Here is a 57,487-nt window from a genome sequence, read left to right as displayed (position 1 = left end):
GTTGCACGCCGGCGTGAACCGTGGCGTGACCGACGGCGAACAGCACCTGAACGCCGCCGGGTTCGAGCCGTTCGAAAAGTCGGAGTTCCCGCACAGCCACCGGCGCACCACCGATTCGCTACTGGCCACAGTGTCCACTCACTCCGCGTTGCTGGTCGCCGAACCGGCCGACCGCGCTCAACTGCTGGCCCGCGCTCGCGCCTACTTGGACGCCGTGCCGGAAACCGCGAGCGGCGAATTCGACTATCCGTTGCGCACCATCGTGGCCCGGCTCCGGCGGAGCTGAACGGCGACGAAGCTCACCGGTGTCGGGGTACCGACGGTGCTACCTTCGAGGTGGCGCTCCGGCGTCCCGGACGAGCGCGTCGTACCCGGTCAGGACAAGACGGCGCAGTGACTCAACCAGCCACTGCGAAAGGGTTCGATCATGGCTTGGCTCGTCCTGGTCTTTTCCGGAGTCCTCGAAACCGTGTGGGCCGCGGCGCTCGGCGCGTCCAAGGGCTTCAGCAAGCTGTGGCCCAGCGTGCTGTTCGGCGTCGCGTTGCTGCTCAGCATGTCGGGGCTCGCGTACTCACTGCGCGCGATCCCGATCGGCGCGGGGTACGCGGTGTGGGTGGGCATCGGCGCGGTGGGCACCGCGCTTTACGGCATCCTCGCGCTGAACGATCCGATGACGTTCGGACGGATCGCTTGCCTGCTGCTGATCGTCGCGGGGGTTGTCGGGCTGAAACTGCTGCACTAGCGCACGTTGCGCTCGTACACCAGCCGCAGGCCGAGCAGGGTCAGGTCCGGTACGTGTTCGGTGATCGTCTCCGACTCGCCGAGCACGAGGGGGGCCAGACCGCCGGTGGCGATCACCGAGACCGGCTCGTCGGGGTCGTGCGCGAGTTCGCGCACGATGCGCCGGACGAGACCGTCCACCTGCCCGGCGAAGCCGAAAAGAATGCCGGACTGCAGGCACTCCACGGTGTTCTTGCCGATCACCGACCGCGGCCGGACCAGCTCCACCTTGCGCAACGCGGCGGCGCGGGCGGCCAGCGCGTCCACCGAGATCTCGATCCCAGGAGCGAACGCGCCGCCGAGGAACTCGCCGCGGGCGGAGATCGCGTCGACGTTCGTGGACGTGCCGAAGTCGACCACCACGCAGGCGGTGGCGTGCAGGTGGTGCGCGGCCAGCGTGTTCACCAGCCGGTCCGCGCCCACCTCCTTCGGGTTGTCCACCAGCAGCGGAACGCCGGTGCGCACGCCCGGTTCCACCACGATCTTCGGCACCCGCGCGTAGTAGCGGCCGAGCATCACCCGCAGCTCGCGCAGTACCGCGGGCACTGTGGACAGTGCGCTGATGCCGGTGATCGCGTCCGCGTGCGGGCCCAGCAGGCCGCGCATGGTCAGCGCCAGCTCATCCGCGGTCATCCGCGCGTCGGTACGCATGCGCCAGTCACCGACGAGGTCCGGCCCGTCGTGGAGACCGAGCACGATGTTGGTGTTCCCGACGTCCACAGTGAGCAGCAACGCGACTTCCTTTACTGCGGCGCAGGCGTGCGCACTCCGGTGAGAGGGTTCAGTTTTCCGCGTGCAGCAAGGCGTCGAGCCGGCGCGCGTCGGCGGTTTCGGCCACCGGGAAGGAGATCGTGTCCTCTTCCGGCAGCACCACGGTGCCGCTGAGCAGCCCGGAACCCTCCGGGGCGTATGCCGGGTCCACCCCGCGCTCGACGATCCGGTTGTCTCCGTCCACGAACACCACGCGCGGCTCGTAGGTGTGCGCCTCCGCGTTGTCCATCTGGCCGTAGGAGATCAGGATCACCAGGTCACCGGGGTGCACCAGGTGCGCGGCGGCGCCGTTGATGCCGAGCACGCCGCTGCCGCGCTCGCCCTTGATCACGTAGGTCTCCAGCCGGGCCCCGTTCGTGACATCCACAATGGACACCTGTTCGCCCGCCAGCAGATCGGCGGCGTCCATCAGGTCCTCGTCGACGGTGACCGAACCCACGTAGTGCAGATCCGCCTGGGTCACCGTGGCCCGGTGGATCTTCGATTTCAGCATCGTGCGATACATCGTGGACTCTCCCTATTCCCCTGCGTCCGGTTCCACGCTCGGATGCTCCACAGCCTTTCCGAGCAGCACTCCCACGTTGTCGATCAGCCGGGTGCTCCCCACCCGGGCGGCGACCAACAGCCGTGCCTCACCGTCGACGGGCGCGGGCCCGAGGTCGGTTCCCCTCAACTCCAGGTAATCCACTTCCACCCGTGGCCGGGCGGCGAGTGTCCGCCGCGCCACCTCCAGCACCGCGCCGGCCCCCTCCCGGCCGACGTGCGCGCCCGCGGAAAGCGCGGCCGAGAGAACAACGGCGTCCTCCCGTTGCTCCGGCGTCAGGTAGACGTTGCGTGAGGAGAGCGCGAGCCCGTCACGCTCCCGAACGGTCGGCACCCCGATCACGCGGGTGTCGATGTTCAGGTCGGCCACCATCCGCTTCACCAGCACCAGCTGCTGGTAGTCCTTTTCCCCGAAGAGCGCGTAATCCGGGCGAAGCAGGTTGAACAGCTTCGCCACGACCGTCAGCACGCCGCTGAAGTGCCCCGGCCGCACCGCACCTTCCAGCTCGTCGCCGAGCGGCCCGGGGTCGAGGGTGACGATCGCGTTCTCGGCATAGAGATCCGAGGCCTTCGGCGTGAACGCCAGCTCGACACCCGCTTCGGACAACGACTCCAGGTCCTTCTCCAGCGGACGCGGGTACGCCTCGAAGTCCTCCCCGGCGCCGAATTGCAGCGGGTTCACGAAAATCGACGCGGCCACCACCGTGTTCGGCAGTCGCTTCGCACGACGCAGCAGCTCACGGTGACCGTCGTGCAGCGCACCCATGGTGGGCACCAACGCGACCTTGCGGCCGACTGCGCGCAGCGCCCGGCTCACCTGGGCGATGTGCTCTGGCGGCTGGAACGTGTTGAGCGTGCCGCGCTGGAATTTCGGTGTGGTCACGGCGTTTGTCCTTCGGCGGGATCGGAAAGGAGATCGGTCAATGCGTCGGCGGCAGCCGCGTCGAGCAGTCCGGCGTCACGGGAGCGCTCGGCGGTGCGGCGGGCCAGCGACCGGTATGCCGCAGCGGTCTGCGGGGCCTGCGCGGCCAGCACGTCGAGATGCTTGCGCACGGTTCCGAGATCGCCGCGGGTGACCGGTCCGGTGAGCGCCCGGTCGCCGTGGCGCAGCACATTGTCCAACGCCGCCGACAACAGCGGTGCGACAAGGCGTTCGGCCTGCCCGATCCCCGCTTTCCGCAAGACTTCCGTGCAGTCGGCCACGAGTGTCATCAAGTGGTTCGCCCCGTGCGCCAGCGCCGCGTGGTAAAGCGCGCGAGCGGATTCCGGGATACGGACCGGTTCGGCGCCCATCTCCACCGCGAGTGCCTCGCCCACATTCCACGCCGCCTCGTCCTCGGACGCGGCCGTGATGCCGATGCTCGCGGTGGCCAGCCGTTCCAGATCCTCTTCGCGGCCGGTGAAGGTGAGCACCGGGTGCAGCGCGAGCGGCAGCGCGCCCGCCTCGGCGGCCGGGGCCAGTACGTCGACGCCGTACGCGCCGGAAGTGTGCACCACGATCTGCCCCGGCCGCACCGACTCGGTGGCGGCGAGGCCACGCACCATGCCGGGGAGCGCGTCGTCCGGCAGCGCCAGCAGGACCAGATCAGCGCTGCGCACGACCTCGTCGGGCGGCAGCAGCGGGACGCCGGGCAACAACCGTTCGGCACGGGACAGCGAGGCGGCGGACAGCCCGGAGGCCGCCACCACGGTGTGTCCGGCTCTGGCCAGCGCAGCGCCGAGGACGCTGCCGACCCGGCCGGCGGAGACCACCCCGACCGCGAGACGGGCAGGCCGGTTCATGGCGTGCGCCTGTGGACGCTCATGGCTCGAAACTCCTAGTGCTCGTTCCAGTCCCGCTTCCGGCGCGGGTACCAGACGACCGCGCGAGGGTAGCCCGGACCGAGCCGGTTCGCGGCGCCCGGGTGACCAGCTTCACCCGGGGCTTCCGGCGCGGCCGTACCCTAGCCGGGCCGGTCGGCCACGGGACAGGGATACCCCGGTGGGATCAGGTTTTTGACACCGCCGAGCTACCCCTGGCGGGTGGATGATCACCGGGCGTGGCCGCGGTTGGCCAATCGCACCGCATCCGCGCGAGCCGCCTGCAGCGTGTGCAGCAGCTCGTCCTGACGGCGACGGTCGTCGTCGGTGCGCAGCCGGGTACGGCGGAGGAAGGCGAGTTCGCTCACGCTCGCCTGGTACTGCGCGACCGCGCGCGCCGCGGCCCGTCCGGACTCGCGGCGGGCCTGCCGTCGCCAAGCCCGCCGCCCGGACAGGCTCGCCAGCAGCTGGATCTCCGACGGCGAAATCCAGCGGGCCGCCGCCATCCGGGGCAGGGCGGCGGCGACGATCTTCTGCTCCCGTCTTCGCTGCAGCACGATTACGTAGACGACCCCGATGAACAGCGGCACCATCACCAGGAAATACACCGTGAGAAACGCAGTGGAACCACCGAGCGTGGCCGCGCTGTTCCACAACGCATGCAAGCAAACGCCGACGACATAACCGGCCAGCGGCGCGCAGATCCGTACCCACCGTTGCGTGGCACGCGCGGCCACGCCGAAGCCGATGCCGGTCATCACGGTGAACAGCGGATGCGTGAACGGTGAGAGCACGCCACGCAGGATGAATGCGGCCAGGACGCCGGAGTGCGCGCCGTTGCCGAAACCGTAGTCGGCGAACGCGCGGCCGAAGTAGTAGATGTTCTCGGTGAACGCGAATCCGGCCGCGGCGAAGCCCGCGTAGACGACTCCGTCGACCACGCCGTCGAATTCGTCGCGGCGACGCCAGAAGATCAACAGTACGAAGGCGCCCTTCGCGGCTTCTTCCACCAGCGGCGCGGACAGCAGCGCGCTGAACTTGCTCCCACGGCCACCGCCGAGGAGCAGATCACCGACCGCTTCCGCACCGCTGTTGATGAGCAGCGCGACGATCGTGGCAATGCAGGCGCCCCAGGCGAAACCGAGCAACAGCAGCTTCGCGGGCTCGGGCTCCCAGCGGTCCACCCAGAGGAACCCGGCGACCACCATCCCGACCGGGACCAGCGCGGCGAGCACGCCGATCGCCACCGCGAGCCAGCCGACCCGCGCGGTGGCGAGGCCGAACAGGAACAGGCCGCACAATGCGGCCACGATCAGGCCGATCACCGGCAGCAGCACGGTGACCTGCCGGGACCGGGGAGCCGAGCCCTTCATGGCCAGGGTTCCGTTCACGAGCGGTCACCATACGCAGACGAGATGGCGGATGCCGGGTGGGCGGATCCGTTCAGTCCTCCGCGCGGCGACGGCGGCGGGGCGTGGATTCCGCCTTGCCATTGGCCGCGAGCAGCTCGGTGACCGAACGGCCGGACGCGTGCGAACCCGTTTCGGCCCGCGGCGCGGCGCGGCGACCGGACGCTGGTTCGTCTGTCTCCGGCGCGGAATGCTGGCTGTGCGCGGATTCCGGTGCGGCCCGGCGTCCTGCCGCCTCGACGTGCCGCTGGCTCTGCCAGCCCGGCGGCTCCCCCTCCGGACGACGGCGACGGCCGCCCGAAGCGGCCACCGGTTCGTCCTCCGACCGGCGACGGCGGCCGCCGGTCCCGGAGGAGGCGTTGCTGCGCACGGACTCCGGCAAGATCGAGTTGGCAGGTTCGTCATCCGCCGGAGCACCATGCCGTCCGGTCGGCGTTTCCGCAGCCAATGGGGACACAGGGGACGCATCGGGCTGCGGGAACTGCTGCAGCCGCGACGGTACCCGGTCCGCCGAGTCCGCGGCCGGTTTCCCGGCTGATGGCTCGGAAGCGTTGTCCTGCACGGGTTTCCAGCTGACGGCAGGCTCCGCCGGTGACTCGGCGCTGCCCGGCCGCGCCGCCGCAGGCTGCTCGGCCACGGCGCCCCGACGGCTCGCTTCGCGGCGAACGGCAGCTCCGGCCCAGCGGGCACGACGGCCGTCCGCAGCCGAATCGGATTCGTCCTCGGCTCGGCGGGCCGCTGCCGCACGGCGACCGGCAGACTCGTCGTCCGACCATGAAGCCGCCGGAGCGGGCTGGACGGCGGCGGCCGGAGTCTCGGTCCAACGACCGGCCGCGGCACGGCCGGGACCTGCCTGGGCACGCTCGTCCGCTGCCCACTGGCCTGTGGGCGCCTGGCGGCCACCGGCTGCCGGGGCGGCCTGTTCGCTTTCACTCCGGCGGGCCGCCTGGGCACGCTCGTCCTGCTCGTCGCCCCAACGAGGGCCACGATCGCCCTCCGGCCGCGGAGCCGCGGACTGACCGTTCGCCTGCTCGCCGGCGGGCTGCCTGCCGGGGGCCGCGCGACGGCCGGTCGGCTGCTGTTCGGCGCCGGCCCAGCGGGCACGGCGGCTGTTCGGCTCGGCCGGTTCCTGGTCGTGGCCGGTCCACTGGCCCTGGGAGGCACGGCCGGTGGACTCGGCGGCCGGTTCGTCCTCGGCCCACTGACCGGGGGCCGGACGGGCTTCAACCGGTTCCGGCTCGGCCCAGCGACCCGGTGCCGGGCGGCGGCCGGGCGGCTCGGATTCGCCCTCAGCCCGCAATGCGACCGTCCTGCGGCCGTCGGACGGATCCGCTTCCGCGTCACCGCAAGGACCCGGCGCGGGGCGACGGGCAGGGGCAGAGATCTCGGTCCGTTCCCCGGGTTCCGGGTGCGGCTCGGACGGCTCCGGGCGACGGCGCGGGCCGGGGCGGACGCCAAGGCGCGGAGCCTGCCGGGCCGGCTCCGCGGCCGGTTCCGGCTTGGCCACCGGGGCGACCATGCGCGTCGGCTGGGATTCGGCGGTGCGGCGGGCGGCTTCGGCGCGACGCTCGGCTTCCTTCACCGCGCGTGCGGCAGCTGATTCGGGACCGGGCTCACCGCTGCTGACCAATTCGTCGGGCTGCGGACGGGTGAGCTGCTCGGTCCGGTGCACGACCGGATGACCGCCCCCCGGATTCGCGGCGGGCTGCGGACGGCGCCGCTGCGCGCCGGCCGGGTCCAGCACCCGGTCCATCAGCTCGGTCTGCCGTTCGGGCGTCTCGCTCACCGGCCGTTGCGGGGCCAGCAGCTGGACGGGCTTCTTGCTGCCGTTGCCGCTCTCCGCGCCGGTGGTGACCAGGCGCTGCTCGTCGTTCAGCGCGCGCATCCGGGTCGCCTGCGCGGTGAGCGCCACGCGTTCGAGCAGCACCTCGCCACCGAGCAGGGACTGCAGGCTCTCGCGCAGCGCGGACACCTCGGCCCGCAGTGCCTCCAGCTCGTCCCGAGACTGCGACTGCGCGGCTTCGCGCGTCTCGGCCTCGATCTCCAGCTCGTACTCCCGCCGGGCCGCGATCTCGCGTTCCAGCTCGAGTTCGTACACCGCCTGCGCCTCGGAGACCGCGTCCTCGCTGTGTGCGGCGTGCTTGCGGTACCGCACGGCGAGGAACGCGCCGATCAGCGCGGCCCAGAGCGCGGCGACGATACCCAGCCGGAGGAACCGGAGGTCGTCGCTGAGCACCATAGCGAGCGTGGCTCCGACGGCGAGGAGCAATCCGACGATCAGCCACGGCCTGCCCCAACGGCGGCCGCGCGAGTCGTCACCCACGCCAGTCATGCCGAACACCGTACCTTCCAGTGACCTTAATGAGACCCAGTCGGTACTTCGAGCGGGCGGATCGAATCGTTAACCGGTCGGTCGCTCCGGTTTCTCCGGCGGGGTCCGGCAGCAGTGTTCCAGCCACAAACCGGCAGCTACAAGCAGTGCCGAGGACACCACTCCGACCACCGCCGAACGACTGTCGGCGACCGCGGCGGCGAGTTCGTCACGGCGCGGGAAGACGTAACCGAACGCGGCCAGCCAGCCACCGCCGAGGAACGCGCCGGCCAGCGACGAGGCCTTGGCCAGCGCCACCGCGCGGGCGATCCCGACCGCACCGGTCACCCGGCCGGACCGGATCCGCGACCGGATCGACAAGGACAGCACCAGCTCGGCCGCGGCCAGTACCGCGAAGGTGACCCCGGCCAGCAACGGCAGCCGGGGCAGGTTCCCGTAGTCGAACTGAAAGAGCAGGTAGACCACGGCGAACCCGGCGATTGCGGCCACCACCAGGTCCCGGGGCCGGGTGAAGTGCATACGCCCACCGTACCGAGCCCGCTCTGGCAGTCTTGACTCTCCAGCGACTGGAGACTTCACCATGACTGCCATGCCTGCCACCCCGGTCTTCACCATCGGCGAGCTGTCCCGGCGCACCGGGTTGCCGGTGAAGACCATCCGATTCTACTCCGACGAGGGCCTGCTCCCGCCGACCCGGCGCTCCGGCGCCGGTTACCGGCTCTACGACGTGCACGCGCTCGCCCGGCTGGAGCTGGTGCGGACGCTGCGCGAACTGGGCGTCGGCCTGCCCGACGTGGCCCGCGCGCTCGCGCGGGAGACGACTGTGCGCGACCTCGCCGTGCACCACGTCGAGGCGCTGGACGAGCAGATCCGGCGGTTGCGGCTGCGCCGCGCGGTCCTGCGGGCGGTGGTGAAACGTGATTCCGAGCTGGAGGAAGTGAAACTGATGAACCGACTCGCGCAGATGTCCGACGAACAGCGGCACCGGCTGGTCGAGGAATTCTGGACGGAAATGGAAGCGGGGCTGGACGTGGACCCCGAGTTCTACGCCCGGATGCGCGCGGCCAGACCCGCCCTGCCGGACGATCCGAGCCCGCAGCAGCTGGAAGCCTGGATCGAGTTCGCCGAACTCGTGCAGGATCCGGACTTCCGCGCGCTGATCCGGCGCCTGAGCGAACGTCAGGCGGCCGCCCGCGCGGCCGGTGAGTACGAGCAGCCCGGCCAGGCCCAGCGAGAGCAGTGGTTCACCTGGATGACTGAAGCTCGTGCCGCCCTTGATGCCGGTGATGCCCCGGACTCCGCGGTCGGTCGCGCACTGGCCACGAAGGTCGCGGCCGACTCCGCCCGTGGGGACCAGAATCCGCAGGATCCGGGGTTCCGCCACACATTGGCCGCCACCTTCGCCGACGGCGGCGATCCCCGAGCCGAGCGATACTGGCAGCTACTGGCGATCATCAACGGCTGGCCGGCCATCCCGAGCAGCCAGGAGGAATTGCAGTTCCTGCTGGCTGCGTTGCGGGCGTGAGTGGGGTTCTCAGGGCTTGGCCTGCGAGGACAACCACGCGCCGCTGAAGCGAACCTGGCCGGGTCGAGTGAGAGCCACTCGGCCCGGCCGGATCCGGACCAGCGCTCAAAAGCGGGCACACGACGGCCACGACCCCATCACCCAGACCGGCGCGGCACGGTCAGATCAAGGTCAGATCCGGCCGCCGGACCACACCCTCGCGATCAGCAGGCGAAAGGCGGGCCAGCAGGTCGGAGATCCGGCCGTGGCCGGGCAGTTCGGCGTCCGGGTCGATTTCCAGCCAGGGGATCAGGACGCTGGCCCGGTCCGGGGTACCGGGGTGCGGCAGGAGCAGCTCCGGGTCGGCCGAGCTGACGCCGTCCACTGTCACTATGTCGACATCCAGCGTTCGCGGTCCCCAGCGTAATTCGCGGACCCGGTCGGCGGACTGTTCGGCGGACTGGGCGACGCGCAACCACGCCCAGTGGTCGCGGGCCGGGTCTTCGACCACGCAGACCGCATTGAGGAAGTCCGGCTGGTCCTCCACGCCCCATGGTTTCGTTTCGTAGACGCTGGACACGGCGACCAGCGCCGGGCGGACGGCCTCGATCGCGATGCGCAGGCAGGCGAGCCGGTCGCCGAGGTTCGAGCCCAGCGAGAGGACGGCGCGGCTCATCGTTCCCGCCGGATGGTGACCGCCACGTCGTCGAAGGTCAGAGGGATCGGGGCGGCCGGTTTGTGCACGGTGACCTCCACGGCGCGCAGCCGGTGATCGGCGAGGACCTCGTCGGCGATCTTGCCCGCGACGCTCTCGATCAGGTCGTACGGTTTCCCGGCGACGATCCCGGCGGCCAGCTCGGCCAGTTCGCCGTAGTGCAGGGTCTCGGTGAGATCGTCCGAAGCGGCGGCCGGGCCGAGGTCGAGCCACGCGGTGACGTCCACGACGAACTCCTGCCCGTCCCGCTTCTCGTGCTCGAACACGCCGTGGCGGCCGAACACCCGTAGCCCGGTGAGCGTGATCCGGTCAGCCATCGGCTCTCCCGCGTTGCCAGGCCGCGGCCACTGCCACGGCGTCGAGTGAAGCGCCCACCTCGTGCACCCGCACGCCCCAGGCCCCGGCCGCGGCGGCCAAAGTGGACACTGCGGCAGTCGCCACCTCGCGTCCGTCCGGCGGCCGTGGGTGACCGTCCTTTCCGGACAGCAACCGACCGAGAAAGCGTTTCCGTGAAGCGCCGACGAGCACTGGAAAACCCAGTGACAGCAAGGAATCCAGCTGATGCAGCAGGGCCCAGTCGTGTTCCGGCCGCTTCGCGAAGCCGAGACCGGGATCGAGCACGATCGCACTCTGCTCGACTCCCGCGGCGAGCGCATCGTCCACACGGGACAGCAGCTCGTCCCGCACTTCGGCCACGACGTCGGTGTACTCGGCGAGCGAGGTCATGTCCCTGCTGTGGCCGCGCCAGTGCATGAGCACCCACGGGGCACCCGTCTCGGCAGCCACCCGCGCCATATCCGGGTCCGCAAGGCCACCGGAGACGTCGTTGATCACCTTGGCACCGGCCGCCAGCGCGGCCTCCGCGACCGTGGCCCGCGTCGTGTCCACCGAGAGCGCGATGCCCTCGGAAGCCAGCTGCCGGATCACCGGAAGTATCCGCGCAGCCTCGACATCCGCATCGACGCGGGACGCACCGGGCCGCGTCGACTCACCCCCGACGTCGATCAGGTCCGCGCCACGCGCCCACATTTCCCGCGCGTGGTCCAGCGCCTGGTCCAGATCGAGGTAACGGCCACCGTCGGAGAAGGAATCCGGCGTCACGTTGAGCACGCCCATCACCGCGCATCGGCCTGGACGCGGGATCATCGGGTGCTCCGGATCAGGTTGAGCGCCTCTGCCCGCGAGCTGGCCGACGTACGCAGCAGCCCGCGCACCGCGGACGTGGTGGTCCGCGAACCCGGCTTGCGAATCCCGCGCGGCCCCAGCTTGCGCTCCGGCGCATCCGCGACCTGCGAGGTGAGCCGCTCCTGCACCCGCGGCCGCTTGGCGTAGAGGTCGACCAGCCGCGCCGGCTTCGACAACCCGGTGACCTTGCCTTCGGAATTGGGGATGTGGCCGATGTGCGCCACGCCGTGAAAGGAAAGCAGATGGTGCTCGCAGTTGTGCGTCAAGTGGCCGTCAATCAGGAAGGCCGGATGCGGATCGCCGGTAAAGCTGTACACAGTGGACAGTTCCGGTCCGATCGGCCGCACCGAACGGACTGCCACGTACTCGGATTCACTCAGGTCGGTCACGTAGTCGTCCTGGGCGAACCCGTGCCGGCGAAACCAGCTGCCGGACCCCGGCCCGGCGGACCGCGCCCCGGCCACCGCGAGCTGCCTGCCCGGTTTCCGCACCGCAGTCCACTCGATGTCCTTCGCCTCCTGCCAGCCCTGCGGCGTGGCGAGCGGATGGTCCGGCGTGACCCGGAATCGGCCGGCCGACGTGGTGACCTCGACCAGCGCGCTGGTCCGTTGCGAGCCGATCGCCGCGACCGTTGTCTCCGCGACCCGCTCGCCGGCCAGCGTCCGGAGCCGATCCCCCACCACGACGTCTTCCGCCGGTTTCGCCCCCGCGATCACCTCCACGGTCTGCCCGGCCGGCACGCAGGTCGAGTACATCGGAATGGCGGTGACGAGCACGAATTCCTCATGCGATTCATCGAAGGTGCGGGTCAGCAGCTCGTCCGGATCGGCGTAGAGACCGGCGAACATCTCCCGGTAAGCGCGAGCGACCCGGGCCGGGGTGTCCTGAAGACCGTCCCGATCCGGGTCCTCACCGCAGGCGAGCAGCAGCTCGCGGATGGCGCGCTCCGCCCGGTCCTGGTCGAGGACCGGGCGGCCGCCGTGGTTATTGCTTGTCGGTTCCGTCGCCGTCACGCCGCTGCTGCCCCTCGTCCGGCTGCTGGCCGTTCGCGCCGTCGGCGAACCAGCCCTGCTCACGCGGACGGTCCTCGGCCGGACGCCACGGCTGCTGACCACCCGGCGATGTCGCCGGGGTCCAGCCGGGGGGCGCCCCGTAGTTCGGCGGGCCACTCTGCGCACCACCCGGGCCATTCGGGTGGTAGCCACCGGGCGGGCCGCCCGGTGGCTGACCGCCGTAGGGCTGGGGCCAGCGGCCGGAACCGTTCGATCCGCCGTTCGGCCGGCCGCCGTTGGCCGGCGGGGCGTACGGGTTGGCGTTCGGGTCCGGGGCCGGGTACGGCGGGCCACCGGGCAGGTCACCGGCACCGGGCGCGGTGGCGACCGGGGTCGGGGCCGGCTGGAGCACCGGCTTCTCCTTCTCCGGCGGGGGCCACGGCTCCCCGCGCTCCATCGCCAGCTCACCCGGGGTCTTCACCGGCGGCTTGTCCGACGGAGTGCGCTCACCGAACTCGTTGAACACGGTGATGTGCGGGCGCTTCTCGACGGTCTCGAAGATCCGCTCCAGGTCCTTGCGCTGCAAGGTTTCCTTGTCCAGCAGCTCGACGACCAGGTTGTCCAGCACGTCGCGGTAGGTGTTGAGCACATGCCACGCCTCGGTGTGCGCGGTCTCGATGAGCTTGCGCACCTCCTCGTCGATCTCGTGCGCCACCTCGAGCGAGTAGTCGGCCTGCCGTCCGGCGGACCGGCCGAGGAACGGGTCGCCCTGCTCCTGGCCGTACTTGACCGCGCCGAGCCGCGCGCTCATGCCGTACTCGGTGACCATCGCGCGGGCGATCTTCGTGGCCTGCTCGATGTCCGAGGACGCACCGGTGGTCGGCTCGTGGAACACCAGCTCCTCGGCGGTGCGGCCACCCATCGCGAACACCAGCCTGCCGATCATCTCCGACCGGGTCATCAGCTGCTTGTCGTCCTCGGGGACCAGCAGGGCATGCCCGCCGGTGCGGCCACGAGGCAGGATGGTCAGCTTGTACACCGGCTCGATGTCCGGCATCGCCCACGCGGCGAGCGCGTGCCCGCCCTCGTGGTAGGCGGTGATCTTCTTCTCCTTCTCGGAGATGATCCGGCTCTTGCGCGCCGGACCGCCGACCACCCGGTCGACCGATTCCTCGAGCGCGGCGTCGGTGATCACGTGCCCGTTCTCGCGGGCGGTGAGCAGCGCGGCCTCGTTCAGCACGTTGGCCAGGTCCGCACCGGACATGCCCACGGTGCGCTTGGCCAGCCCGGTCAGATCGGTGCCCTGCGCGATCGGCTTGCCCTTCGCGTGTACCTCGAGGATCGCCTTGCGGCCGAGCAGATCCGGCGCGGAGACCGGGATCTGCCGGTCGAACCGGCCGGGGCGCAGCAGCGCCGGGTCCAGGATGTCCGGCCGGTTGGTGGCCGCGATCAGGATGATGCCGCCGCGCGCGTCGAAGCCGTCCATCTCGACCAGCAGCTGGTTCAGCGTCTGCTCGCGCTCGTCGTGGCCGCCGCCGAGGCCGGCGCCGCGCTGGCGGCCGACCGCGTCGATCTCGTCCACGAAGATGATGCACGGCGCGTTCTGCTTGGCCTGCTCGAACAGGTCGCGCACCCGGGAAGCGCCGACGCCCACGAACATCTCGACGAAGTCGGAACCGGAGATCGTGTAGAACGGCACCCCTGCCTCACCGGCGACGGCTCGCGCGAGCAGCGTCTTACCGGTACCCGGCGGCCCGTAGAGCAACACGCCCTTCGGGATCTTCGCGCCGAGGGCCTGATAGCGCGCCGGATTCTGCAGGAAGTCCTTGATCTCGTACAGCTCTTCGACCGCCTCGTCGGCGCCCGCGACATCCCCGAAGGTGGTCTTCGGCATGTCCTTGTTCAGCTGCTTGGCCTTGGACTTGCCGAAGTTGAGGACCCGGTTGCCCCCGCCCTGGGCGTTGTTCATCATCCACATCAGCAGGCCCAGCACCAGCGCCAGCGGAATGGCGAAGATGAGGATCTGGGTGAACAGCGACTGCTGGGTCACCTTGGTGGTGAACTTGATCGGCTGGCCGTCGAACTTCGCATCGTTGAGCGAGGTGTAGATGGAGCTGGTGGCGTCCGCCGGGTACTGCGCGATGATCTGGTCGGTCTGGGTGCCCTCGACGTCGATCTTCTGCGTGAGCAGCAGCTTGAGCTGCTGCTCCTTGTCCTCGAGGTTGGCTTCCTTGACGTGACCCTGGGCGATCTGCTGGTTCGCCACCGAGATGGGAGCCTGCGTGTAGCCACGATCGCTGTCGAAGATCGTGTTGTACGCGAACAACGCCAGCAACCCCGCGACGATCCACAGCAGTGGGTTCCTGAGCACGCTCTTCCGGTTCATACGACTCGGCCTTTGCGGCCTCGACCCTCCCTGGTTGGGCGGCTCCTGTGATACCCGCCATCACGATCTCGACCCGGCACGCCGCCGGGCACCCGTCCCACCAGGGTACCGTCCGGCCGGGCGATGGAACCTGGTGAGCCTCTCGCAGGTCAACGGCCGATCCCGCGGGAGGGTTCCCGGAGCGGGCAGGTCAGCGGGTGCTGTCCGCCACGGAAGAGACCATCTCACCCAGCCGGGTGCGCAGTGTCTGCGGGTCCGCGGGCGAGACCGTGACCCACTCCCGGCCGTCCGAACCGGCCCGCGACAGGCTCAGATATCGCCCGGACGAGGTGTCGAACCAGCCCAGTACCCGGGACCGCTGCCGGGCACCGAGCGACGATCGGCTGTTCGCCGCGAGCTGACCGCCGCGCAGCCGTGGCTGGCCGGAGATGAGCCCGTAGGTCTCCCGCGGATCGACGGTGGCGCGCTCGCTGAGTGACTGACGTCTCGGCCGGCGGCCCTTCACCTGCGGCTCCTGCCCCCCGCCCGCGGCCACCGGCACCCGGATCGGCCGGGTGTGCAGTGCCTCGTCCAGCGGCAGGGTGACCGAGGCCTCGCTACCGCGCTTGCCCGCGGGCAACAGGCCCACGATGGTCGAGACCAGCCCGTCGGACGGCGTCTCCCGCAGCCAGATGCCGTCCGCGTCCTGGATGGCGACCACGCCGGTGCGCTCGTCGCCGGCCGCGAGCAGCGCGACCGGATGCGCCTCGAACTGCGGGATGTGCAGCCCGTCGAGGGAGACCGGGGCACGGGCGAGCAGCGTGAGCCAGTCCTCCAGCCGCGGTTCCGCCCGGCCGCGCGCGTCCCGCAGGCCGCGGGCCTTCAGCTCGGTGTCCACCCGATGCCGCAGGGACACCCGTTCGTCCTGGGTGGCGCCGTGCGAGTGGATCCGCAGGGGATACGGCAGCTCGCCCAGCTCCATCGACTCCCACAGGAAGTCGAACGCCAGCGGCGAGAAGAACTCCTGGTGCATCCGGTGCTGCTCACCCTCCAGAATCGGTTCGTGGCCCAGCGTAACGCTGGGACTCCGGTCAGAGCGCGGCGGCACCCGCCTGGTCGGCGGCGCCGGCGAGCATCTCGCCGAGCCGGTGCCGCAGGGTCGCGGCGTCGGCCGGGGCGATGGTGATCCAGTCCCGGCCGTCGTGCCCGCGGGTAGCCTGCGTGAAGTACCGGCCGGTCTCGGTGTCGAACCAGCTGAGCACCGGCGAGCGGCTGCGCCCGCCGAGCCGGTTGCGGGCGTTCGCGCCGATCTGGCCGCCCCGCAGCCGCTGCTGGGTGTGCAGCCGCGCGAGTGCCTTGCGGTCCTCGTCCACGCTCGCCCGGCCGGTCGCGTCGACCTGGTTGCCCCGGCGCTGCATGAAGTCCACCCCGGACGCGCCGACGAGTTGCTCCAGCGGCACGGTGATGGACTTCTCGCTGCCCCGCGGGCTGCCCGGCAGCAGCGAGACCACGGCGGTGGCCAGCCCGTCGGCCGGGCACGGCTGCAGGTGCAGCCCGCGCTGGTCCTGCACCGCGAACAGGCCCTGGTCCCCGAGCCGGGCGGCGACCGCGAGCAGCGGCTCGCCGTTCGGGTCGAGCAGCTGCACGGTGTCCAGGCTCGCGTCGGGCGAGGCGAGCATGCCGAAGTAGTCCTCGACGTGTGGCGCCGGACGGCCGTGGCGATCGGCCACGCCGCGCTCGGCGAGCCCGCCGAGCGTGCCGAGGCGCAGCGCCGCACGCTCGTCCATCGTCGCGCCGTGCGAGGGGATGCGCAGCGGATAAGGCAGCTCACCCACCGCGGCGGACTCCCACAGGAAGTCCGCCTCCAACGGCGTGAGCAGCTCCGCGTTCGGCATCGACCAACTCCCTATCCCGAAGTGTTCCCGGACAACCGCGGGCGCGTGACCGGATCCGGTCACGCGCCCGCGGGGTACCGCATCAGTCTTCCTCGTCCTCCGACCACGCCCCGATGACCGGGGGCGGGGTGGCCTCGTTGGCGCCGAACGCGTCGTCCGGGTCGGGCTCGATGAGGAACGAGGCGTGCGTGTGCTCCTCGTCCTCCCGGCCCTGCCCGCCGTGCGCACCCATGCCGCCGCCCATGCCCGGTGCCATGCCCGCCGGCTGGTTCTGGCCACCGATGGTGCCGCCCGCGGAGACCACGCCCTGCTGCTGCGGCGTTGCCGACGCGGCGCTCTGCCCGCTCTGGTGCTCCGACGAAGCCGCGGTGTTGTCGCTCTTGCGCGACGCGCTGCGCGAGCCTTGACCGAGCTTGCCGAGCCCCGCGCCCGCACCCGCGACCCCGAGGCCCAGCGCGGCACCCGTACCGGCGCCACTGCCGCCGGACGAAACAGAAACGGACGCCGCCGAGGCCGGGACGGAAGCACCCGTGCCCGCTCCCGCAGCGGCGCCGGGAGCGAGGCCGCCGTCGAAACCGGCGGTGGCCATGGAGCCCGAATCGTGTGTCCCATGCGCGGCGGGGCCACCGTGCGCCCCACCGGCCAGGCCCGGGGCACCCGCTCCGCCGAGCACCTCGACGCCGCCGAGGCCCTGCACGGAACCCGGATGGGCGACCACGCTGACGGAGTTGAACGAGTTGCCGTTGAAGTGCGTCGCGGTCGCCTTCATGCCGAGCGATTCGGGACCGAAGCTCGGGGTGGAGCCGTCCACGTCGGTCATCGCCTCGGTGTAGGCGTTGAAGAACGCGACCTGCTGCGCCTTGACGTCGTCGGCCGCGTCCGCCTGTGCCTTCTGGTCGGCGACCATCGCGGCCGGGCCGCCGGCGAGCGCGGCGGCCATGGCCTGCTTCGGGTCGAACTCGCGCGGCGCCGGCATCTTCTTCACCTCGGCGGCCGCGGCGGCCTGCTTGGCCATCCGGTCGGCCATGGTGTGCGCGGCGTCGGAGGCCTGGCTGCCGGAGTTGGCGATGGCGACCAGCGCGCCCTGCGCACTCGCCGCGCCTTCACCGACCCACGCGTTGCCGAGTTCGGCGATCGCGTTGTACAGCTCGTCGGCCGTGCGCTTGAGCTCGGTGCCGTGCTTGCTCCAATGCTGACCCGTCGCCTCCGCGGTGCCCGGGTCGTTGTCCGTCACAGCACCGTTGAAAAGCTGCTGGCTGGCCTGCGAGTTCCAGTTCGGCGGGTTCGCGATGGCGCGGTCGCCGCCCATCTCGAAACCGCCGGAACTGCTGCGCGCGGCGTTCACGATGCTCTGCGAGGAGTTGCTGCCCAGCGGTACGACCGAGCCGCCGGACGGCGGGGCGTAGCCGGCCGAACCCGGCCCGGCGAGGTCTTGATTCGGTGCCATGACTTGCTGATCCCCCTAAGACGTCAGGCCTTGCGGAACGGGTCGGCGGCGGACTGGTCCATCTCGTGGTAACGCGCCATCGCCTGGACGATGCCCTCCTCGGCGGCCTGGTACTGGCCGAGCAGGTTCTGCAGTGCGGCGGAGTAGGAGTCGCCGCCCCCGTCGGCACGCTGCACGAACTTGGCGGCCATCGCGTTGCCGACCGGGTTGTTGCCCAGCTTCGGCGGCTGGGCGAGCGTGCCCGAGCCGTTCAGCAGCGCCTCGACCGCATCCTTGCCGGTGCGGATCTTGTTCAGCACGGTGTGCGCCGCGTCGGGATCAATCCCGACCTGGCCGTTCGCAGCCGCATTTCTGAACGCGTTGGCGTCGCCCATCTGCCCTCTCTCCGTTCCCCCGCGCGAGCCCTGCCCGCCCGCATGGCACTAGGTCTTCGCATAGGTTAACGCACCTGGTCGTGCCCTATGACGCGTTCGAAGAGATCAGGGTTCCGCATCCGGCGGGCCGGACGCAAGCGGCTTCAGGAGGTGTAAACGTGCGGGTCCAGCGTGCCGATGTAGGGCAGATCCCGATAGCGCTCCGCATAGTCGAGGCCATACCCGACTACGAATTCGTTCGGAATGTCGAAGCCGATGTACCGAACCGGCACGTCGACCTTCACCGCTTCCGGTTTCCGCAGCAGTGACACCACCTCCAGCGAGGCCGGATTCCGGCTCGCCAGGTTCTTCAGCAGCCAGGACAGCGTCAGCCCGGAATCGACGATGTCCTCGACGATCAGCACATTCCGGCCGGCGATGTCGCGATCGAGGTCCTTCAGGATGCGCACCACCCCCGAGGAGGAGGTCGAGGACCCGTACGAGGACACGGCCATGAACTCCAGCTGGGTCGGCAGCGGGAGGGCGCGGGCGAAGTCGGTCATGAACATGACGGCGCCCTTGAGGACGCCTACCAGGATGAGGTCGCCCTGGCCGTTTTCCGGGTGGTCGGCGGCGATCTTCGCCGCCAGCTCCGCGATCTTGTCCCTGATCTGCTGCTCGGTGATGAGCACGGAGGCGATCTCGCCCTCGTACACGAGTCATTCCCCTCGGGTGGTGGGTTCGGGTCCGGCAAGCGAGAGCCTGCCACGGGACCGCCGTGCCTCCAAGTTGCCCGGCAGCCAGACTCCGCCCTGACCGCGCCAGCGGGACACCAGCGCATCGACCGAACGCAGGTGCGCATCGGTCAGCTCCCGGACCCCGGAGTCCAGCAGCCACCTGCGGAGAACCCGTCTGCGCACTGCTGCCGGCTCGACGGCGAGCACTGCCGTATCAAGCTCTCGGCCCTGCTTCGCGCGCGCGTGCACCCGCGCGGCGAGTGTGTCCAACGCCTCTGTGTCGTCGCGCAATTGAGCGGCCGTACGGGCCAACGCGGGCGCCACGCCGCCGGCCAACACGTCCTCCAACAACGGGAGCACTTCGCTGCGCAGCCGGACACGGGTGAACCGCGGGTCGGCGTTGTGCGGGTCCTGCCACGGCTGCACGCCAAGCTCGACGCAAGCCTGCTGAGTCTGTACGCGGGTGATCCCGAGAAGCGGACGGCCCCACGGTGGGTCGTGCGGGCGCATCCCGGCGAGCGACCGTGGCCCGGAGCCTCGGCCAAGGCCGAGTAGCACCGTCTCCGCTTGGTCATCGAGGGTATGGCCGAGCAGTACGAGCCCTTCGCCGTCTGACAACGCTTCGCGCAGCGCGCGGTACCTCGCAGTGCGTGCGGCTGCTTCAGGACCGCCTTTGCCGACGACCTCGACTCTGCGTACCTCAGCCGTTTCGACGCCCAGCTTCCGCACCACAGCAGCGGCTTCGGCCGCGACGTCCGCGGAGCCTTCCTGGAGGCCGTGGTCGATCACAAGCGCCCGCGTACGGAAGCTCTGGCGACGAGCGACGTACGCGGTCGCTTCGGCCAGCGCGACCGAATCCGCCCCACCGGAGACCGCGACGCACACTTCGCCGGGCAGCTCGACGGTGGCGAGGAATTCGCGGACCGCCAGACGGACCGCGGCGAGCGCACTCACCCGTGCAGACGCCGTACCCAGGCCGCGGGGTCCGCGATCTCCGCCCGGGTCGGCAACGTGTTCGGCGACCGCCAGACCGCGTTGAAGCCCGCCATACCGACGGCGTCGACCACGTGCCGGGTGAATTTCGCGCCTTCTTCGTATTGGCGGATCTTCGCGTCGAGCCCCAGGAGAGCACGCAGCAGCCGGTCAAAGAGGCCACCACCGCGACGGCGCGCGCTGAACTTTGAACGGATCTGCTCGACGCTGGGCACCACCTGGGGGCCGACCGCGTCCATCACGTAATCGGCATGCCCTTCCAGCAATGTGGACAAGGCCAGCAGCCGGTCGAACACCGCGCGTTCCTTGGGCGACTGGAGCAGCTCCGCGATCCCCGCGCCCTTGCCTCGATGCTTGACCGCGTCGGTGAGCCTGCCGAACAGCTCGGCCAGGCTGTCGTCCGAATGCCCGGCGATTCCCGAGATCAGCCGCTCGACCTCGTCCGCGAAGTAGTCCCGCAGCCACGGCACGGCGGTGAACTGCAGCCGGTGCGTGCACTCGTGCAGGCAGACCCAGAGCCGGAATTCCCGGTCCGGCACCTTCATCGCGCGTTCCGCGGCGACCACGTTCGGCGCGACCAGCAGCAGCTCGCCTCGGTTTTCCGGCCCGCCGAACGGGTCGTACTGGCCGAGCACGCGGGAAGCGAGGAAGGCCAGCACCAGCCCCGTCTGCATGCCCGCGCCGGAGGCCAGGATCGGGCCGAGCGGGCCGCCCTGCGCGGCAGGCAGCGCGCGGCCGGTCAGCGCGCCGAGCCCGGACGCGGCCGAGCGCACCCAGCCGGGCCGGTCCACCACCGTGCCGGGCAGCAGCGGCAGTTCCCGTCCGAGCCCGGTCAGCTCACGGACGTGCCCCTCCGCCTCCGCGGTCAGCTCCCGCAGATCGGTCACCACCCGGTCGGCCTCGCGCCGGGGGATCTGCGGGCCGCCCCGCACGAGCAGCGCGCCGGTGGCCGCCGCCCGGTCCCAGTCGACCATCGGGCGTTCGCGGGTTTCGGTTTCCTGGCTCACCCTTCCGACGCTACCGCCCGAACCGGTCAGCGACAGCCGCAGTCACGCAACGTCGTGGCGAGTACGTCGAGCGCGGCCTGTCCGGGGTCCTTGTCCGAGCCGTTGGACATGAACGCGAACGCGAGTACCCGGTTGTCCTTGTCCAGCACGTATCCGGCGAGGGTGTTGACGCTGGTGAGCGTGCCGGTCTTGGCCCGCACCCAGCCCTTGCCATCCGCCGACGGCGCGGCCTGATAGCGATTGGAGAGCGTGCCCGTCGAACCACCCGCGACGGGGAGCCCGGCGAGCAGGGGACGCAGCTTCGAGGTCTTCTCGTCCTTGCCGTCCGGGCCCGCGGCCGCCGCGAGCACCTGGCTGAGCAGCCGCGCGGGCACCTTGTTCTGGTTGGACAAGCCGCTGGTGTCGAACAGCTGCAGCTGGCTCACGTCGAACCCGTGATCGCCGAGGACCTTCTTCACCGCGGCAGCCGCGCCCGTGAACGACGGCTCCCCGCCGGTGGCGATGGCGACCTGCCTGCCGAGCGCGTCGGCGAGTACGTTGTCGGAGATCTGCAGCAGCGCGTACGCGAGGTCGGGCAGCGGAGCCGACTGAACCTCGGCGAGCACCTTCGCGTCCGAGGCCGCCTTCGTCGCCGGGCCCGGGGTTGCCCCGAGTTTCTGCGCGACGAGCTGGGTGATCGCACCGGCCGGATTGGCCGAGCGCTGGGTCTCGTCGACCTTGGCATTGCCACGGCCGCCGTCGGTCATCACCGGAGCGATCGGGGCGCCGTACGTGGACGGAGCGTCCCCCGGCTCCCAGCCCTGTGCGGTGGGCGGGCCGGTGTAGGCACTGACGTCGACCTGCACCTTGCTGACGTTCCCGCCAGCCTTCTTGACCTGTGTGATGAGGTCGTCCACGTGCGCGGCGCCCGGGTACAGCGGCGAGTCGGTGCCTTGCGGCAGCGTGGTGAGTGTCGGGTCCCCACCGCCGACGAGGATCACCGTGCCCGGCTGCGCACCCTGAACGATCTTGGTGGTCAGCCGTTCACCCGGGTCCATCGCGAGCAGCGCCGCGGCCACGGTGAGGATCTTCGTGGTCGAGGCCGGGGTCAACGCAGTGGCGGAGTCGCGGTCCCACAAGGCGGTTCCGGTCGCCGGGTCGATCACACTGCCGCTGAGCTTCGCGAGCGCCGGTGCGCCGGCCGGACCGGACAGGGCGGACGCGACACCGTTCGCGGTCGCACCCGGGCCCGACGTGTCCGGACCGTGCAGCGAAAGACTGACGTCGGCCGGATCGGGCGCGGCGCCTTTCGGCGCGTTGGGCGCCCACGGCAACCCCAGACGGGTCGCCACCTGCGGCACCGCCGAGGCGCCGCCGGCCGCGGCGAGCAGGAGTACCACCACGATCCCGGCGATGACCAGCTTCTTGCGCCCCCGCTTCGGGGCGTCACCACCGGCCGGCGGGGCGGGCGGCGTCTCCGGCGGCGGCGGGCGGAGACCGACCGTCGACTCGCTCGCGAGCTGCTCCGGAATGCCGTCGGCCGGTTGCGCCTCGGGCTCGGCCCCGGCCGGCTGCGCGGCTTCTGCCTGCTGCAGCCGCGGGATCCCGACCGTCGCCTCGGACGCGAACTGGCCCCGGGACGGCTCGATCCGCATCGGCCGCGCAGGACCGCTGGACGCGGACGGCACGTCACCCGGCTCCGGCCGGATCGGCACGTCGATCCGCTGCGACCAGGATTCGTCACGGCCCTGTTCCGTACCGCGAGGCTGCCCATCCCCGGGTTGGTTGGCTTGCAACGCATCCCAACGCGGCCCAGGACTACCCGGGGTCTCCGGCTGCCCTTCCCCTGGCCAGCTCACGGCTTCTTGCGCAGCCCAGCGCGGCTGCCCGTCTCCGGACCGGCTCGCCGCGTCCGTCGGCTCCGGGCTGCGTGGTTGACCATCCGACGGCGGATCAGCGCCTTCCGCCGAGCTTTCGCTGCGGAACGCCCCCCAGCCTTCGCCCGCATCCGGCTGCTGCGGAGTTCCCGGGGACACCGGACGAAAGGCCGCCCAGCCCTGTCCGCCGTCTGCCGCCGAACCGGCCCCGGGCGACTCGTCGTGGAACGCGGAGAACTGCTGCGTTGAGCCTTCCTGGCCGCTGTCCGGACGTCCTGGCTGGAACAGCGGGGCAGTGCCCCGCGGCGGCTGCTGCGGTCGCTCAACCGGCACCCACGGGACCGACGGCTGCTCCGCCCGGGACTCCGGCTGCCACTGGACCTGCCGGGTCTGCTCCCCGGGCGGCTCCGGCCGGTCCGCGCGAGACTCGGGTTGCCACTGGAACGGCTGCTGGACCGACGGCCGGATCTGGCGGGTCTGCTCCCCCGGCGGCACCGATTCATCCGGCGTGCCCGGCTCCGCAGGCGCGTTGAGGCCCGGTATCGGTGTCGCCGGGACGTTCGGGCGAAACCATGAACCCGGACCGTCACCGGGTGTGACGTTCGGCACGGCGAGCCGTTCGGTGGTGCCCGCGGTCCGCTTCGGCAGGGGAAGGCCGCCAGTCGCCCCTTCACCGTGGGGCGTGGCGTCTTCGTCGCCCGTCGGCCACCTCGGCTGGTCGTTGTCCGGCACCCACCACTCCTTCTCACCTGCCCCCGGGAAGGGGCCAAGGTCACATGCCACCTGACCGACATCGGCGCGACCGGCCGGCCCGGCGTAGTCCACACTAGTGACGTCAATGAGGGCATTGTGGTTGCCGCCCGCGACGCGGGGCACACCCAGATTCGAGAAGCAGCGAGGACGGCCGTGGAATTCGACGTCACGATCGAAATCCCCAAAGGGGAGCGCAACAAGTACGAGGTCGACCACAAGACCGGTCGCATCAAGCTGGACCGGACCCTGTTCACGGCAACGCAGTACCCGGCCGACTACGGCTTCATCGACGACACGCTCGGCCAGGACGGCGACCCGCTGGACGTGCTCGTGCTGGTGCAGGAGCCGACCTTCCCCGGCTGCCTGATCCGCTGCCGGGCGATCGGGATGTTCCGGATGACCGACGAGAAGGGCCCGGACGACAAGGTCCTCGCGGTCCCGACGAACGATCCGCGCCAGGAGCACCTGCGCGACATCCACCACCTCAACGAGTTCCACCGGCTGGAGATCCAGCATTTCTTCGAGGTCTACAAGGACCTGGAGCCGGGCAAGAGCGTGGAGGGATCCAGCTGGGCGGGCCGTACCGAGGCGGAGGCCGAGATCTCCCGCTCGTTCCAGCGCGAGGTGGACCGGCTGGCGAAGGCCGAGCTGGAAGGCGAAGCCGAGCACTGAGCAGCGCACGAAAAGGGCCGTTCACCCCGGGGGTGAACGGCCCTTTCGGTATCCGGGCTCAGCCGGCCATCGCGAGGTCCGCGCTCTCCTCCTCGGCCCGCACCTCCAGTGCCGACTTGTCCGACAGTGGCTTCTCCCGCAGGAACCACACCAGCGCGAAGCCGACCGTCAGCACAATTCCGCCGATCACGAAGACCGTGCTCATCGAGCTGGCGAAGCCGTCGAGGATCGGCCGGGCGAGCAGCGGGTCCAGGGAGGACAGGAACGAGGTGTCGTTGATGTCCACGCCACCGGCCGCCATCCGGTGCGCGAACTCCGGGTTCTGGGCCAGCGCCGCGACGTAGGCGGGCGAGCCCATCGCCGAGCGGACCGCCGCGGCGATCCGGTCGCCAACCGTGCTGAACAGGATCGACATGAACACCGCGGTGCCGGCCGTGCCGCCGATCTGGCGGAAGAAGGTCGACGCCGAGGTCGCCACCCCGATGTCCTGCGACGACACGTCGTTGGTCGCGGCCAGCGTCAGCGTCTGCATCGACGAACCGAGGCCGAGCCCGATCACGAACGCGATCGCCATCACCACGCCCAGCGGGGTGTCCGTGCCGATCGTGGACAGCGCGAACAGCGCTGCGGCCATCAGGCCGAGACCGGCCACCGCGAACGGCTTGTACCGGCCGGTCCGGGCGATGATCCGGCCGCTGCTCAGGCTCGCCACCATGATCCCGAGGGTCAGCGGCAGCATCTGCAGCCCGGCCTGCGTCGGGGACGCGCCCTTCACGATCTGCAGGTACAGCGGCAGCGACATCATCGCGCCGAACATCCCGACGCCCTGGATCACGGTGACCATCGTGGCCACCCGGAACACCGGGCGCCGGAACAGCCGCAGCGGCAGCAGCGCGGCGTCGCCCATCCGGCGTTCCTGCAGGATGAACAGCACCACCCCGAGCGCCCCGACCAGGTACATCGCGATCGAGGCCGGCGCGCCCCAGCCCCATTCGCGGCCCTGCTCGGCGACCAGCAGCAGCGGCACCAGGCCCATGGTCAGCGCACCGGCGCCGAGGAAGTCGATCCGTTGCCGCACACGGGTGTGCGGCAGGTTCAGCACCTTGCTCACCACGACCAGCGCGGCCAGCGCGATCGGCACGTTCACCATGAACACCCAGCGCCAGCCGGTGAGGCCGCCGAACGAATCGAGACCGGCGAAGAACCCGCCGACGACCGGGCCCGCCACGCTCGAAACGCCGAACACCGCCATGAAGTAGCCCTGGTACTTGCTGCGCTCGCGAGGCGAGGTGATGTCGCTGATGATCGCCAGCGCGAGCGACATCAGGCCACCGGCACCAAGGCCCTGGAACGCCCGGAACGCGGCCAGCTCGTACATCGAACTCGCCATGCCGCTGGCCAGTGAACCGGCCAGGAACAGCGAGATCGCGGTCAGGTACATCGGTTTCCGGCCGAAGAGGTCGGACAGTTTGCCGTACAGCGGCGTGGAAAGCGTCGCGGTGATCAGGTACGCCGTGGTGGCCCAGGCCTGCAGGCTCTGCCCGTGCAGTTCGTCGGCGATGGTCTTCATCGCCGAGGACACGATGGTCTGGTCGAGGGCGGCCAGGAACATGCCGAGCATCAGCCCGGACAGGATGGTGAGGATCTGCCGGTGGGAAAGCCGCCCGTTCGTGGTGGCGCCTCCTTCCTCGGAAGAGGTCTTGCTCATCGGGGTCTCCTTGCTTCGTGATCTCCAGGCGGCGTGACGGTTGCTTGCACTCGTCAACTACTTGCCTCGTGCAACTGTCCCGAAAAAGCTTGTATTCCGCAACCAAGTTTCCTGTGACCCTGCTCGCAAGGGCCCGGAGCAGCGCAAAAGGGGCCGCCCGCGGATGCGGACGGCCCCTTCGGGAGAAACGCTCAGGCGGTGTAGCCCGGGATCGGGAACGGCGCGAGGAACTCGCGGATCTCGGCCGCGATGGTGTCCAGCGCGGGCTCCTGCTGCGCGGCCGCGGCGGTGACCGTGCGATCGATCCAGTCCGCGACCTGGACCTGGTGCTCGGGCCGGAGCCCGCGGGTGGTGATCGCGGAAGTGCCCAGCCGGATCCCCGACGGGTCGAACGGCTTGCGCGGGTCGAACGGCACGGTGTTGTAGTTCAGCTCGATCCCGGCCCGGTCCAGCGCCTGCGCGGCCGGCTTGCCGGGCACGGCCTTGCCGGCCAGGTCGATCAGCAGCAGGTGGTTGTCGGTCCCGCCGGAGACCAGGTCGTAACCCCGCTCGACGAGCGCCTCGGCGAGCGCCTTCGCGTTGGCGACCACGGCGTGCGCGTAGTCGGCGAAGGACGGCTGCTGCGCTTCCCCGAGCGCGACCGCGATGGCGGCCGTCGTGTGGTTGTGCGGACCGCCCTGCAACCCGGGGAAGACGGCCTTGTCCACTGCCTTCGCGTGGTCGGCGTCGGAGAGGATCATCGCGCCGCGCGGGCCACGCAGCGTCTTGTGCGTCGTCGTGGTGATCACCTGCGCGTGACCGACCGGCGACGGATGCGCGCCACCGGCGACCAGGCCGGCGATGTGCGCGATGTCGGCGACCAGCACCGCGTCGACCTCACGGGCGATCTCGGCGAATGCCGGGAAGTCGATGGTGCGCGGGATCGCCGTACCCCCGGCGAAGATCAGCTTCGGCCGGTGCTGCCGGGCGAGGTCGCGGACCTGGTCGAGGTCGACCCGGCCGGTCTCCTTGCGTACGCCGTAACGCACCGGCGTGAACCACTTCCCGGTGGCGGACACGCTCCAGCCGTGCGTGAGATGCCCGCCGTCCGGCAGCGCCATGCCGAGCACGGTGTCGCCGGGCTTGGCGAAGGCCAGATACACCGCGAGGTTCGCCGGGGAACCGGAGTATGGCTGGACATTCGCGTGGTCGGCGCCGAATACGGCCTTCGCCCGCTCGATGGCCAGCGTCTCGATCTGGTCCACGAACTGCTGGCCCTCGTAGTACCGCTTGCCCGCGTAGCCCTCGGAGTACTTGTTCGTCAGCACGGTGCCGGTCGCTTCCAGCACCGCCTGCGAAACGTAGTTCTCGGAGGCGATCAGGCGGATCTTGTCGTGCTGCCGCTTCGCCTCGTCCTCGACGAGACCGGCGAGCTTCGGGTCGGCCGCGGCGAGAGCGGACAGGGCGGGCTGATGTGTCATCACGTACTCCGGCTGTGCAGTGGCCTGCACCCAGGCGCGCGGTGCCGGCCTCGTCGTCGCTCCCCGGTGGTGCTCCACCTCTTCAATGGCGCCAGTCGCAGCTGCGCGGGAAAGTCTAGTGCACTCGCTGTGCCGGGCCCGGCACGCGCTACACCGGCTGGCTACCTTCGCGATGGCGTCGCGCGAGTTCCTGATAGACGGCCGCGTTGTGATCCACCCACATCCGCGCGGAATCGGTGAGCGGCACGAACTTCTTGGCCGGGCTGCCCATCGCGATCGTCTCGGCGGGCACCTCGGTGCCGGGTGTCACGGTGGCACCGGCGGCGATCAGCGCCCGCGGACCGATCACCGCGCGGTCGAGCACCGTGGACCCGTTGCCGATCAACGCCTGCTCGCCGACCGTGCAGTCGTGCACCAGGCACTGGTGGCCCACCGTCACGTTCCGGCCCACCTCGCACAGTTCGGTGTTGGTGTGGATCACCGAGTTGTCCTGGATGTTCGCGCCCTCGCGGATCACGATCGGACCGGAATCGCCCCGGATGACCGCGCCGTACCAGACCGAGGCGCCCTTCTCGACGGTCACATTGCCGATCAGGGTTGCGGTGGGGGCGATCCAGGCATCCGGATGCACGTTCGGGCTGACGCCCTCGAAGGAAAACAGAGGCATGTGCGCACCTTATGCGGCGTCAGCGATACCCGGCGAAGCAGAGCGCTTCGATGTCCCCGCGAAACCCGGCGAACGGACGTGGCCGCACCCGCTGCTGCACGACCGCGCCGAGCAGGTAGCTCAGCAGCGCGCGGGCACGGGCGCGGGGATCGTCCACGTCGAGCGGGGCGAGTAGTTCCACCAGCAGCTCGGTGATCGAGGTGAGCATCGCGTCGATCGCCTGCGGGTGCTGTGCCCGCCCGGCCGCGATCCAGTACTCGAACCAGAGGAACGCGCCACCCGGCCGTTCGGCGAATTCGCGCAGGTAGGCCTCGGTGACCGCGAACAGCCGGGCGCGCGGGTCCGCGTGCTCTTCGCCGACCGTGCGCAGCCGGGCGGCGAAGGTGTTGATGTGCGCGGCCATCGCCCGGTCGATCAGGACGTCGATGTCGGCAAAGTAGTAGTGGATCGCGCTCTTGGTGAGCGGCCCGGCGTCCGCGATCGCGCGTACTGTGCAGCCGGCGAGCCCGTCCCTGGCGAGCACCACCCGAGCGGCCTCGACGATCTGGTCCTGCTTCTGCAGTTGATTGGGCGACAGCTGGGCGCTGCGGCCGGGTACGGCGCTCACGGTGATCCTCGTTACGGGGTCCAGGACGGCAGGCCCGAATTCTAGGGCAGATGTCCCGGCCGCCCCCGTAGGGTGAAAAACCGGATTGGCCACCCCGCTCCGCGCGGCGGAGAATGCCCGGCATGGTGATCTCAGGGGACAAGGGGCTCAGCGAGGCGGCACGCCGTCAGCTGGAAAAGGAAATAGCCGATCTACGCGCGCAACGGGCGGCGCTCGCCCCGCAGCCGGGTGAACAGGAGCGCACCGGGGACGCGGCCGACCAGGCCGACGTGATCGACCGCGCGGAGGCCGCCGCCAGGCTGGAACGGCAAATCGCCGACGTGTCCGCGAAACTGGAGCACGGCGCGTACGACAGCTCACTGCTGCCCGACGGCACGCGCGTTTCGCTGCAGTTCGCCGACGGGGACAAGGAAGTGTTCACCGTGGTCACCCTCCCGGGCGAAGACGCCGATTCGGTGACCTCGGACAGCCCGCTCGGCCTCGCCCTGGTCGGCGCGAAGGCCGGCGACGAGGTCACCTACCGCACGCCGCGCGGCGAGACGACGGTGACCGTGCTGGAGCTGACCCCGCCGAAGGACTGACCACAAAGGACTGAACGAGGGCCGCACGGGTGCGGCCCTCGTTCAGTTTCCGAGGAGACTTTCGGCACGGTAGGCATAGACCGCGTCCTGCTCGACCGCCACATGCCAGCCGTCGCAGACCTTGTCCGTGCGCTTGTGCTCCCCGGCCGGCCACCAGTCCGCGGTCAGCGTCGGCGGCGCAGCCTCGGCATCGCCGGAAGTGCACAAGCTGGGCAAAGTCGTTCCCGCGGGCCGGTACTTCAGAATCCGCTCCGTCCCCGTGGTGCGGATGACCTCCTCGACCTGCTGTGCCCCATCCGGCACCCACGCCGGCAACTTCGCGTCGTCGTCGTTCTTGCCTTCGAGCCCGCTTTCGTAGGAAACCGCCTTCATATGCCCGTTCCCCTGCTCGGTGATCGCCTGACTGAGCCCGCACCCGGACACCGCGGTCACCGCCACCACCGCACCCGCGACGGCCATCTTGCGCATGTTCTGCATGTCTTCGAGTCAAGCCCGGCGAACGGACGCCGCCATCGGCCTTCCGGCTCGGGTAGACCCGGCCAGTTGACCGATCGTGGCCCCGGCCGGGTCATCCGCGAGGAGAAAATGCAATCAGGCCCTGTCCGGAAATTTCCGGACAGGGCCTGATTCGAGAGCCGCCTGGGGGAATCGAACCCCCGACCTATTCATTACGAGTGAATCGCTCTGGCCGACTGAGCTAAGGCGGCGTGTCGCGGTGGCGGAGCCGTGCGACGGGCATCAGTGTAGCGGAGCCCGGCGCGTCACTTTCCGGGGGCCGCGTCGTTGGGCTCCTATGACTTCGGTCTCAATTCCGGCCCCGGACACCAACTGGAGGACTCGGCACATGCGGCGAAAACTGCCTCGGGCGGTAGCCGTCCCCGTCACCGCGGCCCTGGTGCTGCTCAGCGCGGGTCCGGCGGGTGCGCAGGACATCCCGACCACGCCGATCCCCCAGCCGGGGAGCCCCGGGCAGCCACCCGGGTCGGTGCCGAACGAGCCGCAGCCGCTCGGGCACGCGGTCGGGGACGCGGGTACCGCGCTCGGGGTACTGCGGCTGCTGCCGAACTCGGTGACCACCGGGACCATCCTTCCCGGCTTCGGCCAGCAGCTGCCGAAGCAATCCGCGCTGGAGGCCGGGATGGGCCTGTCCAGCGCGTCCGCGAACTCGGAAGCCTACCTCAGCTACGAGAAGTCGATTGCGCAGTCCTCGCCGTTCGGGCTCGCGGTGGGCGGGCAGGCGCCACAGGTGCCGGGAAGCCTCACGCAGACGGCGTTGCCGGACAACCCCAAGGAGATCACCGGCGGGCTCAACGCACCGTCGAATCCGCTGCTGAACGTCGGGCTGCTCAACGGCAGCGCGCACGCTCGCTGGAGCGACACGCTCGGCCCGTGCGTCGGCACGATCTCCGACGCCAGCACGTCGGTGGCCAGTCTCTCGTTGCTGAACGTCATCCCGACGCTGCCGCAGGTTCCGCTGCTCGGCGGGGGCGGGCTGAACCTGCCGTCCACGGACAAGCTCGCCACCGGGTTCGATCCGGCGAGCGGGCTGCAGAGCCTCGGTGGCCTGCTGTCCGGCGGCGAGAAGGCCCAGCCGGGCGGCGCCGGTTCACTGCTCAGCCTGCCGAACACGCTCTCGTCACACTCACAGGTGAAGCTCGTCGACATCCCGGGGTCGAAGAACAAGGCCGTGCAATCGGTCTCGACGCTGCAGGGCGCGGACCTCCAGATCCTCAAGGGCACCCCGCTCGAACTGGATCTCAAGGTGGTCAGCCAGCCGACGCTCACGGTGACCTCGACCGGCGACGCGAAGACGTCGAAGGTCGAGTACCAGGCACCGGTGCTGACCATCTCGGCCGGCGGCAAAACGCTGTACACCCTTGACGCGGCTAACCCGACCCAGGACATCCCGATCGGCCTGCCGCTGTCACCGCTGAGCGACCAGTTCGGCGCGCTCGACAACGTGCCGGTGGTCGGCGGCCTGGTCGCCACGGCGACGCAGGGCCTCAAGCAGTTGTCCGACACCACCAACAAAGTGCTCGACCTCGGCGTGCTGCGGCTGAGCATTGCGAACCTGGAGCAGAAGCAGTCCGAGGCGACCACGCCGTTCAAGGGCTACCAGCTGGGCGCCTCCGCGCGGCTGTTCGACCTTCAGGTACTGCCCACGGAACGGCTGAAGAGCCTGTTGCCGAAGGACGCGGGCGACAAGCTGCCTTCGTCGCTGGCGCAGCTTTCGCTGGGCGAGCAGGTGGCGCGTGCGTACGCGCCGACGGGCGGCGTGGTGTGCGGTAGCACGACTCCCGCTCCGAACGCTGGCGGCCAAGCGCCGGCCGCACCGGCGAAGCACCTCGCGTACACGGGCGCTGCGTACGACACTGTGCCGTTGTTCTGGACCGGTACTGCATTGCTGTTGCTCGGTGTGGTGATGGTGGCTGCGTTCCCGAACCGTCGCAGGCTCCCGCTGGTGTTGCACCGGAATCCCGGCGAGCAAAAGCCTTTCAAGCCCTCACCGTTCCCACGCGACTGACTTCGTGAGTCAGCCCTGGCGAAGTGTGGTGACCATGGCTTCCACGGCGATCCGCGGCTTCACGTTCAACCCGATCGCTTCGCGGCACTCCAGAACGGCTTCGAGCCGCCTCAAGGTCGACTCCGGGGTCCACGCCGAGGCAGCGGACGCGATGGCGTCGGCATGGTCGGGATGGGTGAGCGTGGCCCCGGCGTGGGAAGCCGTGACCAGCACGTCGCGGTAGAAGCCCGCGAGGTCCACCAAGGCGAGATCGAGAGTGTCGCGCTGGGTACGCGTGGCGCGGGACTTCTGGCGTTTTTCGAGCTGCTTCACCGCGGCCTCGGCGGCCCGCTTCGCACCGGCGACGCCCTTACCCGTGCCATCGCCACCCATCGCGGTACGCAGCTCGGAGCGTTCGGATTCGTCGCGGCTCTTGCTCTCCTCGCCCGCATCCGCCTCGGCCGCGCTGATCAGCTGGTCCGCGCTAGTGAAGACGTCCCCCGGACGACGCAGGCCAAGCGGGATCCGCAGCACGGTGTCCCGCCGGTGCCGAGCGGCTTCGTCGGTCGCGAGCCGGCGCGCGCGGCCGACATGTCCGTTGCACACCGACGCTGCCCACTGCGCACGCTCGGGATCGACGCCGTCCCGCGAGACGAGGACCTGCGCGATCGCTGCCGCGGGCGGGGTCCGCAACGGCACCAGCCGGCACCGCGAGCGGATCGTGACCGACACGTCCTCCGGATGGTCCGACGGTGCGCAGAGCAGGAACACCGTGCGCTCCGGCGGTTCTTCGACGGCCTTCAGCAACGCGTTCGACGCGCCCTCGGTGAGGCGGTCGGCGTCTTCGATGATCACGACCTGCCATTCACCGGTCGTCGGTCGTCGCGCTGCGGCTTGCACCAACGCGCGCATCTCGGCGACGGAGATCGACAGGCCCTCGGGAACGACGAGCCGTACGTCCGCGTGCGTACCGGCCATCGTGGTGCGGCAACCCGGGCACGCACCGCAGCCGGTCCCGGTGCTGCACTGCAACGCCGCGGCGAAGGTGCGCGCGGCGACCGAACGCCCGGACCCGGGTGGGCCGGTCAGCAGCCACGCGTGCGTCATCGCGGCCGGCGCCACGGGCTCCCCCGCGACGATCTTCGCTGCCGCAGCCGCCGCAGTGGAGAGCGTCTCCGCTGCTGGTTCCTGCCCGATCAAACCCGCCCAAACGCCGATCGGCGCGGTCACTTCGCCTCCGCTTCGGACGTTGCGCGCTCCTCGGCCTCCGCCGCGGTCACCTCGGCGACGTCTGCGGCAGCCGCGGCTTCGTGAACGGCGTACGGTGCCGGCTGGTCCGTGACAGCGGCTTCCTTCGGCGCGAAGCTGGACAGCCGCCCCACGAACACCCCCTGGACCGCGACGCGCACACGCTCGGCTATCTCGTCGTCGGTCCCGTCCGCGTCGATCACCACGTAACGCTCGGGGTCCGCGGCGGCCATGTCGGCGAGCAGCTTCTGCATCCGCCACTGCTCGCTGGGCGACAGCTTCGAATCGCCGGGATTCTGGTTGCCGGACGCGGTGTCCAGCAGCACGGTGAGGTCCGGGCGCAGCCGTCCGGTCGCCCAGTCGGTGATCCCTTCGAGCTCGGCACTGTCGAGACCGCCGACCGCGGACACCGCCGCGAGCGGCGAGTCGGCGAAGCGTTCCATCACCACCACGGATCCGGCGTCCAGCGCGGGCTGGATCTCCCGCTCGACCAGATCGGCCCGCACCGCTGCGGCGACCAGCGCCTGTGCCCGCGCGCCGGACAGCGAGGCCTCGGAAACCAGCGTGGTGAACTGGCGTTCGGCCAGCGCGGGATCGGCGGACCGGACCACCGGGCGGACGCCGGTGTCCAGCCAGCGGGCCAGGCGAGCGGCCTGCTCTCCGGTGTTGATCGCGGTGGTGCCTTCAAGCGCGATCAGGTAGCCGTTGACCCGCCGTGGAGTCCGGCGCAGGGCGTTGCGCAGGTCGGCGAAGATCTTCTCGGTGCGCCGGTCGTCCATCTGCCGGTAGGCGACCACGCCGAGCAGCACGGCCAGCGCGGCAGCGCCGAGCATGACCGGGCGGGTGCCGTCGATGGTGATCGGGCCGCCCCACGCGGTGACCTGCCGAGGCTTGACCAGGCCGATCAGCGCCGGCGTGACCACGGTGGCGCCGGCCAGCACCACTTTCAGCATCGTCTGGTAGAGCGCATTGATCCGGCCGCGGATCGCATCTTCCACGCGGGAGCCGATGATCGTGACGCCGGTGAGGAACGCGGTACCCGCACAGACCCCGACCAGCGCCACCGCGACCAGCGAGATCGCCAGGTGCGGCGACAACGCCACCACCACCAGGGAAAGCCCGGCGACGACGATGGAGATGCCGAACAGGCGGTCGTGCGGAAGCCGGTGGGCGAGCTTCGGCGCCACCGCCATCCCCGTGGCGAGCCCGAGGAACACGGAGAGCACGAGCAGGTTGAACGCTGCGTCGCCGGCGAGCAGCGACGAGGAGTACGGCTTGGCCGACGCCACCACCGCGCCGCCGGCGGCGAAAGCCCCGAACGCGCCGATCAGCAGCCCGCGGACCAGCGGGGTGGTGCGCACGAACCGGAAACCGTCGCGCATCATGGCGCCGAGGCCGAGCTTTTCCTCGTCGGCCTGCTCGGCCTTCTTCTCGGGAGTCGCGTGCACGTCGCGCAGCGACAGCTCGGGAATCCGGGTGGCCACGAGGATGCCGCTGGTCAGGTACAGCAGACCGGTGATGACCACGGCGATCTTGGCGATGTAGAGGTCCGCGGTCGCGCCCTGGAACAGGTGGAAGGTGGAGTTGATGCCGAGGATCAGCGCGTTGGCCCCGGCCGCGGTGATCACCGCGAGGCCGTAGGTCATCACCAAGCCGAGCTGGTTGGCGGTCTCCACCTGGTCCGGGCGGCGCAGCAGGTTCGGCACCGCGGCGTCCTTGGACGGAATCCACATGATCGAGCTGCAGCCGACCAGGAAGTTCGCCACGAACAGCCACCACGGGGCGCCGACGATGGCGATCGACAGCAGGAAACCGCAGCGCAGCAGGTCGCACACGACCATCACCTTGCGCCGGTCGAACCGGTCCGCCAGCAATCCGCCGATCGGGGCGAACAGCAGGCCCGGCAGCAGGTTGGTCACGACCACGCCGACGAACGCGAAGTTCTGCGCGGTGTAGTTGTCCAGCAGCTTGGTGCTCAGGCTGGTCAGGGCCAGCAGGTTCAGCCAGTCGGCGACGCTGCACAGGTACGTGACGCCCCACAGTCTGCGGAACGGTTTGATCGCCAGCACCCGGCGAACCCGGTGGATCGTGGACGCCGGAGTCCCGCTCGACCCACCCGGACCGGCTCCGGGCAACGACCGTATGCCCTCGCTGATATGCCCACCCCACTCGTCACGGCGGCGCCGGGCGACCCTTGCGGATCCCCCGACCGTGTCGTCAGGGTAGCGCCGGAGCAGGGGTGGCCGCGGAACCGGCCCGGGTGTCGTACGGGGGAAGCGGGCTCAGCCGAACAGCTCGCCCAGACTGCTGACCAGGCTCACAATCATCTCGATCGCGACAATTCCGAACACGATCAACAGGACGAACGCGAGCACCACACCCGCGGTGCTGGTCGAGGGGCGGCCCATGGCCGGCATGCTGATGGCCGGCAGCCCACGCCGCCGGACCTGCCGTTCGGCCAGCTCTTCCTCGATGTCGTCGTCGGCGACCTCGGCGACCTGCCTCAGCTTCGGCCGCGGCAGGTTCTTCAGCAGCTGCGGTGCCCGGCTGGGCCAGGTCCGCTGCCGCGGCAACAGCCCGAGCGGCACCCGATCGGGTCGTTCGAAGGCGGCCGAATCGGAGATCGAACTCCGCACGCCCTTCTTCGACTCCTCCTCGAGCGCGGCCTCCACCATGCGCTTGACCGCATCGGGATCGTGTTGCACCGGCCGCGCGGTGGGCAGCGGCCCGAACTCCCCAGCCCGGGCAGCCCCGCCGCTGCCGCCGGTGACCAGCCCGGACAGCGGATCGGAGAACCGCTCCCCGACGAAATCGCCGGAAAGCGTGCCATCCCGATCGGACTCCGGGGCGGGGGGCGGAAAGAAAGGCGCCCCATCGCTCGTGCTCATGGTGACCACCTCACTACGGAATGCCCGCCACGTCCAGTATCGGCGAGACTGCCCACACTCGCATCCACCCAATGGCCGCAGCCTACTGCGACGGACGCGCCCGGCCGGGCACACTCCGTGCCCACGGAACCACCTCCGGCATCACACGAGTGGTGCCGGACGGACCTGGTCGCGACCGGCGTGCCCGGGCGGGGCTGTTCGCCACCAGCGACGTCGAACAGGGGCACTCGGCGCCGGACGGGCCCTCCACCACAAGCGATGCCGGGCAGGCCCTCCGTGACAAAGCGACGTCAGACAGGCGGCCACCGCGCCAGTGGCACCGGGCGGGAACGTCCCCCACAAGCAATGTCATGCAGGGCCGCTGGCCGCCAGCGGCGCCAGGCGGGGCCGTCACCCGCCAGCGACGCCGGGCGGCCGCCGCCAAGGGCACCGGATGGGCCGTCCGCCACAAGCGAGGTCGGACAGGCCGCTCGCTACCAGCGGCAACGGGCCAGGGCTGTCTGCCACAAGCCATGCTGGCCGGGACCGGCCACTGCAAGTCGCGGCAGGCAGGCCCGTTCGCCATAAGCAGCGCCGGGCAAAGTCACTCGCCAAAACAGCGCCGGGCGGTCAGGTCCGCTGCGAGTGGTGCCGGACCGGCTCGTTCGCCACACGCGAGCCGGGCGGAGCCGCTCAACCACCCACGCACCGCCCCTGCCCACCGCCACGTCACGCCCACCGAGCCGACCAGTAGTCACAGCCGCTCAGCACCTCCCCTCAGCAGACTCGCTCACCTCCGTCGACCTACCCACTCACCGTCACTCACGCGCTGGACACCCCCTCCTCCCCTGGACACATCGACCCGCCTCCCAGCAGCAACCCACCCACCTGAACCCAGCCTCTCACCAGCATCTCCACTCACCCGAAGCGCCACCCCTACCCGGCCACCGCAACACCCCCATCACGATCACGCATGGCTGCGCACCGCCTCGACAATCCAGGCCTCGGCGGTGCTGCGGGTCGCCGGTGTCCACGTGATCGTCCAGCCGCCGCCCGGGAGCGGGGCCGCCCGGAACTGGTAGCGGCCCTGGTCGTTGTCCACCAGCCCGAACGCTCCGTGCGGGTACTCGGCCAGCACCGCCTCGCGCACGGCGAGGTCGACCAGCACCGTGCCCTGGCGGGGGCGGGCGGCCGCGGAGCGGATCACGTCCAGTTCGCCCCAGGCCGCCGACGGGACCAGCCCGCTGCGGTCGGTCTCGATCCGGACCGCCGGGCCAGGGCCGGGCGGTCGGTCGGGCAGGCCGTCGAACACCCACCCGGGCAGCGCGCTCAGCAGACCGGATCGCAGCCGCGCACGGCGACCCGCCCTGGTCATCACCGTGGTGTAGTCCGCGTCGCCGAAGAACCGCACCTCCCACGGCTCCCGGTCGGCCGGGAACACCCCGGTAACCACGCCCCGGATGAACCCGCCGCGCAGCACCCGGTACAGCCCGAGTGCCTCGGCCGTCACCTCGCCCTCGGTGGCCAGCCCCAGCGCGGTCATCCCGCCGACGAACCGGATGTACTGCTCCGCCTCCTCGGCCAGCGCGGCGCCGAGCAGCGGCCCGAACGACTGCCGGACCTCCTCCGCGAGACTCGGCTCCGGTGCCGGCCGCTCCGGCCCGGCCAGTACCGGTGGCACCTCGAAGTGCGGGTCGTAGAACTCCATCACCGAAGGCCGCTGCGGCACCTCGGCGCGCAGCGGTTCGATGACCTGGTCGATGACGTCGAAGACGACAGGTGCGGAACTGCTCACCCCTGCATTGAACACCCTGACACCGACATTTTCTCGAACTTGTGTTCGAATCACCCAGAGGGGCGACGACCGCGCCGGTCAGCCCGGCCGCACCGGTTCGGCGACCCGCATCGCCGGCGCCAGGAAGTGCACGGTCACCAGCAGGGCACCGACCACCGCGAACGCCCGGGCAGCCCGATCCCACCGGACAGCGGCCCGATCAGCGCCGGTCCGGCAAGGAAACCGAGGTACCCGCAAGCCGCCACGGCCGCGATCGCCCGGCCCGGCGCCTCCGGCTGTTTGCGCCCGGCGGCGCTCCACGCGAGCGGGACCATCGCGGACACTCCGAGCCCGGCCACGGCGAAGCCCGCCACTGCCACGCCCGGCACCGGGACCGCGACCACCAGCAGGAACCCGAGCACCGTCAGCGCAGTCGCGATACGGATGAACCGGACCACGCCGATCCGTTCCACAAGCCGGTCGGCGACCGTGCGCACCGCGATCATCGTGATCGAGAAGGCGAAGTAGCCCAGCGACGCGACTGCCGCCGTCGCCGAGGTGACCTCGCGCAGGTACACCGCGCTCCAGTCGTTGATCGTGCCCTCCGCGACGAACCCGCAGAACGCGATCACGCCGAGCGGGATCAACGCCTTGCCGGGCAAGGCGAACGCCGCCTCGCCCTGTCCCCGATCGGCGCCCGGCAAGAAGCGGAACGCCGCACCGATGGCGAACGCGAGCAACACCGTTCCGGCCAGAGTGAAGTGCGTTTCGACCGGCACCGCCAGATCTCCGTCAACGCGGCCACCCCCGACCCAGCGAGCCCACCGATGTTCCAGAACGCGTGGAATCCGGCGAAGATCGGCCGCCCGTACGCCTCTTCGACGCGCGCAGCGTGCGCGTTCATGGACACGTCGAGCAAGCTGTTGCCGACGCCGAGCACAGCGAGCGCGGCCACGAACAACGGCAGATCCGGAGCGAACGCGGCAAGCGGCAGCCCCGCGCACAGCACAGTGGCGCCGCAAACCACTCCACGCCGGCTGCCGATCTTCGTCAGCACCGGACCCGCGGCCAACAACGCGACCACCGAACCCGCTGCCAGCCCGAAAACACCGATCGCCAACTGTCCCTCACTGAGACCGAGCTTCGCCTGCGCTGCGGGTACGCGTGCGGCCCACGAAGCGAAGGCGGCTCCGCACACCGCGAAGACCACTGAAAGCGCTATTCGCGCACGTCGCGCTTCTTCCACCAGGCCCCCATGGACAGGCGAAAGGGCCATCCGGACGACATCCGAATGGCCCCTTCGAAACACGGATCTATTTGGCTTTCGCCGTACTGCTCGCCTTCTTCACGGGCGCCTTCTTGGCCGCCGTCGACTTCGCCGTGGTCTTCGCTGTCGTGGACTTGGCTGTCGTGGATTTCGCCGTCGTGGTCTTGGCAGCCGCAGTCTTGGTGGTCGACTTCGCCGCGGCGGTCTTGCGCGCAGGCGCCTTGCGCTTCGGTGCCGGCCCCTTGGCGCGCTTCTCCGCCAGCAGCTCGGCGCCACGCTCAGCCGTCAGCTCCTCGATACTGTCGGTCTTCCGCAGCGTCGCGTTGTACTCGCCGTCGGTCACGTACGGACCGAAGCGGCCGTCCTTGACCACCATCGGCTTGCCCGACACCGGGTCGTCGCCCAGCTCCTTGAGCGGCGGACGCGCCGTTGCCGACCGCCCACGCTGCTTCGGCTCCGAATAGATCTTCAGCGCCTCTTCGAGCGTGATCGAGAACAACTGATCCTCGGTCTGGATTGACCGCGAGTCCGTGCCCTTCTTGAGGTACGGCCCGTACCGACCGTTCTGCGCGGTGATCTCGTCACCCGACTCCGGGTCCTTGCCCACCACGCGCGGCAGCGAAAGCAGCTTCAGCGCTTCGTCGAGAGTGATCGTCTCGACCGACATGGACTTGAACAGCGAGCCCGTACGCGGCTTCGGCAGCTTCGCCTTCGCTGCCTTCTTCTGCGCCGCAGTGGCGTCCTCGGGCAGCTCCGGCTCCGGGAGCAGCTCGGTGACGTACGGGCCGAAGCGGCCTTCCTTCGCCACGATCTCGTGTCCGCTGACCGGGTCGGCGCCCAGTACCCGGCCCTCCTGCGGAGTGGCGAACAGCTTCTCCGCGATCTCCGGCGACAGCTCGTCCGGCGGCAGATCCTCGGGCAGGTTCGCGCGCTGCGACTCGCCGTTGACCTCCCGCTCGAGGTACGGGCCGTACCGGCCGACGCGCACCACGACCTGGTGCCCCTCGGCGTCGCTGAACATCGGGATGGAGTTGATCTCCCGCGCATCGATGCCCTCGACGCTGCCGTCGACCAGCTTCTTCAGCCCACCCAGCCGGCCGACCGAGCCCTCCACGCCCAGATCGCCGCCGAAGTAGAACTTCGACAGCCACTCGGCGCGGTGCTCGTCACCGTTGGCGATGCGGTCCAGCTCGTCCTCGAGGCCGGCGGTGAAGTTGTAGTCCACCAGGCGTTCGAAATGCCGCTCCATCAACGCGACCACAGCGAACGCGACCCACGAGGGCACCAGCGCGGAGCCCTTCTTCCATACGTAGCCGCGATCCTGGATGGTCTTGATGATCGAGGCGTAGGTGGACGGGCGGCCGATGCCCAGCTCCTCCAGCTTGCTCACCAGGCTCGGCTCGGAGTAGCGCGCGGGCGGCGAAGTGCTGTGCCCGTCCGCGGACAGCTCGTCGGCGGTCAGGCCCTGATCCTTGACCAGCACCGGCAACCGGCTCTGCTTGTCGTCCGCTTCGCCGCCCGCCTCGGTGTCGACCGCCTCGACGTAGGCCTTCAGGAAGCCGGCGAAGGTGATCGTGCGGCCGGACGCGGCGAACGTGCACTCCTCGCCGGAGATGGCGGTACCGACGATGCGCACTGACATCGTGGTGCCCTTCGCGTCCGCCATCTGCGACGCGATGGTGCGCTGCCAGATCATCTCGTACAGCCGGAACCCGTCGGTGTCCAGCTCGCTGGCGACCTGGCCCGGGGTGCGGAAGACCTCGCCGGACGGACGGATCGCCTCGTGCGCCTCCTGCGCGTTCTTCACCTTGCGCGTGTACTGCCGCGGCGACGGCGAGACGAACTCCTTGCCGTACAGCTGCGTCGCCTGGCTTCGCGCGGCCGAGATCGCCGACTCCGACAGCGTGGTCGAGTCGGTACGCATATAAGTGATGTAGCCGTTCTCGTACAGCTTCTGCGCGACGCGCATGGTGCGCTCGGAGGTGAAGCGCAGCTTGCGGCCGGCCTCCTGCTGCAGCGTCGAGGTCATGAACGGCGGATACGGCTTGCGCGAGTACGGCTTCTCCTCGACGCTCGCGACCTTGAAGTCCCGCTCGCGCAGCGCCTGCGCCAAGGCCTGCGCGTCGGCCTCGCCGAGTACGCGGATGTCCTTGCCGGAACCCTTGAGCTGCCCGTTCGAGTCGAAGTCACGGCCGGTGGCCAGGCGCGCGCCGTCCACCGAGACCAGCCGCGCCGGGAAATTCCGCGGCGCCGCGTCCGGACCGGCGTTCATGGTCGCGGAGATGTCCCAGTACGACGCCGAGGTGAAGCGCATCCGCTCGCGCTCCCGCTCGACCACGATCCGGGTCGCCACGGACTGCACGCGGCCCGCCGAGAGCTTCGGCATGACCTTCTTCCACAGCACCGGCGAGACCTCGTAGCCGTACAGCCGGTCGAGGATGCGGCGGGTCTCCTGCGCGTCGACCAGGTCGGCGTCCAGCTCCCGCGTGGCGTCCGCGGCGGCGCGGATGGCCTGCTCGGTGACCTCGTGGAAGACCATCCGGCGCACCGGCACCTTGGGTTTGAGCGTCTCCAGCAGGTGCCAGGCGATCGCCTCGCCCTCGCGATCGGGGTCCGTGGCGAGGTAGAGCTCGTCGACGTCCTTGAGCAGACCCTTCAGCTCGGTGACCTTGGACTTCTTGTCCGGCGTGACGATGTACAGCGGCTTGAAGTCGTTGTCGATGTCCACGCCGAGGCGGGCCCAGGACTCGCCCTTGTACTGCGCGGGCACGTCGGCGGCACCGCGGGGCAGGTCGCGGATGTGCCCGACGGAGGACTCGACGACGTAGTTGCCGCCCAGGTAGGGGGCGATCTTGCGGGCCTTGGTCGGCGATTCGACGATCACCAGCCGCCGCCGGCCGGCGCCGTTGCCCCCGGCGTCGCTTTTCTTGGTCCGTGCTCCTGCCACGCTGTCCTGCTCTCCACTCATCTCCGTGCCGTCGCCTCTGCGCCGGCGGCGGCACTCTCTCCCCGCTCCGGGGGTTCTGCGCCCGCGTCTTGACCTGTCAGTGTGCACGTCCCCGGCGGCTGTGCAGCGCAGAGGTGTCCGGATCGACCGGCGGGCCCCTGCCCGTCGGATCGCCACTGACCTCGGCGATGTTTCCTTTCCACACCTAGCACGTGATGTCGGACACGTGCCGTGCAGGGTAACCGGTCGCGCAATGGATACCCCTTCGTCCGGCGGTGGAGCGCCCCGCGTCGCCAAGGTTTCACTTACTATGCCCATCTGCCGAAAGGAATCTTCATGACTCGACGTCTGCTCGGTGGCGCGATCGCCACCGCAGCCGTGTTCGCATTGGCCGGCGCCCCGGCGGCAAGCGCGGCGACGACCTCGTTCTCGGGCACCGTGGCGCTGTCCAACTGCTCCGGCTCGGTGGTCAAACCGGCCGCCACACCCATGGACGCGCCCGCGCTCGTGCTGTCGAACGGGCACTGCCTGGAGTCCGGCTTCATGAAGCCGGGCCAGGTGATCACCGGCCGGGCCTCCGGCCGCACGTTCGACCTGCGGTCCCCGGACGGGCAGAGTTCGGCGGGCACGGTCAAGGCGAAGAAGATCCTCTACGCCACCATGACCGATACCGACGTGTCGCTCTACCAGCTCACCGACACCTACGCCGGGATCAAGGACAAGTACGGCGTCGCCCCGCTCGAACTGGTCGACAGCCATCCGAAGGCGGGCACGGCCATCGACGTCGTCTCCGGCTACTGGAAGAAGACCTACTCCTGCAGCGTCGACGGCTTTGTGCCCGAACTGCACGAGAACGGCTGGGTGTGGAAGGACTCCATCCGCTACACCCCCGGCTGCGCCACGATCGGCGGCACGTCCGGTTCGCCCATCGAGGACCACGCGACCGGCAAGGTCATCGGCGTGAACAACACGTCCAACGACAACGGCGAGCGCTGCACGTTGAACAACGCGTGCGAGGTCGACGAGTCCGGCAAGGTGGCCGTGCACGCCGGTACCAAATACGGCGAGGAGACCTACGGTATTCCCGCCTGTCTCACCGCGGCCGGCGAAGTGGACCTCAACCGGCCGGGCTGCACGCTGCCGAAGCCGTAACCCGTGTCCTGTGAAGGGGCCCTGTCCGGCATACCCGCCGGGGAGGGCCTTTTTCTCTGCTCCAGCTACCCCACAGCCTCCAGTAAGTATTGAAGAGGACTCTCCTCCCGGCCGGAGCGGCGCGGCTCACCCTCCGCCCGGACGGGACGGCGCTCACCGACCGGCGGCAACTCCGGCCATACGTCCTCGGCACCGGCAGGCGCCTCTCCGATCAATTCCAGCAGCCCATCAAGCCGACGCCGCCCGGTGATCCGCAGGCCCGGCGCCTCGGCCTTCGGCCCGAGCAGCCGCGCCTGCACTCCGAGCGGAGCCAGCGCCGCCACCAGCTCCTCGTGCATCAGCGGCGCCAGCGGGTCGAGCCCGAGCAGGTATCCACCGGGCTCCGGACGACCGGCGGCGAGTGCCCACATCCGCAGCATCGCGCCGCTCAGCCGGAACCCGCCGGGCACGGCCTTGCCCGAATCCTGCTCGGCCGGACCGGTGCACCCCGGCCGCAGCCATCGGTCGGCAAGCCCCAGCAGGTCGACCCGGAACGACGTGCGTACCTGCGGACGCCCGCAGTCGGCCACCACGACCTGTGCATCAGCGCCCCGGCCACGGCATTCGCGCGCCAGCACCCGAGCCCGCCACGGCTGCTCGACCACCACCGTCAGCCGGGCCGCGGTGTGCCCGAAGCCGGTGATCTGCCCCTGGCAGCACAACAACCCGGCCAGGTCCGCGAGCCCCGGTCCGGTCGCCTCCGCCGAGAACAGCGAGATCGTCCGATCCACACCGATCATGATAGAACACAAGTTCGATTGGAGGCGAGCGTCACACGGGTGTCTTTTTCGCCGACACCCGAACGGGCGGTCAGCTCGGCGCCGGCGGCACCACGAGCTGCTGGCACCCACTCGCCCGCTTGCCCGCGGCAGTCAGCTCGGGTGTGGCATCGAGCCCCTTCAGCACATCCAACCTGCTGACCGCATCGATCGCCGACCGGGCTTCACCCAGCGCCGACCTCGTCGCGTCGGCCCCGACGGCCACATCGAGGCGGCGGCGAACGTCGTCGGCGCGGGCACCCACTGAAGCCAACTCGCCGAGCAGCTCCGCACGCGCGGCCTCACCGCCGGACAGCGGAGGCGGTCCCACCTGGCCCAGCCCGGCGATCGTCCGATCGATTCCGCCCGCCACCGAGGAGAGCAGCCTGCTGGCGGTCCGGGCCGCCTGCAGCGGGGAACTCGGATCGATCTCCGGCAGGCCGGCCAGCGTGCGCACGAGGTGGCTGACCGCCGTGCAATACCCGTCCGCCCAGCCGGCCGCCGGATCGGCGCGGCTCGCCGGGTCCGACTGTCCACCCGCGTGCGGCTGGGCCGGCGCGGGCGGCTGCCCGCAGCCCGCCAGACCGACACCGATTCCCGTTGCCAGCGCGGCAAGGACGGTCCACCGCGGCCGCACCCGAACACCTCCCCGCCACTCGAAGCCCAGAACGCCCCGACCGTACCGATCCGCCGGACGGGCGCAACTCGCCCCCGGCAGGTGGACACGCACCGGGCCCGGCGCGCCGTAGCGCACCGGGCCCGGATGGAGTAACGACTCAGACAGCGTTGGCCGGAGCCGGCGTATCCGCGATGACCGTGCCGCGCCGCTTGGACACGACGATCGCCGCCGCCACCACCGCGACCGCCACGAGCGCGATCACGATCCGCCAGGTGGTGTGCGCACCGCCGCCCACCGACAGCGTGACCACGGCGGGCGCGATCAGCACCGAAACCAGGTTCATGACCTTGATCAACGGGTTGATCGCCGGACCGGCGGTGTCCTTGAACGGGTCGCCCACGGTGTCGCCGATGACGGTCGCGTCGTGCGCGGCCGAGCCCTTGCCACCGTGATTGCCGTCCTCCACCAGTTTCTTCGCGTTGTCCCAGGCACCACCGGAGTTGGCGAGGAAGATCGCCATCAGGGTGCCGGTGGCGATCGCGCCGGCCAGATACCCGGCCAGCGCACCGGTGCCCAGGCCGAAGCCGACCGCGATCGGCGCGAACACCGCGAGCAGACCGGGTGTGGCCAGCTCCCGCAGCGAATCGCGGGTCACGATGTCCACGACCCGGCCGTACTCGGGCCGCGTGGTGCCCTCCATGATCCCGGCGATCTCGCGGAACTGGCGGCGCACCTCGTACACCACCGCGCCGGCCGCCCGCGACACCGCGTTGACCGCCAGCCCGGAGAACAGGAACACCACGGCCGCGCCGATGATCACGCCGACCAGGGTGGCCGGGCTGACGATGTTCGCGACGAACGAACCCGTGGTGCCGACGGCCTTGGTGATCGCGTCCGAATACGACCCGAACAGAGCAGTCGCGGCGAGCACCGCGGTGGCGATCGCGATGCCCTTGGTGATCGCCTTGGTGGTGTTGCCCACCGCGTCGAGTTCGGTGAGGATGCCGGCGGCTTTCTCGTCCACGTCACCGGACATCTCGGCGATGCCCTGCGCGTTGTCCGAAACCGGGCCGAAGGTGTCCATCGCGACGATGACGCCGACCGTGGTCAGCAGACCGGTACCGGCCAGCGCCACGGCGAACAACGCGACGCCGCCGCCCAGTAGATAGGCACCGAACACCGCGGCGCCGATCACCAGCGCGGTGTAGACCGCGGACTCGAAACCGACCGAGATACCGGACAGGATCACCGTGGCCGGACCGGTTTCCGAGGTCTTGCCGACGTCCTTCACCGGCTTGTACTCGGTGCCGGTGTAGTAGCCGGTGATCTTCAGGATGACCGCCGCCAGTACGATGCCGATGATCACCGAAACAGTCGCGATGACCGCCGGGTTGCCCGCGGTGCTCCCGAACCCGTCGCCGAATTCGGCGAAGCTGCTCGGCAGGTAGGCGAATGCGGCGATGGCCGACAGGACCGCGGAGATCACCGCGGAGATGTAGAACGAGCGGTTGATCGTGACAAGACCGCCTTCCCCGCTGCGCGCCTTCGTGATGTAGACGCCGATCACCGCGGTGATCACGCCGATCGCGGGCACCATGAGCGGGAAGATCAGCCCGGACGCGCCGAACGCGGAGCTGCCCAGGATCAGCGCGGCGACGAGCATCACCGCGTAGGACTCGAAGAGGTCCGCGGCCATGCCGGCGCAGTCCCCGACGTTGTCGCCCACGTTGTCCGCGATCGTCGCGGCGTTGCGCGGGTCGTCCTCGGGGATGCCCTGCTCCACCTTGCCGACCAGGTCCGCGCCGACGTCCGCGGCCTTGGTGAAGATACCGCCGCCGACCCGCATGAACATGGCGATCAGCGCGGCGCCGAACCCGAAGCCCTCCAGCACCTTCGGCGCCTGGCCGGTGTAAACCAGCACCACCACGGCGGCACCGAAAAGACCGAGGCCGACGGTGATCATGCCGACCACGCCACCGGTGCGGAACGCCACGCGCATGGCGATCTCGCGGCCGCCCTCCTCGCGCGAGGCCGCGGCGACGCGCAGATTCGCCTGCGTGGCCAGCCACATGCCGAGGTAGCCGATGGTGAACGAGAACACCGCGCCGATCAGGAAGAAGATCGACCGGCCGATCCGCTCGTTCCAGTCGTCGGCGGGGAGCGCGAACAGCAGCAGGAACACCACGACACCGAAGACGGCGAGGGTGTTGCGCTGTCGCTTCAGGTATGCGGCTGCACCTTCCTGCACTGCCTTCGCGATGTCCTGCATCTTCGCGGTGCCCTGGCCGGCGGCCAGCACCTCTTTGAGCAGGACGTAACCGATGACCAGTGCGACAAGGGCGACCACGGCGACCACACCGACGATGGTGTAGCCACCCCCGGAAAGCGTGAGGCCGCCCTCCGCGAGGAACTGCCGGGACATTCGTCCTCCTGGGAAACGCCGTTTGGCCAGAGCGGACCCGTCGTACCCGGCGTGCCTGCGCTGGCATGGATCTGTGCCGAACGACACGCTAGTCGCACTGCGACGTACGACTCACATGACGCTCACCACAGAGGGTGTGGATTGCGGGAGTCTATTGGTATTGCTCCAGCGCCTCGCAACGCGTCCCGGGGACCGCACGTTCCGTGACATTGTGTTATTGATCACCACGTCGATCGGATCGGTTTCTGTCGGTGCTCTGTGCGAAGCTTCGGCACGTGGTTGGCGAGCGCGGGCGGAAGCTGCTGGACCGGGTGACGGCCGGGATTCCGGCATCCGAGAATCCCGTCACGCACGTCGCGCGGATGCCCGCGCGCGCGGCCGGGTTCGCGCCGTGGCCGGAGTGGTCGGCGCCGGAAGTGGTGGCTGCGTGCACCGCAGCGGGCGTCGGCAATCCCTGGCGGCACCAGGTCGAGGCGGCCTGCCTGGCCCACGCGGGCAGACATGTGGTGATCTCCACCGGCACGGCGTCCGGCAAATCGCTGGCCTACCAGCTGCCCGTGCTGTCCGGGCTGGCGAGGGACGCGAAGACGACCGCGCTGTACCTCGCGCCGACCAAGGCGCTCGGCGCCGACCAGCTGCGTTCGGTGTCCACTTTGGACATCCCAGGGGTGCGTGCGGCGGCCTTCGACGGGGACACCCCGGTCACCGAGCGCGATTGGGTTCGCGCGCACGCGAACTGGGTGTTCAGCAATCCCGACATGCTGCACCGCGGCATTCTGTCCGCGCATTCGCGCTGGGCCCAGTTCTTCCGCGGATTGCGCTACGTAGTGGTCGACGAGTGCCACAGTTACCGCGGCGTTTTCGGCTCGCACGTCGCGTTGCTGCTCAGGCGGTTGCGCCGCGTCGCGCAGTACTACGGGGCGTCACCGGTTTTCGTGCTGGCCTCGGCCACCACCGCTGCCCCCGCGGAATTCGCGTCCCGGCTCACCGGCCTGCCGTGCTCGGCGGTCACCGAGGATGCCTCACCGCGTGGAGCCCGCACGATCGCGTTGTGGGAGCCGCCGCTGATCGAGGCGCTCAGTGGGGAGAACGGCGCCCCGGTCCGCCGGCCTGCCGGTGCGGAGGCCGCGCGGATCCTGACCGAACTGGTCGTGGAAGGCGCCCGTTCGCTGGCCTTCGTCCGCTCCCGCCGCAGTGCGGAGCTCACCGCGCTCGGCGCCCGGCGCCTTCTGTCCGAAGTGGACCCTTCCTTGACGGAAACCGTTGCGGCGTACCGTTCCGGCTTTCTTCCCGAGGAGCGCCGGGAGCTGGAACAGGCGCTGTTGTCCGGCCGATTGCTCGGCGTGGCCACCACCAACGCGCTGGAGCTCGGCGTCGACATCGCGGGCCTCGACGCGGTCGTACTGGCCGGTTACCCGGGCACGCTGGCGTCGTTCTGGCAGCAGTCCGGCCGAGCCGGCCGTTCGGGCGACGAGGCGCTGGTGGTGTTCGTCGCCCGGGACGATCCGCTGGACACGTACCTGGTGCACCATCCACAGGCGTTGCTGGAGCGTCCGGTGGAGACGGCGGTGCTGGATCCGGCGAACCCGTACGTGCTGGGTCCGCAGCTGGCCTGCGCCGTCGCCGAACTCCCGCTGACCGAACCGGAACTGGCCGCGTTCGGCGGCCCCGCGGCCCGCGCGGTGCTCGCCGAACTGGCGGAGCAGAAGCTGCTGCGCAGGCGAACCAGCGGCTGGTACTGGACTTCCCGCGACCGCCCGCACGCCGAGGTGGGCATCCGCGGCTCCGGCGGTGACCAGATCGCCGTGGTAGAAGCGGACTCGGGGCGGATGCTCGGCACCGTGGACCCCGGCTCGGCCTGCTTCGCCGTGCATCCGGGCGCGGTGTACCTGCATCAGGGTTCGTCGTACGTAGTGGACGAGCTGGACCTGGAAACCGAGCTGGCCTTGGTGCACGCGGAGGATCCGGACTGGAACACCTCGCCTCGCGAGATCGTGGACATCACGGTGCTGAGCACGGAACGTCAATGCCACCACAACGGAGTGACGGTGTCCCTCGGCGAGGTGGCGGTGACGTCCCAGGTCGTCGGTTACCTGCGGCGCCGCCCGTCCGGCGAAGTGCTGGACCATACCGCGCTGGACCTTCCGGAGCAGCGGCTGCAGACGCGCGCGGTTTGGTACACGGTGTCCGCCGAGCTTCTGGAGTCACCGACGGGAAGCGGCCACTCCGTGGGGACGGGAGCGCGTGTGGCCGGGGCCGAAGGCCCGGGAGCCACAGCGCAAGCCGGGGAACCGGCGGGGGCTGCGGCGCATCCGGTCCGGGCGGGGAACTCGCGACCGGCGGCTGACGAGGCAGCCGGGGAACCGACAGGGACCGAGGCACGCCGGGCGGGGACCGAGATGCATCCGGTGGGGACCGAGGCGCATCCGGCGGGGAACGAAGCACGCCCGGCGGAGGCCGAGGCGCACCCAGTGAAGACCGAGACCCACCCGTCGGAGATCGAGACGCATCCGGCGGGAACCGAAGCACGCCCGGCGGAAACCGAGACGCATCCGGCGGGGACGGAGGCACATCGGGTGAAGACCGAGATGCACTCGGGGGGCGCGGAAGTACTCCCGGCGGAGGCCGAGGCGCATCGAGCGGAGACCAGGATGCGCCCGGTGGGGACCGAAGCCGGAATACCGGTGGGGACCGGGATTGCAGGCAGAGCACCGGGGGGTGCCGGGTTGATCCCGGCACGCGTCCCCGGTGCCCTGCATGCCGCCGAGCACGCGGCGATCGGCCTGCTACCGCTGTTCGCTACGTGCGACCGCTGGGACATCGGCGGGGTGTCTACCGCGTGGCACGAGGACACCGGGGAGGCGACGGTGTTCGTGCACGATGGGCATCCCGGGGGTGCGGGGTTTGCCGACCGCGGTTATGCCGCGATTGTCCCGTGGCTGGCCGCTACGCGGGAGGCGATCGTCTCCTGCGAGTGCCCGGCGGGCTGCCCGTCCTGTGTTCAGTCACCGAAGTGCGGGAACGGCAACGATCCACTGGACAAGGCGGGGGCAGTGGCCGTACTGGGAACCGTGCTCGGGGCATTGCGTCAGCACGGGGAGAAGTGCGGCCACGGTGGTACGTGAAACTCTTCGGTTGTGGTGTGCGGCCTGCCGATGGGGACCGTTCAGGCAGCAGTGGTCTCGACCAGTTGGGAAACCCGCTCAACGCTGAGTGCGCGGACGAGGACGTCGTGCACCTCGGTGGCGTCCGGCAGCTGCCAGCCGCACACCTCGGGCTTCACGCGCCAGTGCACCACGCCGTGCTGGAACGGCGAGGGCGGCAGCGGGATGTAGCTGCCGGCACCGTGCCACTGCACCGAGACCAGCTCGGCCAGTTCGGCGGGGATCCGGTCGGCGGGGGTGGTGAGGAACAGCCACCGGCCGTTCGGCATCGCGGCGATCGGCGCCGGGTGTCCCGCCGCACGCAGCAGCCGGGCGGCGCGCTTGCCCAGCTCCTGGTCGACCTCGATCGCGTCCACCACGGTGCCGGTGGCCACGAGCAGGCTGTGGGTGCGGCCGGTGAACCAGCCCGCCGCTTCGTGGGCGTGCGTGCCGACGAGCTCGCGCCAGTTCTCGTGCACCGGCACCGGCCGCCGCCAGGTCAGATCGTCCCCCTCACCGGTGATCGGCGCCGGGGTCGCCCCCGGGAGCACCGGCCAGCCACGCCATGCGAGGCCGATCGCCTCCGCACGCAGTTCGATGCGGAAGGCGCTCCGCCAGCTGTCCGGCCAATTCGCGTCCAACATTGCATTCCTGCCTTCAAGTTCCGGTCGTCGCGCCGCCCGGGTCGGGGCCGTGGTGGCGCACGTCTCACTTAACGGCAAGTTGCACATTGCGCGGAAGCCCTGCGCGGCAACCGGCAGTCAACGCGCGATGAACGCCAAGTAGCCCACCGTCCGGCTGATAAATGGACACGATCACCGGTCGCCGACCCCACCGCTCGTCCCGCCTGCCCCGCCTTCCGAACCAGGACGGCGACACTGCTCTGCTCCTCGAGAACTCCTTTCTGACCTGCACTTTCAACCGTTCGCCGCGCGCTGGCGACCGCTGCTCGCGCTACCCGTGCGGTGATCGGCGCACCGCGCACCGCCGACATCCGCGCACAACCTGTCGACCGATCACCGTGCCCGCCGACGAACGGTCACCGAGCCCACCGTGCCCTGAACAGGACACCGGGCCGGGTGTCCGCACCGCCGCCGGCCAGGCCGCTCACCTGGCACAAGCCGGGATGCCCGGGCCGGCCGGGCGCTACCCGCCTTCCGCAAGCCGAAAGGCCGACCGGTCAGGGCGGCAAGCCGACCGGACCGGCCCGAGCGCGGGCGGTCGGGGGTGGCAGGCCGGGTATCGGGGTGACCGTGGACCGCACCTCGACGAAGGCGTCTCGATCGTGCCAGCGGCAACTGGTCACGGTGGCCTTCTCCTGATCTGCCACCTCGCGGGCGCGGGAGCAGGCTGCGGCCGGCCCGTCGGCGGCGTGTGCGGCGGCAGCCAGCGCGCCGAGGTCGGCCGCCGCTTCGACGCGATGCCGGGCGGTGATCGCGACACCGATCCACCAGACCAGCGTCGTGACGCCGACCAGCGCGACTGCCGCGAGTGCCGTCCACACGGTGGCCACGCCCGTGTCCCGAGAATGGCTCACGGCGCCACCCCCGGTTCCGCAATGGCGTACGCGCTGGCACTCAACTGGAGTGCGGCCAGCGCATCGGTGGTGACCTCCGCGGTGAGGCCGTCGCCGGAGCGGTGGACGGTCAGCCGAGCACCGCGCGGTGCGATGGTTCGCACGACGGCGGAGGCTGCGCCCGGTTGACCGGCCGCAGTGAGCCGGGCAGCCTCTCTTGCCGCATCGAGGCAACGCAGGTGCCCGGCCACCGCGGCCGTGCCGCCCAACAGGATCGCCAGTACGGCGGCGAGTGCGCCCAGGCACAGGGCCGCTTCCACCGTGACGAAACCACCGTCCCGGCGACGACCGGTCATCAGCCGGCCAAGGTCAGGGCCCGTTGCACGAGCTCCGACAGTGACTTGGCGATCGTGTCTCCGGTGAGCAGGAAGTAGAGGGCGATGGCGAAGGACGCCGCCGCCACCGTGCCGATCGCGTATTCGGCCGTGGTGGTGCCCTCGTCTCCGGGCAGGAACCGCATTGCCGGTTTCCCTTCTTTCGGTCGTGGATGGGTTCACAGCAGGCCGCCGATCCGCTCGGCGAGTCCGAGCACCACCGGCAGCACACCGAGGGCGAAGAACGCGGGCAGGAAGCACAACCCGACCGGCAGGGCGAGGGCGACCCCCGCCCGTTCGGCGCGTTCTTCGGCCTCGGTGCCCAACCCGTCGCGCAGGCGCCGGGCCAGGTCATCCGCAGTCGCGGCAAGCGCGGTGCCGGACCGGGCAGTGCGGGCAGCGGCCGCGGCAAGTTCGGCGAAACCGGGGCGTGCCCGCACGGGAGCCCACGCAGGTACCGGATCGGCGCCGAGCGCGAGCAGGCTCGCCGTCGAACGCAGTGCTTTTCCGGTCTCTTCCGGGGCGCCGTTCGCCACGGCTTCGAGCGCCACCGGAATCGGCATCCCCGTGCGCAGGCAGGCAGTGAGCAGGTCGAGCACCGCCGCGGAGCCGAGCCGTGCGGCGACATCGTCCGGTGCTCGGGCGCGCCGCGACCGCCGAAGCAGCCACCAGCCGCCCGCCCCGGCGACGAGCCCGACCGGGATTCCGGCCACGACCGCGACCGACAAGCCACCGACGACCGCCGCCGCGGCGTGCCATACGGCCGGCCGCACAGCCGGCCGCTTCCACCGGGCGGGAGCCCAATTGCGCGGAGCCGGAGTATCCGGCCACAGCACCAAAGCCACGGCGGCCAGCATGAGGAATACGCCCGTTGCCATCATGTGCGCGCCACCCCGCCCCGTCCGGTGAGTGCGCGGGACCAGGCTGCGCCCGCCCACAGCAGCATTGCTCCCGCCACGAGAAAGACTTGTCCCAGAAGGGTTCCGGTCAACACAGTGAGCGGTCCGGCCCCGATGACCTGGCCGAGTGCAAGACAGCCGATCGGCAGAATGGTGAGCACGGTGGCGCTCATCCGCGGGCCGGCCATCTTCGCGTGCAACCGTCGCGCGAACAACGTCTCAGCCTCGACATCACGACGCGCCGCTTCCAATGCATCGGCGATCGGCAAGCCGTGCTTTCGGGCGAGTTCCCAGGACTGCGCCAACCGCGGTAGCGCAGCCGATTCGAGTGCGCCGTCGAGCCGCGCGGACGCGGCCAGGTTCCGCAGGTCTCCGGCCAGTGCCGGTGCCGCGTCGGCTGCCGCTTCCGCCGCCAGCACCGGGTGCGCACCGGAGCGCAGCTCCGCCACCATCATCCGCAGCGCGGCCGAGGTCTGCTCCGCCTTCGCGAGTGACGCGGCTTTTTCCTTTCTGTTGCGCCATTCCTGCCCGACGGAGAAGGTGACCAGCCCAGCCGCGATAGCCGCCCCCACCCCGGCGAGCGGAAGCGCGACGACTGCCGGCGCCAGCCACCACATGCGCCGGGGTGGAACCGGGCAGCGCCAACGGAACCGGGATACAGGCTGCAGCCGGCCGGGTTGGACCGGCCACGAGAAGAGTCCGGTACCAAAGCACAGGAACGGCCAGGCGACGCTCACGAGTCCGCCTCCCGGACCAGATCGGCGAAAAGCGACCGGCGGGCGGTCCACTGACCGTCACGCCACACTGCTACGGCACGAACCTCGCCGTGGTACCGCTGAAGCACCGCGACTTCGGAGAGGCGACGGCCGCCCGGCATGCGCTGCATGTGCAAGACGACGCGTACCGCGGCCGCCAGCTGACTGTGCAATGCTTCCCTCCCGAGACCACCCAGCGCGGCGAGCGCTTCGAGCCGAGCGGGCACCTCTGCCGGGGAATTGGCGTGCAAGGTGCAGGCTCCGCCTTCGTGGCCGGTATTCAGTGCGTTGAGCAACGAACACACTTCCGCACCACGAACCTCCCCGACCACGAGCCGGTCCGGGCGCATCCGCAAGGCCTGCCGGACCAGCTCGGGCAGCTCGATCGCGCCGGCACCCTCCACATTGGCCGGTCGGGCGACGAGACTGACGAACTGCGGATGCACGGGACGCAGCTCACCGGCGTCCTCGACGCAGACGATGCGCTGGGCCGGGTCGACCGCGCCCAGCAGCGCGCTCAGCAAGGTTGTCTTCCCCGCGCCGGTACCACCGGTGACCAGGAAAGCGAGGCGGCGCCGGACGACCGTGCGGAGAATCCGGGCACCGGCGGCATTGAACACCCCGCACGCACCGAGCGCGTCGAGATCGTGTGTCGCGGGCCGGAGCACCCGCAGAGACAGACAGGTGCCGTCGGGGGCGATCGGCGGCAGGACGGCGTGCACCCGGACTCGGCCTTGCCGGGCGGGAAGCCAGCCGTCCACGTATGGCTGGGCATCGTCGAGGCGCCGCCCGGCGGCGAGGGCGAGCCGCTGCGCGAGCCGGCGAACGGCGTCCTCGTCGGCGAAACGCACCGATGCCCGGGCGAGCCCTTGTGGGCCATCGGTCCACACTTGGTCGGGCGCGCTGACCAGGACGTCCGTCACGTCTTCGTCATCGAGCAGCGGGGCGAGCGGGCCAGCACCGAGGAATTCGTCCTGTGCTTGGCGGACAGCGTCCAGCACGGCGTCGTGGCTGAGCGCACCACCCGCTTCCGCGCGGACGGCCGCCGCGAGCGCGATCGGATCCGCGCTTCGGCTCTCTCCGGCCAAGCGATTGCGTACTCGCTCGACTAATTCTGTCGTCATCGCCGGCCCGTCAGGCTGCCGCGTGGAACGGGGTCGCGGTGGCGGATCGCAGTTCGGCCAGCACCGCTCGGGCCGCGGCCACGAGCGCACCTTTCGCGGGCAGCTCGAACTCGCCCGTTTCGAGGGTGGCGGCGACCCGGCGTTCCGGCGGCAGCGTCGCGAGAAGTGGCGGCCCGAGCAGCTCCGCGGTGCGCGAAGGCGGGGCACCGTCGATCGAGTGTCCACTTGCGACAATCGCAAGCCGGTCGGCGTGGGAGCCGAGCCGGTGCAGGACCTGTTTCGCGGCCATGCACGCGCGAAACTCCACCGGCACGACCAGGACGACCAAGTCAGCGGCAGCGGCGACCCCGAGCGCGCCTTCGTCGAGATGCCGGGGAAGATCGCAGACGACCGTGCGGCCGGCGCGGCGGCCCGCGGCGACCACCGCGGACAGCGCACTCACACTGGGCCCGGTGCCGGATCGTCCGCAAGACAGCACCGGGAGCGTCCCGCGGCTGGGCAACGACGCGACCAGCGCGGGCACCGACACGCGACCGGTCAGCCGGACTTCCGGCCAGCGCAGGCCTTCCGCGTGTTCCAGGCCGAGTGGGAGGTCCAGCCCGCCACCGAGCGGATCACAGTCGACGAGCAATGCCGGGCCACCGCGATCCGCCTCTACCGCGACCGCTGTGGCCAGCACCGAGGCGCCCGCGCCGCCACGGCCACCGACCAGCGCGACGACCGGTCCGGGGGATTCGGCGGGTGCGTCGGCGACATCCGCGAAGGCCACGGTGAGTTCGGATTCGTCCTCGGGCAGGCTGAAAACCCGGCGCGCGCCGATGGTCGCGGCGCGCCGCCAGGCCGCCAATCCGGCGGTGCCTTTGCAGACCAGCACCACGGAGTCGCGCCGGGGCAGAACCGGGCGCTCTGCCACGGCTTCCTCTTCGATCACCACCAGGGGCGCCCGCACCCAACGGCCGCGCGCGGCGGACAGGTCCGGTACGTGGTCCAGCTCGCTGCCCGCGATAGCCGCGACACGCTGGATTTCTTCGAGCACCGTGCCGCCTGCGGCGACGACGAGCGGACGTGCGGTGGCCATGTGTCCCTCCCCTGGGTTCGATGGGCCGGACCTCCACCGTCACCTGCCGGCGGTGCGGGCCGCAATGGTGGGTTCGGCTGCCTGTGGACAACCGGGGGGTTGTGGACAACTCGACGGAAAATCCATCCGGGACGGAGGTCGTGGCCGGCTCGTCCCGGACAATGAGCAGCGGGATTTCCAGTCAGGAAAACGATTTCCGGAGACGAGGAGGATCGATGCGGAGAAACGAGATCGGCCGTCTCGCGGTGGCGACGGTGCGTGGTGCACCGGGTACCGGAGCGGAGCGAGCGGGCGCGGGCCGGGTGTGCACCAGGCACGAACGGAGGCGCGGTCGCCCACCGGCGCCGGTGCGCGACCGTCCCGCGGGCGAGAAGAGAACGTTGGGAGAAAAGGAAAACATCCGGAATAGAGGGCGGCCCTCGCCAGGGGGGAGGGACGAGGGCCGCCAGGGGTTCAGCCCCGGGGGGTCGGACTGAACCGGCCCGGTTATGCACCGGGTCTGTCCACTGTAACTCGCCACGGTCCGGATCGGCGCTGTGAGTGCTACATACGATTCGATAACGTCACCGAAGAGCGGAAACCGTCGCCATGTCATGAATTTTCCGGCGGCCGCGCAGGACGGTGTGGGTCCAACCGGCTGGAGGCGAGCGCCTATCCTGATCACGTGGCCGAAACCCGCAACGAAGAGTCGCCCCGGCGCGTCGCCGCGTTCTTCGACCTTGACAAGACGATCATCGCCTCCTCCAGCGCTCTCGCGTTCAGCAAGCCGCTGCTCAAAGAAGGGCTGATCAACCGGCGAGCCGCGTTGAGAAGTGCCTACGCGCAACTGGTCTTCTCGCTCGCCGGCGCCGATGCCGACAAGACCGAGCGGATGCGCGCCGAGGTTTCTGCGCTCTGCGCGGGCTGGGACGTCGCCCAGGTCTCCGCGATCGTCCGCGAGACTCTGCACGACGTCGTCGATCCGCTCGTCTACGTCGAGGCGGCCGAGCTGATCACGCGGCACCTCGCCGACGGACACGACGTCGTGGTCCTCTCGGCCACCGGCGAGGAGGTCGCGGCACCGGTCGCGGAGATGCTGGGTGCCACGCGGTGCATCGCGACGCGCATGGAGATCCTCGACGGCCGGTACTCCGGGCAGGTCGATTTCTACTGTTACGGCGAAAACAAGGCGGTGGCGGCGAAACAGCAAGCCGCCGAGCACGGATACGACCTCGCGGAGTGCTTTGCCTACACCGATTCCAGTACGGACATCCCACTGCTGGAAGTGGTCGGCCACCCGCACGCGGTGAATCCGGACAAGGCGCTCCGCCACGCCGCCGAGGAGCGGGGATGGCCGGTGCTGTCGTTCGAGCGGCCGATGTCGTTGCGCACGCGGATCCCGGCCCGCTCGGCGGGCATGGTGGCCCTCGGTGTCGGCGCGGTCGCGGCCGGCGCGACGTGGTACAGCCTCAGCCGTCGCCGTCGGTCTCGCACCTCCGAGGGCTGAGCACCCACACGGCGGTACGAGGGCGCCGTTCCCCCACCCGGGGCGTCCGATTGTCCCGGTACCGCAGGCTGTTGTCACCGGATCGAGCCTCTGTAACGGTGCACCCATCCGCGCACTTGAAGTGACCCGGCTCACGGCGTAGAAAGTAAGTGCGGACGTTGTGCCGGCCAGGGAAGAGGTAGAAGAGAAGCCTCTGCCACCCCGGGCAACCTCCGTGCGCGGACTCCGGGTACCCACGCGCAGCACGCCGCGGGAGGCTCGTCGTCTAGGGACTGCGTACCGGGACGCCGGACGCCGAGTCCATGAAGGTACGACCAGAGTTGCACGCTTGGTCGCCCGAGATGTACCGCGCTGCAGGCGGCGCCCGTTGGCCTTTGGCCGACG

At 70.4% G+C, this 57,487-nt stretch carries 50 protein-coding genes, 1 tRNA gene, 3 pseudogenes and 2 riboswitches (1 of these 56 cut by a window edge); of the genes and pseudogenes, 9 read left to right on the top strand and 45 right to left on the bottom strand.

All coding sequences use genetic code 11. The features are described 5' to 3' along the window. Nucleotides 1-286, top strand: the end of a protein-coding gene (locus D5S19_RS06290; RefSeq protein ID WP_199730374.1) for a class I SAM-dependent methyltransferase. It extends 479 nt beyond the left edge of the window; 286 of the gene's 765 nt are visible here — the last part of the coding sequence; its start codon lies off the left edge, out of view; the stop codon is at nt 284-286. 47 nt (nt 287-333) lie between these two features. Continuing rightward, nucleotides 334-395: riboswitch (guanidine-III (ykkC-III) riboswitch) on the top strand. A 32-nt stretch (nt 396-427) separates the two neighbouring features. Next, a complete protein-coding gene (locus D5S19_RS06285) occupies nt 428-742 on the top strand; it encodes a DMT family transporter (protein ID WP_120022371.1) in 315 nt (104 codons plus the stop codon). Here the strand turns inward: D5S19_RS06285 and D5S19_RS06280 are convergent. The 7 genes from D5S19_RS06280 to D5S19_RS06250 all read right to left on the bottom strand — a co-directional run bounded on the left by D5S19_RS06280 (nt 739) and on the right by D5S19_RS06250 (nt 8,154). Beyond that, complete coding sequence (locus D5S19_RS06280) at nt 739-1,512, bottom strand: type III pantothenate kinase (protein WP_120022370.1); 774 nt, start codon at nt 1,510-1,512, stop codon at nt 739-741. The genes D5S19_RS06285 and D5S19_RS06280 overlap by 4 nt on opposite strands. A 49-nt stretch (nt 1,513-1,561) precedes the next feature. Continuing rightward, the gene (gene panD, locus D5S19_RS06275) at nt 1,562-2,056 is read right to left on the bottom strand and encodes an aspartate 1-decarboxylase (RefSeq protein WP_120022369.1); all 495 of its coding nucleotides are present in this window, start codon (nt 2,054-2,056) and stop codon (nt 1,562-1,564) included. A 12-nt stretch (nt 2,057-2,068) separates the two neighbouring features. After that, nucleotides 2,069-2,977 carry a pantoate--beta-alanine ligase gene (panC, locus tag D5S19_RS06270; RefSeq protein WP_120022368.1) on the bottom strand — a complete coding sequence of 303 codons (909 nt, stop codon included), beginning with the start codon at nt 2,975-2,977 and terminating at the stop codon, nt 2,069-2,071. After that, complete coding sequence (locus tag D5S19_RS06265) at nt 2,974-3,927, bottom strand: Rossmann-like and DUF2520 domain-containing protein (RefSeq protein ID WP_407641721.1); 954 nt, start codon at nt 3,925-3,927, stop codon at nt 2,974-2,976. Before D5S19_RS06265 ends, panC begins: the two co-directional genes overlap by 4 nt. Before the next feature lie 197 nt (nt 3,928-4,124). Continuing rightward, nucleotides 4,125-5,231, bottom strand: coding sequence for a PrsW family intramembrane metalloprotease (locus tag D5S19_RS06260; protein ID WP_120022410.1), 1,107 nt, complete (start codon nt 5,229-5,231; stop codon nt 4,125-4,127). A gap of 106 nt (nt 5,232-5,337) precedes the next feature. After that, nucleotides 5,338-7,635: a DUF6779 domain-containing protein gene (locus D5S19_RS06255; protein WP_120022409.1), complete on the bottom strand. Its 2,298-nt coding sequence runs from the start codon at nt 7,633-7,635 to the stop codon at nt 5,338-5,340. 69 nt (nt 7,636-7,704) lie between these two features. Further along, nucleotides 7,705-8,154 carry a DUF3180 domain-containing protein gene (locus D5S19_RS06250; protein ID WP_120022366.1) on the bottom strand — a complete coding sequence of 150 codons (450 nt, stop codon included), beginning with the start codon at nt 8,152-8,154 and terminating at the stop codon, nt 7,705-7,707. A gap of 70 nt (nt 8,155-8,224) precedes the next feature. On the opposite strand from D5S19_RS06250, the gene D5S19_RS06245 reads away from it, so the two are divergent. Then, nucleotides 8,225-9,160, top strand: a complete 936-nt coding sequence (locus D5S19_RS06245) for a helix-turn-helix domain-containing protein (protein ID WP_407641718.1) — start codon at nt 8,225-8,227, stop codon at nt 9,158-9,160. Nucleotides 9,161-9,320: 160 nt separating this feature from the next. Here the strand turns inward: D5S19_RS06245 and folK are convergent, their stop codons facing one another. From folK to dacB, 14 genes and pseudogenes are all read right to left on the bottom strand, one after another. Then, a complete protein-coding gene (folK, locus tag D5S19_RS06240) occupies nt 9,321-9,815 on the bottom strand; it encodes a 2-amino-4-hydroxy-6-hydroxymethyldihydropteridine diphosphokinase (RefSeq protein WP_120022364.1) in 495 nt (164 codons plus the stop codon). Beyond that, the gene (gene folB, locus D5S19_RS06235; RefSeq protein WP_120022363.1) at nt 9,812-10,171 is read right to left on the bottom strand and encodes a dihydroneopterin aldolase; all 360 of its coding nucleotides are present in this window, start codon (nt 10,169-10,171) and stop codon (nt 9,812-9,814) included. The genes folK and folB overlap by 4 nt, the downstream gene beginning before the upstream one ends. Then, a complete protein-coding gene (folP, locus tag D5S19_RS06230) occupies nt 10,164-11,000 on the bottom strand; it encodes a dihydropteroate synthase (protein WP_456061900.1) in 837 nt (278 codons plus the stop codon). Before folP ends, folB begins: the two co-directional genes overlap by 8 nt. Further along, nucleotides 10,997-11,293, bottom strand: a pseudogene (locus tag D5S19_RS06225) (GTP cyclohydrolase I); the annotation flags it as partial. The pseudogene D5S19_RS06225 and the gene folP, both read right to left, overlap by 4 nt. A gap of 486 nt (nt 11,294-11,779) precedes the next feature. Continuing rightward, a pseudogene (locus D5S19_RS06220) lies at nt 11,780-12,052 on the bottom strand (GTP cyclohydrolase I); the annotation flags it as partial. Further along, the gene (ftsH, locus tag D5S19_RS06215; protein ID WP_120022361.1) at nt 12,024-14,417 is read right to left on the bottom strand and encodes an ATP-dependent zinc metalloprotease FtsH; all 2,394 of its coding nucleotides are present in this window, start codon (nt 14,415-14,417) and stop codon (nt 12,024-12,026) included. The gene ftsH and the pseudogene D5S19_RS06220, both read right to left, overlap by 29 nt. Nucleotides 14,418-14,607: 190 nt before the next feature. After that, the gene (locus D5S19_RS06210; protein WP_098512834.1) at nt 14,608-15,429 is read right to left on the bottom strand and encodes an ESX secretion-associated protein EspG; all 822 of its coding nucleotides are present in this window, start codon (nt 15,427-15,429) and stop codon (nt 14,608-14,610) included. 58 nt (nt 15,430-15,487) lie between these two features. Then, a complete protein-coding gene (locus tag D5S19_RS06205) occupies nt 15,488-16,291 on the bottom strand; it encodes an ESX secretion-associated protein EspG (RefSeq protein WP_120022360.1) in 804 nt (267 codons plus the stop codon). Nucleotides 16,292-16,373: 82 nt separating this feature from the next. After that, the gene (locus D5S19_RS06200) at nt 16,374-17,738 is read right to left on the bottom strand and encodes a hypothetical protein (RefSeq protein WP_233573746.1); all 1,365 of its coding nucleotides are present in this window, start codon (nt 17,736-17,738) and stop codon (nt 16,374-16,376) included. 23 nt (nt 17,739-17,761) lie between these two features. Then, nucleotides 17,762-18,112, bottom strand: a complete 351-nt coding sequence (locus D5S19_RS06195; protein ID WP_120022359.1) for a hypothetical protein — start codon at nt 18,110-18,112, stop codon at nt 17,762-17,764. Between the two features lie 143 nt (nt 18,113-18,255). After that, entirely contained in the window at nt 18,256-18,807 is a 552-nt protein-coding gene (gene hpt / locus D5S19_RS06190) for a hypoxanthine phosphoribosyltransferase (RefSeq protein WP_120022358.1), read from the bottom strand. A 3-nt stretch (nt 18,808-18,810) separates the two neighbouring features. After that, nucleotides 18,811-19,782: a tRNA lysidine(34) synthetase TilS gene (gene tilS, locus D5S19_RS06185; RefSeq protein ID WP_120022357.1), complete on the bottom strand. Its 972-nt coding sequence runs from the start codon at nt 19,780-19,782 to the stop codon at nt 18,811-18,813. After that, entirely contained in the window at nt 19,779-20,795 is a 1,017-nt protein-coding gene (locus D5S19_RS06180) for a zinc-dependent metalloprotease (protein ID WP_120022407.1), read from the bottom strand. The genes tilS and D5S19_RS06180 overlap by 4 nt, the downstream gene beginning before the upstream one ends. 59 nt (nt 20,796-20,854) lie before the next feature. Next, nucleotides 20,855-23,416 (bottom strand): D-alanyl-D-alanine carboxypeptidase/D-alanyl-D-alanine endopeptidase, encoded by a 2,562-nt coding sequence (gene dacB, locus D5S19_RS32355; RefSeq protein WP_199730373.1) that lies wholly within the window; start codon nt 23,414-23,416, stop codon nt 20,855-20,857. 174 nt (nt 23,417-23,590) lie between these two features. Here dacB and D5S19_RS06170 point away from each other — a divergent pair, with 174 nt between their 5' ends. Then, the gene (locus tag D5S19_RS06170) at nt 23,591-24,109 is read left to right on the top strand and encodes an inorganic diphosphatase (RefSeq protein ID WP_120022356.1); all 519 of its coding nucleotides are present in this window, start codon (nt 23,591-23,593) and stop codon (nt 24,107-24,109) included. Between the two features lie 58 nt (nt 24,110-24,167). Here D5S19_RS06170 and D5S19_RS06165 read toward each other — a convergent pair whose 3' ends face one another. From D5S19_RS06165 to D5S19_RS06150, 4 genes are all read right to left on the bottom strand, one after another. Then, a complete protein-coding gene (locus tag D5S19_RS06165) occupies nt 24,168-25,817 on the bottom strand; it encodes an MDR family MFS transporter (protein WP_120022355.1) in 1,650 nt (549 codons plus the stop codon). 191 nt (nt 25,818-26,008) lie between these two features. After that, entirely contained in the window at nt 26,009-27,277 is a 1,269-nt protein-coding gene (locus D5S19_RS06160; RefSeq protein ID WP_120022354.1) for a serine hydroxymethyltransferase, read from the bottom strand. Between the two features lie 21 nt (nt 27,278-27,298). After that, a riboswitch (ZMP/ZTP riboswitch) is annotated at nt 27,299-27,386 on the bottom strand. Nucleotides 27,387-27,425: 39 nt separating this feature from the next. Beyond that, nucleotides 27,426-27,944 (bottom strand): gamma carbonic anhydrase family protein, encoded by a 519-nt coding sequence (locus D5S19_RS06155; protein ID WP_120022353.1) that lies wholly within the window; start codon nt 27,942-27,944, stop codon nt 27,426-27,428. Between the two features lie 19 nt (nt 27,945-27,963). Further along, on the bottom strand, nt 27,964-28,551 hold the full coding sequence (locus D5S19_RS06150) for a TetR/AcrR family transcriptional regulator (protein ID WP_120022352.1): 588 nt from the start codon (nt 28,549-28,551) through the stop codon (nt 27,964-27,966). A 122-nt stretch (nt 28,552-28,673) separates the two neighbouring features. Here D5S19_RS06150 and D5S19_RS06145 point away from each other — a divergent pair, with 122 nt between their 5' ends. Further along, nucleotides 28,674-29,132 carry a GreA/GreB family elongation factor gene (locus D5S19_RS06145; protein ID WP_120022351.1) on the top strand — a complete coding sequence of 153 codons (459 nt, stop codon included), beginning with the start codon at nt 28,674-28,676 and terminating at the stop codon, nt 29,130-29,132. Between the two features lie 42 nt (nt 29,133-29,174). Here D5S19_RS06145 and D5S19_RS06140 read toward each other — a convergent pair whose 3' ends face one another. Both D5S19_RS06140 and D5S19_RS06135 read right to left on the bottom strand, forming a co-directional pair. Next, a complete protein-coding gene (locus D5S19_RS06140) occupies nt 29,175-29,609 on the bottom strand; it encodes a hypothetical protein (protein ID WP_120022350.1) in 435 nt (144 codons plus the stop codon). Between the two features lie 156 nt (nt 29,610-29,765). Beyond that, nucleotides 29,766-29,839: transfer RNA gene (locus D5S19_RS06135), tRNA-Thr, on the bottom strand. A 137-nt stretch (nt 29,840-29,976) separates the two neighbouring features. Between D5S19_RS06135 and D5S19_RS06130 the strand changes: the two genes are divergently transcribed. Beyond that, a complete protein-coding gene (locus tag D5S19_RS06130) occupies nt 29,977-31,656 on the top strand; it encodes a hypothetical protein (protein WP_199730372.1) in 1,680 nt (559 codons plus the stop codon). Nucleotides 31,657-31,665: 9 nt separating this feature from the next. Here D5S19_RS06130 and D5S19_RS06125 read toward each other — a convergent pair whose 3' ends face one another. The 7 genes and pseudogenes from D5S19_RS06125 to topA all read right to left on the bottom strand — a co-directional run bounded on the left by D5S19_RS06125 (nt 31,666) and on the right by topA (nt 41,759). Continuing rightward, nucleotides 31,666-32,865, bottom strand: a complete 1,200-nt coding sequence (locus D5S19_RS06125; protein WP_120022349.1) for a DNA polymerase III subunit delta' — start codon at nt 32,863-32,865, stop codon at nt 31,666-31,668. Continuing rightward, on the bottom strand, nt 32,862-35,027 hold the full coding sequence (locus tag D5S19_RS06120; RefSeq protein WP_120022348.1) for a bifunctional MFS transporter/dTMP kinase: 2,166 nt from the start codon (nt 35,025-35,027) through the stop codon (nt 32,862-32,864). The genes D5S19_RS06125 and D5S19_RS06120 overlap by 4 nt, the downstream gene beginning before the upstream one ends. A 138-nt stretch (nt 35,028-35,165) precedes the next feature. Beyond that, on the bottom strand, nt 35,166-35,771 hold the full coding sequence (locus tag D5S19_RS06115) for a hypothetical protein (RefSeq protein WP_233573745.1): 606 nt from the start codon (nt 35,769-35,771) through the stop codon (nt 35,166-35,168). 946 nt (nt 35,772-36,717) lie between these two features. After that, nucleotides 36,718-37,560, bottom strand: coding sequence for an ESX secretion-associated protein EspG (locus D5S19_RS06110; protein WP_120022346.1), 843 nt, complete (start codon nt 37,558-37,560; stop codon nt 36,718-36,720). A 119-nt stretch (nt 37,561-37,679) separates the two neighbouring features. Continuing rightward, the gene (locus D5S19_RS32895) at nt 37,680-38,303 is read right to left on the bottom strand and encodes an MFS transporter (RefSeq protein WP_233573748.1); all 624 of its coding nucleotides are present in this window, start codon (nt 38,301-38,303) and stop codon (nt 37,680-37,682) included. A 74-nt stretch (nt 38,304-38,377) separates the two neighbouring features. Then, nucleotides 38,378-38,800: pseudogene (locus tag D5S19_RS32890) on the bottom strand (MFS transporter); the annotation flags it as partial. Nucleotides 38,801-38,837: 37 nt separating this feature from the next. Then, nucleotides 38,838-41,759 (bottom strand): type I DNA topoisomerase, encoded by a 2,922-nt coding sequence (topA, locus tag D5S19_RS06100; protein ID WP_199730371.1) that lies wholly within the window; start codon nt 41,757-41,759, stop codon nt 38,838-38,840. Nucleotides 41,760-42,074: 315 nt separating this feature from the next. On the opposite strand from topA, the gene D5S19_RS06095 reads away from it, so the two are divergent. Then, nucleotides 42,075-42,890 (top strand): S1 family peptidase, encoded by an 816-nt coding sequence (locus tag D5S19_RS06095; protein ID WP_120022345.1) that lies wholly within the window; start codon nt 42,075-42,077, stop codon nt 42,888-42,890. A 65-nt stretch (nt 42,891-42,955) separates the two neighbouring features. On the opposite strand, the gene D5S19_RS06090 is transcribed toward D5S19_RS06095, so the two are convergent. From D5S19_RS06090 to D5S19_RS06080, 3 genes are all read right to left on the bottom strand, one after another. Next, a complete protein-coding gene (locus D5S19_RS06090) occupies nt 42,956-43,660 on the bottom strand; it encodes a hypothetical protein (protein ID WP_120022403.1) in 705 nt (234 codons plus the stop codon). Nucleotides 43,661-43,739: 79 nt separating this feature from the next. Then, nucleotides 43,740-44,324, bottom strand: coding sequence for a hypothetical protein (locus D5S19_RS06085; RefSeq protein WP_120022344.1), 585 nt, complete (start codon nt 44,322-44,324; stop codon nt 43,740-43,742). A 139-nt stretch (nt 44,325-44,463) separates the two neighbouring features. Beyond that, a complete protein-coding gene (locus D5S19_RS06080) occupies nt 44,464-46,728 on the bottom strand; it encodes a sodium-translocating pyrophosphatase (RefSeq protein ID WP_120022343.1) in 2,265 nt (754 codons plus the stop codon). 275 nt (nt 46,729-47,003) lie between these two features. Between D5S19_RS06080 and D5S19_RS06075 the strand changes: the two genes are divergently transcribed. Further along, nucleotides 47,004-49,853 (top strand): DEAD/DEAH box helicase, encoded by a 2,850-nt coding sequence (locus tag D5S19_RS06075; protein ID WP_267901072.1) that lies wholly within the window; start codon nt 47,004-47,006, stop codon nt 49,851-49,853. A 41-nt stretch (nt 49,854-49,894) separates the two neighbouring features. Here the strand turns inward: D5S19_RS06075 and D5S19_RS06070 are convergent, their stop codons facing one another. The 8 genes from D5S19_RS06070 to ssd form a co-directional block, all read right to left on the bottom strand. Further along, on the bottom strand, nt 49,895-50,515 hold the full coding sequence (locus tag D5S19_RS06070) for a bifunctional DNA primase/polymerase (protein WP_120022342.1): 621 nt from the start codon (nt 50,513-50,515) through the stop codon (nt 49,895-49,897). Between the two features lie 536 nt (nt 50,516-51,051). Then, nucleotides 51,052-51,408, bottom strand: a complete 357-nt coding sequence (locus tag D5S19_RS06065; RefSeq protein WP_120022341.1) for an Rv3654c family TadE-like protein — start codon at nt 51,406-51,408, stop codon at nt 51,052-51,054. After that, complete coding sequence (locus D5S19_RS06060; protein WP_120022340.1) at nt 51,405-51,743, bottom strand: TadE family type IV pilus minor pilin; 339 nt, start codon at nt 51,741-51,743, stop codon at nt 51,405-51,407. Before D5S19_RS06060 ends, D5S19_RS06065 begins: the two co-directional genes overlap by 4 nt. After that, entirely contained in the window at nt 51,743-51,907 is a 165-nt protein-coding gene (locus D5S19_RS06055; RefSeq protein WP_120022339.1) for a DUF4244 domain-containing protein, read from the bottom strand. The genes D5S19_RS06060 and D5S19_RS06055 overlap by 1 nt, the downstream gene beginning before the upstream one ends. Before the next feature lie 33 nt (nt 51,908-51,940). Next, nucleotides 51,941-52,642, bottom strand: a complete 702-nt coding sequence (locus tag D5S19_RS06050) for a type II secretion system F family protein (RefSeq protein ID WP_407641716.1) — start codon at nt 52,640-52,642, stop codon at nt 51,941-51,943. Further along, nucleotides 52,639-53,277 carry a type II secretion system F family protein gene (locus D5S19_RS06045; protein ID WP_120022337.1) on the bottom strand — a complete coding sequence of 213 codons (639 nt, stop codon included), beginning with the start codon at nt 53,275-53,277 and terminating at the stop codon, nt 52,639-52,641. Before D5S19_RS06045 ends, D5S19_RS06050 begins: the two co-directional genes overlap by 4 nt. A 116-nt stretch (nt 53,278-53,393) precedes the next feature. Continuing rightward, a complete protein-coding gene (locus tag D5S19_RS06040; RefSeq protein WP_120022336.1) occupies nt 53,394-54,539 on the bottom strand; it encodes a TadA family conjugal transfer-associated ATPase in 1,146 nt (381 codons plus the stop codon). 10 nt (nt 54,540-54,549) lie between these two features. Beyond that, nucleotides 54,550-55,617: a septum site-determining protein Ssd gene (gene ssd / locus D5S19_RS06035; protein ID WP_120022335.1), complete on the bottom strand. Its 1,068-nt coding sequence runs from the start codon at nt 55,615-55,617 to the stop codon at nt 54,550-54,552. A gap of 664 nt (nt 55,618-56,281) precedes the next feature. Between ssd and D5S19_RS06030 the strand changes: the two genes are divergently transcribed. Further along, nucleotides 56,282-57,103 carry an HAD family hydrolase gene (locus D5S19_RS06030; RefSeq protein ID WP_120022334.1) on the top strand — a complete coding sequence of 274 codons (822 nt, stop codon included), beginning with the start codon at nt 56,282-56,284 and terminating at the stop codon, nt 57,101-57,103. The last annotated feature ends 384 nt before the right edge of the window (nt 57,104-57,487 follow it).

Origin of the sequence: Amycolatopsis panacis (assembly GCF_003600245.1) — a bacterium.
GTDB classification, from domain to species: Bacteria; Actinomycetota; Actinomycetes; order Mycobacteriales; family Pseudonocardiaceae; genus Amycolatopsis; species Amycolatopsis sulphurea.
Note: the sequence above shows the minus strand (reverse complement) of the source record. Positions and strands in the feature narration are given on the sequence as shown.

Coding starts and splice junctions, on each gene's coding strand:
- D5S19_RS06285 (WP_120022371.1), top strand. CDS start 428: ATGGCTTGGCTCGTCCTGGTCTTTTCCGGAGTCCTCGAAACCGTGTGG.
- panD (WP_120022369.1), bottom strand. CDS start 2,056: ATGTATCGCACGATGCTGAAATCGAAGATCCACCGGGCCACGGTGACC.
- D5S19_RS06255 (WP_120022409.1), bottom strand. CDS start 7,635: ATGACTGGCGTGGGTGACGACTCGCGCGGCCGCCGTTGGGGCAGGCCG.
- D5S19_RS06250 (WP_120022366.1), bottom strand. CDS start 8,154: ATGCACTTCACCCGGCCCCGGGACCTGGTGGTGGCCGCAATCGCCGGG.
- D5S19_RS06245 (WP_407641718.1), top strand. CDS start 8,225: ATGCCTGCCACCCCGGTCTTCACCATCGGCGAGCTGTCCCGGCGCACC.
- folK (WP_120022364.1), bottom strand. CDS start 9,815: ATGAGCCGCGCCGTCCTCTCGCTGGGCTCGAACCTCGGCGACCGGCTC.
- folB (WP_120022363.1), bottom strand. CDS start 10,171: ATGGCTGACCGGATCACGCTCACCGGGCTACGGGTGTTCGGCCGCCAC.
- folP (WP_456061900.1), bottom strand. CDS start 11,000: ATGATCCCGCGTCCAGGCCGATGCGCGGTGATGGGCGTGCTCAACGTG.
- ftsH (WP_120022361.1), bottom strand. CDS start 14,417: ATGAACCGGAAGAGCGTGCTCAGGAACCCACTGCTGTGGATCGTCGCG.
- D5S19_RS06210 (WP_098512834.1), bottom strand. CDS start 15,429: ATGCACCAGGAGTTCTTCTCGCCGCTGGCGTTCGACTTCCTGTGGGAG.
- D5S19_RS06205 (WP_120022360.1), bottom strand. CDS start 16,291: ATGCCGAACGCGGAGCTGCTCACGCCGTTGGAGGCGGACTTCCTGTGG.
- D5S19_RS06200 (WP_233573746.1), bottom strand. CDS start 17,738: ATGGCACCGAATCAAGACCTCGCCGGGCCGGGTTCGGCCGGCTACGCC.
- D5S19_RS06195 (WP_120022359.1), bottom strand. CDS start 18,112: ATGGGCGACGCCAACGCGTTCAGAAATGCGGCTGCGAACGGCCAGGTC.
- D5S19_RS06180 (WP_120022407.1), bottom strand. CDS start 20,795: ATGGTCGACTGGGACCGGGCGGCGGCCACCGGCGCGCTGCTCGTGCGG.
- D5S19_RS06165 (WP_120022355.1), bottom strand. CDS start 25,817: ATGAGCAAGACCTCTTCCGAGGAAGGAGGCGCCACCACGAACGGGCGG.
- D5S19_RS06160 (WP_120022354.1), bottom strand. CDS start 27,277: ATGACACATCAGCCCGCCCTGTCCGCTCTCGCCGCGGCCGACCCGAAG.
- D5S19_RS06155 (WP_120022353.1), bottom strand. CDS start 27,944: ATGCCTCTGTTTTCCTTCGAGGGCGTCAGCCCGAACGTGCATCCGGAT.
- D5S19_RS06145 (WP_120022351.1), top strand. CDS start 28,674: ATGGTGATCTCAGGGGACAAGGGGCTCAGCGAGGCGGCACGCCGTCAG.
- D5S19_RS06140 (WP_120022350.1), bottom strand. CDS start 29,609: ATGCAGAACATGCGCAAGATGGCCGTCGCGGGTGCGGTGGTGGCGGTG.
- D5S19_RS06130 (WP_199730372.1), top strand. CDS start 29,977: ATGCGGCGAAAACTGCCTCGGGCGGTAGCCGTCCCCGTCACCGCGGCC.
- D5S19_RS06115 (WP_233573745.1), bottom strand. CDS start 35,771: ATGAGCACGAGCGATGGGGCGCCTTTCTTTCCGCCCCCCGCCCCGGAG.
- topA (WP_199730371.1), bottom strand. CDS start 41,759: ATGAGTGGAGAGCAGGACAGCGTGGCAGGAGCACGGACCAAGAAAAGC.
- D5S19_RS06095 (WP_120022345.1), top strand. CDS start 42,075: ATGACTCGACGTCTGCTCGGTGGCGCGATCGCCACCGCAGCCGTGTTC.
- D5S19_RS06080 (WP_120022343.1), bottom strand. CDS start 46,728: ATGTCCCGGCAGTTCCTCGCGGAGGGCGGCCTCACGCTTTCCGGGGGT.
- D5S19_RS06070 (WP_120022342.1), bottom strand. CDS start 50,515: ATGTTGGACGCGAATTGGCCGGACAGCTGGCGGAGCGCCTTCCGCATC.
- D5S19_RS06060 (WP_120022340.1), bottom strand. CDS start 51,743: ATGACCGGTCGTCGCCGGGACGGTGGTTTCGTCACGGTGGAAGCGGCC.
- D5S19_RS06055 (WP_120022339.1), bottom strand. CDS start 51,907: ATGCGGTTCCTGCCCGGAGACGAGGGCACCACCACGGCCGAATACGCG.
- D5S19_RS06050 (WP_407641716.1), bottom strand. CDS start 52,642: ATGATGGCAACGGGCGTATTCCTCATGCTGGCCGCCGTGGCTTTGGTG.
- D5S19_RS06045 (WP_120022337.1), bottom strand. CDS start 53,277: ATGTGGTGGCTGGCGCCGGCAGTCGTCGCGCTTCCGCTCGCCGGGGTG.
- D5S19_RS06040 (WP_120022336.1), bottom strand. CDS start 54,539: ATGACGACAGAATTAGTCGAGCGAGTACGCAATCGCTTGGCCGGAGAG.
- ssd (WP_120022335.1), bottom strand. CDS start 55,617: ATGGCCACCGCACGTCCGCTCGTCGTCGCCGCAGGCGGCACGGTGCTC.